Below are 57,149 nucleotides of genomic sequence, written 5' to 3' on the forward strand. Positions count from 1 at the left end.
AGAGAAGCGTGACAATGTCGGCACAAGTGTATACCCTCTTGTCTGCCGTGCCATTTCCGCAGTCCTCCTTGGATGCGGCGATAGCGAGGGGCATTTTTCCAGGGTTTGCTGGCGACCTGACCGCCCCCGCAACCTTGGAAGATGCTGGATGCCTCGTGGACCTGACTGCGAGCGCAGTGACGTCGGTATCGTTGAAGCCGCCGCTCCTTGCTGCTTGCCTGGAGAACTGGGATTCACTCTCGAACTGCAAGTCACGAGGACGTGGGTGATATGGTGCGGGTCGGTATCGGTGGGATTTTCCATGAAACAAATACATTCGCCGCGCCGACCAGCCTCGGCGATTTTCAAGTTCTGCGTGGCACCGAAATTTCGGCGTTCAGCCGATCGACGCGAACCTATCTTGGGGGCCTGATCGACGAAGCGACAGCGCTTGGCTTCGATGCCCTTCCGCTTCTTTACGCGGAGGCAACCCCGTCAGGCACGATCCGGCGCCAGGACTACCTGTCACTACGCGCGGAATTGGTCGAGCAGGCGGCCCGCTCTGATCTCGATGGGCTCCTTTTGTCGCTTCACGGCGCGGGCGTCGTGGAAGGGATAGATAGCCTGGAGGAGGACTTGTGCGAGGCGTTGCGGGAGCGCCTGGGTGACAAGGTGCCGATTGTAGCGACCCTGGACCTTCATGGGAACATTCGGCAGCGCCTTGGCGATCTTTGCTCGGCGCTATTTCCGGTGCGCTTCAACCCGCATGTCGACCAGCACGAGCGGGGCGTCGAGGCTGCACGTTGTCTTTCCGAAATCGTGCTGGCGCATGCCTGCTATGACACTGTAGTCGAGCAGGTGCCAATGCTGTTCCCCCCTGTTCCGACCAGCTTGCTGCCCCTTCTCGAACTCGACAGGCTTTGTACGGAAATCGAAGCGGAGGGTGGCGTCGCTTGCGCACGCATCATGCACGGCTTCCCCTACGTCGATGCGCCTCATATCGGCGCCTCGATTGTCGTTGTGGCCCGCCGGGACCAGGACCAAACCCCACGACAGTTAGCGCAACGGATCGCAAAGGCCCTTTGGGAGCGGCGGGAGCGCATTAAGGTAGAATGCCTGCCGGCTGAAGGTGCGGTCCAGGAGGCAATACGCGAGGCGCGCCCGGTCGTCGTCAACGAGTTCTCCGACAATACAGGGGCTGGTAGCCCAGGTGATGGCACTCACCTCTTGTCCGCCCTTCTGGCGGCTGACGTGCGATCCTGTTTCTCGCATGTCTTTGACCCTGGCACGGCGGCGCAAGCGGCTGCAGCAGGCGTAGGGTCGTCAATCCAGGTGGAACTCGGCGGACATAGCCACGCGCTGCTGGGCCAGCCCGTTAAGGCCCAGGCGGAAGTTCTCGGGCTGAACAGGGGGCTTTTCCATGTCAAAAGCCCAATGGGGACTGGTGAAACGATCGACCTTGGGCTGCTCGCGACGCTGCGGATCGGAAATGTCGACATAATCGTCTCGAGTGGGAGGCGGCAGACACTGGACGATGGACCGTTCATCAAGGCCGGCATCGACATATCGCAATTCCAAATTATCGCGCTCAAGTCGAGCCAACACTTCAAGGCTTGGTTTGAGCCGTGCGGCGCGCGGATCATCACGGCCGACCCGCCGGGTCTCTCCCCTGTCGACGTGAGCAGACCTCATCGTAACCGTTTGAAACGACCTACATGGCCGATCGACGCGGCCGTGGAATATCGACCGGATGCCGAGGTCAAGGGAAACCCCGCATGAACAAGCTGGCGGCCGATGTGACCTATTCGCCCCATGGATCTTTGGATTTTGAGAAGGCCGAATATCAAGCCCGAATCCGCGCAATCCAGCTTGAGATGGAAAAGCGCGGTGCAGAGATCCTCCTGGTGGATCAGATCGATCATCTTGCATATCTCTTCGGCTACCTTGCCACGGCAGCTCGTTATCAGGCGGCTTTGATCCCATCGGCGGGGGAGCCTTGGTTGATCGTGCGGGAACTGGATCTTGGCACCTTCCTCGACCAGTCCTGGTCAAGGTCTTTCGAAACCTTCGCCGACGACGAGGATTCGCAGGACAGGGTGACAAGAGCCATCGCGCGGCTGGGGCCGAAAAGGCTGGCTGTCGAAAAAGACAGCAACATCCTGACGATAGCGCGGCTGAATCAGATCCGGGCCGGGAATCCAGGCATGGAGATCGTGGATTTCTCGGGCGTGATCTGGGAACACCGGCTGACCAAGTCCGAGGCTGAGCTGGCCTATATTCGGCATGCCGCCGCGATCGGCGACGCTATCGTGTCGGCCGGAGCTCACTCCATCAAGGTGGGGATCGACGATCGTGACAGTCTAGCTGCCATGTACGAGGCCGCCATCTTACATGGGGCCGACAACACTCGCGCGGCTATCGTTGGGAGAATGACGGGAGCGGATGCCTTGATTGGCGGCGTGAAGGGCGCACCCTGGGCGCATGGCGAGCGGGTGTTCCTCGAGGCGACACCACAGTATCGCGGCTATTGCGCACGTCTTGTCCGGCCTGCCATGGCGGGCAAGGTCGGCGACGCCGACAGGGAGATCGCCAGACAGCTGGTTTCGATACAGGATCGCCAGATCGCGGCGATGGTCCCTGGCGCAAGCGGCGGGGAAGTCGACGCAATCTGCCGCGACGAGGTCCTGCGCAGCGGGGTCAAGGCAGTCTTCACTCAAATCACGGCTTACACGCTTGGCTACCAGGCCGTGCCTCGAGTCAGCGATCATACGCGGATCATGGCCCCTGGCCAAACCTGGACCTTCAAGCCAAACATGGTCTTCCATGTGGTGCTCCACACGCCCGAACTGGCGTTCAGTGAGACTGTCGTGGTTACCCAAAACGGCCCCGAGCGGCTGTCGATGCTGCCGCGACATATCCTGTCGGAGTAGCCGTAGATGCGTGCCTATGAAGTCACCAAGAACGGCTTGAGATTATCCGGGCGGGATCGCCCTTCACCCGGCCCGGGCGAAGTTGCGATCCAGGTCGAGGCGATCGCCCTCAATCGCGGCGAATGCCGAAGCGCGGTTCAGGGAGAGTTTCCCGAAGGCATTGTGCCGGGATGGGATACGGCCGGCATAATCAGCAACATTGGAACCGGTGCCGAGGCCCCGCCCGTAGGTACACGAGTCGTCGCCCGTGGCCTGAGCGGAGGATGGGCCGAGTGCCGAATCGTACACGCCGGCGATATTGCCATAGTGCCGGACGAGGTCGATCTCGGCGACGCCGCTGCGCTTGCGACCGCCGCCACGAGCGCTCTCGCGGTCCTGACACGGAGCGGACCTATTTTGGGACGTTCGGTGCTGATCACCGGCGCATCGGGCAGTGTCGGACGATTCGCCGTTCAACTGGCCCGCATGGGCGGCGCCAAGGTAATCGCAGTGACGCGTCGAGAAGCTGATGTCGACGCCTTGGTCGAGCTCGGCGCGCATGAGGTTTTGACCGACCTCGACAGTGCCTCGGGCGCCGATCTCATCATTGAGACCTTAGGGGGAGCGCCGTTGGTTCAGGCCGTCGGTCTGCTCAACCCCGGCGGGATACTGCAATCCGTTGGTTGGAGTTCCGGCCAGAACGCGACTTTCACCGATTTCGCTCACTTGAGGAAAAACGGCGGTGCGATTCAAGGCTTTGCCATTGGCGAATATCGCGTCGGCGCACTGCTGACGCAGTTGATCCGGCTTGTTCAATCCGGCGCATTGAAGACCTCGATACAAATGCGCCAGCCGTGGGAAGAGTTGCCTGCTGCCGTTGCGGCAGTTTTACGACCCGGCTTCCACGGCAAAGCCGTTCTCAACTTGAAAGATTCGGCCAAAAACCAAGCGTGAATACAGAATTATTTTTTCACACCTGCAAGAAAGAGGGAACACCGTGACACCAAATAATCTCAAAGCAGCACTGGGGTCCGGGCTGCTGTCCTTTCCAGTCACCCATTTCAATGCGGAAGGTCGCTTTTCTCCCGAAAGCTACAAAGCGCACGTGGCATGGCTTTCGAGCTTCCAGGCGCCAGTACTGTTCGCTGCCGGCGGCACCGGAGAATTTTTCTCGCTCACCCCTGACGAGATCCCTCAAGTGGTGAAATCGGCCAAGGAGGCCGCAGGTGATACGGCTATCGTTTCGGGATGCGGCTACGGAACAGAGATCGCCGTTGGCATCGCCCAGGCTGCACAAACGGCAGGCGCCGACGGGATTCTGCTCTTGCCGCACTATCTCATCGATGCGCCCCAGCAGGGGCTCTACGAGCATGTGCACAAGGTATGCCAATCGGTCGATATCGGGGTCATGGTCTACAATCGCGACAACTCCATCATCCAGGCCGATACGCTAGCCAGGCTTTGCGACGCTTGTCCCAATCTCATCGGCTTCAAGGACGGCACGGGCGATATCGGGGCCATACGACAGATCACAGCCAAGCTGGGAAACAGGCTTACCTATCTCGGCGGAATGCCTACGGCCGAGCTTTTCGCCGAAGCCTATCTTGGCGCCGGCTTCACGACATATTCCTCGGCCGTGTTCAATTTCGTCCCCGCCCTTGCACTCGAGTTTTATCGCGCGCTTCGCGCCGGCGAGCGGGCGCGATGCGAAACCTTGCTCAACGAGTTCTTCTATCCGTTCATGGCCATCCGCAATCGTGCCAAGGGCTACGCTGTCGCGGCGATCAAGGCTGGTGTCCGGCTGAAGGGCTTCGACGCCGGAAAGGTCCGAGCGCCGCTTGTCGATCTATCCAGCGAAGAGGAAGACTTGCTCGCTGGTCTGATCGCTCGCCAAGCTTTGCAGTAAGGAGCGTCGAAAAAGTCAATCGTCACCACAATACAGAACGATTGCAATATCGACGTTTTGACCTTGGAGCGAATAGAGGCGCCTGACCACTTGTCCTCGCCCTGCCCCACGGAACTAACGCCACACATCGTCTGATCGTCGCGCTGACAGACCATGGCGCAAAATCAAGGATAACCTGATGTCCTCGCTTACACTCGACAGGGTCAATAAGCACTACGGCAACCAGCTGCATGTGCTGAAGGACATCAATATCGAGGTCGCCTCGGGTGAATTTCTGGTTCTGCTTGGGCCGTCGGGCTGCGGCAAGTCAACCTTGCTGCACGCGATCGCCGGCTTGCACAGGATCAACTCTGGCGAAATCAGGCTTGGACCTCGTGTTCTCAACGACGTGCCATGTCAGAGCCGTGACATTGCGATGGTGTTTCAGTCTTATGCCCTCTACCCATCCATGACTGTACGCCAGAATATCTCGTTTCCGCTCGAAATGCGGAAGCTCTCCCGGCAAGAGCGCGACGAGGCGGTGGAACGCGTCGCAGGGCTTCTGCAGATTGGGCACCTTCTCGATCGCAAGCCGGGTCAATTGTCGGGTGGCCAGCGACAGCGCGTCGCCATCGGCAGAGCTCTTGTGCGCGAACCAGCCCTTTTCCTTTTCGACGAACCTTTATCCAACCTCGATGCGCTCTTGCGAGTGGAGATGCGGACGGAATTGAAAAAGCTGCATGAGCGCATGGGTCGCACCACGGTCTACGTCACACACGATCAGATAGAAGCGATGACCCTGGCGACACGTATCGCCATTCTGGACAAGGGAACGGTGCAGCAGCTTGGCACCCCCAGCGAGGTTTACAACAAACCGGCGAACCTCTTTGTCGCGACATTCATAGGCAGTCCGAAAATCAACCTGATGCCCGCGGTCACAAATGGCGGACGCCTGACCCTTGAAGGCACCGGCGCGCACCTTCCGATCCCCGATGAATTCCGCGCGGCCGCCAAGGTCGAAGGCTGCAAGGTCACGGTTGGGATCCGACCGGAACACATTGCTGTTGGGGGAGGCAAGGCCGTTGGCGCATCAGAGGTGGAACTGGACGTCGACGTGACCCTGATCGAACCCACCGGTGCGCATGATGTCGTCATCTTCCAGCACGGCGGCGTCGAGCAGTCGGCGCTGCTTAGCGCTGGCGCGATCTCTCGAACGGGCTCGACACGCCTTCGGATCGATGCCTCGCGCCTGAATCTTTTCGACGCCAGCACCGGCGTCCGACTGACTTGATCCGAAGTACTTCCGGCTAGCCAACATTCTCGATCAATCTAATCATCACGGGTACCTCACCTATGTCGCATGTCTCACGAGCCAATCTGGAAGGCGCGCTAGCGCTTTTGCCGCGCGCTCGCCTCGCGCATCTGCCAACGCCGCTTGATTTCTGCCCAAGGTTGACCGAGGCGCTTGGCGGACCCAGAATCTGGTTCAAGCGCGACGATTGCACGGGCTTGGCATTTGGTGGGAACAAGGTTCGTCAGCACGAATACATCCTGGGTGACGCTCTTAGCCGAGGAGTGGACGTCGTCGTCCAAGGAGCGGCTTCACAGTCGAACCAGTCCCGGCAGTTAGCGGCTGCAGCCGCTCGCCTTGGCCTGGACTGCATCCTGATGCCACGGAAAGATGCTCATTTCGAGCATGTGCAGGGCAATCAGTTGATCGTACGCAGGTTCGGAGCCACAGTGATCCCTATCGACGCCAACACCTCGGCGAAACAAGCCAAGCAGGACATGGCCGCTCGGCTTGAGGCAGAGGGCCGCAGACCAATGATTCTGGGCATGGGGGCGGAACGCGCTCTGACGCTCGCCTCGGTCGCCTATGTCGGCGCTTATTTGGAGTTGTGGGCGCAACTTGAGGCCCTCGACGAACCGATGCCAACGCACCTCTATGTCACGTCGCAAGTCAGCACTCAGGCCGGGCTACAGGCGGCGGCCGAATTGCTGGGCCACAACGTGAAGATCTGCGGGATCAATCCGATGGACGCTCGCAACGAAGCGTACGAAAGCCCGGACGAGATCGCTGCCCGGTGTCGCGCGGCAGCGGATTTGCTGGGCTTCCGGCTGGCAATCGACGCCGAGCGCATCAACAATTCCACTGATTTCGTCGGAGACGACTATGGCAAGCCCTCGGCCGCCGCCCAGGAAGCAGCGGAGCTGTTGGCGCGCACCGAGGGCATTCTTGTGGACCCGGTCTATTCGGGAAAAGGTCTTTCGGGGCTGGTGAGCGATATCAAGGCAGGATCGTTGAGAAAGTCGGACCGCGTGGTGTTCCTGCATACCGGCGGCTTGCCGGCGATATTCTCGTATTCGTCCCAATACCCCTTGTAGCAGACACGCGGTGGTGGCCCCGGCATTTGGCGATGGGCTCAGAGCGACCAATTCTTCAGAAGCCACCGCACGAACTGATCGTGTTGATTATTCAGCGCAGCCACAAGCCTGGCAGAGTCACGAGACCGCAAGGCTTCAAGCTGATCCTTCAACATCCAGTATTCGATCTTCAGCCATTCCCCGTCGTTGGTTGCATGAACGGCATTGCGGATACGTGTCAGATGGTCATGCAGCTTACCCTGCATGCTTCGTAGCAAATCGTTGTCGCAATATTGTCTCAGTATCTCCTGCAGGAGGAAGAAGGCATCCCTGATGAGCGACGGATCGTCCGCCTCCATAGATTGGTGAGCCTTATCGAGAAACGCGCCCAATTCATCGATCCGAGCGGCCGGGATGTTGCCAATAGCCTGTAAAGCGCATTGCGAATCGAGCGCCTTCCGAACCTGATAGGCATTGCTGATATATTTCGCATCCAGCGGGGCTACATACGGCACCTTCCACGCTTCGCCAACCACCAGCCCGTCCTCCTGCAGACGTGTGAGAGCCGCCTTCACGGGCGAGCGGCTGACACCCAGCTGCTTTGCCAAGACGCTTTCCGGGACCGCCTGGTTTGGCGGCAGCGCGCCGTCCGTTATCATCTTCTTGATAATTTCGTAGACGCGCTCGCCCAGAGGAATATTTCGCTCAACCTCCTGCATGACTTTCCTTTTTCGGCCGAAGTCTCGAATCGTTCGCGCATAATGAAGGGTCGACGATACAGTGGCAAGACCTAGAGTGGATGCACTTGGTTGCTCCTTGATAAAGCTTGCCCTTCGACAGCGACCGACGTGAACACCCGACCGCCCGGAATTTCCTGGTCATGCAATTGGCGCCCGAGAAACGCCGGTGCACATGCTCCAGACCATAAAGAACGCGCTCGACACCACTTTTCTGGCGACTGGTAGCCCGTTCCAAAGCCGTTCAATAGCCTAGATTCTGAAGAGCCGAGGCTCACCAACAACATTGGAGATCGTGCCTTCCACCCAGTTCTACCAACCGCCAGACTGTATTCAGGCGACAGAAATGGTGCCCTCGAGGCAAAAACACCAGGATGGCTCAACGCCCATGTCGAATGCAGTCCACCACTGACTTAGGGGGCTTCGTTCCGTGGATAGGCGCCGATCGCTAAAACCGGTAACGCAATTGCATTCTGCGTACAGTATGCTACGGAGACTCTCGCCTTCGACATGTGACGCTGGTGAGAGCTGCCTGGTCCAACCATGCCGCCTGGCATCACTTGGCGAGGCTGTCACGACACGCAACCAAGATCTCCCGCTGCTCAGGCGCTGAAGGAAAGATGAAATGACCGGAGCGTTCTCCTACAGGGGACATGAACTGCCCGCCTATCAAGAGCCGGCATATTGCTACACATCGGTTATGGTGCATGACGGTCAGGCCTGGGTGAGTGGCAGCGTGCCGAAGACCGGCGATAGCGACCTCCATCCCGGCAAGGTCGGCGCCGACGTGACAATCGAACAGGCGAAGCAGGCAGCTGAACTCGCTGTCCGCAATGCGCTGTCGTCCTTAGCGCACGCGATCGGCGACCTCGACAACGTCGAGCAGTTGCTCAAAATCACGGTATTTGTTGCGTCAGCCCAGAGTTTCAACCAGCAGCCGCGCGTCGCGGACGCCGCGTCTATACTGCTTCGCGAAATCCTCGGGGATCGAGGCAATCATGCCCGATCGGCCGTCGGCGTCGCCGAACTACCACGCAATTCCTGTGTAGAGATCGAACTGGTCGCCGCCGTCCGGGCGAGTTGAACCTCGGCCCGGCCAAGGGCCGGGCGCAGCAGTTTCTTTGGGTAGCTAATGAGAAGGTAAAGCAGTGAGCGATTACATCATGTCGGACGCCACGCACGCCAAGCTGAAGAAAGTTTCGACAGCTTCGATCGCGACCGCGCTCTATAAGCGCGGTCTGAGGAACCAGTTCATTCAGGGAGTGTTCCCTGTCCGTCCCAAGCAAGAGAATATGGTCGGGCCAGCCTTTACCTTGCGCTACATTCCAGCGCGCGAGGACCGCAATCCGATCACGGTCTTTCGCAACGCCGACCATCCGCAGCGTGTGGCAATAGAGACTTGTCCGGTGGGCCATGTGCTAGTGATGGATGCGCGAAAAGATGCCCGGGCAGCAACAGCCGGCTCGATCCTGATTACTCGCCTGGCGCTCCGCGGCGCTGCAGGCGTCGTGACCGATGGCGGTCTTCGCGACGCGGAAGGAATCGCAGCGCTGGACATGCCGGCGTATTTTGCCAGGCCGTCTGCACCAACAAACCTTACGCTGCATGAGGCGCTTGACATTAATGTTCCCATATCGTGCGGTGATGCACCAGTGTTTCCGGGGGACATTCTGGTCGGCGACAATGATGGGGTGATGGTCATCCCTGCTCATCTTGCGGATGAGATCGCAGAGGAATGCGTCGGAATGGAAAGCTTCGAGGACTTTGTGCTTGGAGAGGTCCGCAACGGAGCAGCCATCATCGGTCTTTATCCGTGCACGAAAGAAGACCATCAACAGAGATATGAAGCCTGGCGCAAGAAGAACGGGCGATGAGCCCGTATCAGCCCTGCCCTTCCCGATCTGACCAAGGCTGAGCCATTTTTCCTTGGCCCCTCAGGCCGATGAGGCTACGCGGGGCGGGTCGAAAGGCGTGGCCCGGCCGGTTGTCATAACTCAGCGACGACTACGCATTCCGCGCTACCCGACACTTGAACAAAGTTATTTTGCCCGCCCGCCGGGGGCCGCTACATTCCTACGCGCTGATCAGCTCGCTCATCTGCCTGTGCACCTCTCGCGCGACCTCGTACGCATCTTCCTGATGCCATTTTCGATAGAACGACTCGCAGCCCCACCAGTCGTCATATCCGGTCGCCTTTACTGCGTCGGTCCATAATTTGAGATCAATCGCACCCGACCCCAGTCGGACGTCGCGCAGATCGCTTTCAAGCGGGATGCCCCCAGAAAATGACCGTGAGTCGCCGATGTGCACTCCATACAGGAGATCCTTGTTCAATCCTGCCACCACGTCAGGAGTATCTCCTGCCGTGAAGCAATGCCAATAATCGATGATCAATCGAATATTGTCCCGACCGGCGCGGTCGATGATCTCCACATTATCGGCAATCCTGTTCAGAGGGGTCCACGACATTGGCTCCAGATAGAGAAGAAGATTGAACTGGGCAGCCATATCCGCGATCCGGCACAGGTTCCTTACTGTCACCGCGACCTGATCTTCGCGCGAGAATCCCAGCATACCGGTGTAAAGATCTGTAGGTACGCCTTTCGAATGGGCAATCACGGCCCGTACGTCCACGGGCCCTGTCATAACCTGTATGCCCCTAGCCCCAACGATTTGAGCCAATTTGAAGGTAGCCTCGGCTTCGGTCATCAAGTCGATCTCGGAAGCGCCTTGCCGTTCAATATCAAAGACGGCTCCGAATCCCGGAATGTCGATGCCGTCGAGCCTGGCGACCAGGTCCTGCTCGGTAAAACCCGCATTGAGGAAATCGCGCAGTTTCCTGGTGGAGGGGTCGATCCCGTCAAATCCGACCCGTCGTGCGACGTCGACGTCCATTGTCACCGGTACGTTCCACGCCACTGAGGAGTGCAGGATCAGCCTATTCTTCTTCTCGGACATTCAGACCTCAGGACCAAACCGTTGGTGAGCAGCTGCTCCCACCGGGGCAACCCGGCCAGAAGTCGCTTATAGTATGCAGAATGCAATCCCAAAGGCAAACTGTCAACGCTATCTGCCAAAGAAGCGTATGCCCGTTATCATATTGAAACATATTACATCTACGATGAGGGTTTATGCTCCTCTCAAACCTTGACAGATATAGGCTTTGATTGAATACTGCGTTCAATGTGCCATTTTTTGGCAGTCGCGTTCACGCAAATTTTACGCGCTCCAACTGCAGACTGACAGGGTAACAATGACCAACAGAGATACGTTCGGCCGCAGGCTGCGGCTTGGCATGGTGGGCGGAGGAGGTAGGAGCTCAATAGGCCCGAGCCATGTTTCGGCGGCGCGCCTGGATGGTCGCTGGGATCTGGTCGCCGGCGTTTTTTCGCGCACTCCGGAGAGAACCCAACAGGTCGCGCGAAAACTCTTTGTCGATGTCGATAGAGCCTATGCGGACTACCGCGAGATGGCAGCGCGGGAGGCTGAGAGGCCAGACGGCATCGATGCCGTCACGATCTGCACATTCAACGAAACCCACTATGAAATCGCCGATGCATTTCTTTCCAAAGGCATTCACGTAATCTGCGACAAACCTTTGGTCGTCACCCGCGAGCACGCTCGGGCTCTCAGTGCGAAAGTAGCTGAGACGGGCTTGGTGCTAGCGGTAACCTACACCTATTCGGGCTATCCCATGGTCCGTATGGCACGGGATATGATCGCCGAGGGCAAACTTGGGGACATTTTGTCTATCCAAGTGGAATACGCCAGCCATTATCAGACCCAAGCGTTCAGCAAGAAGGACTGGCAGCATGATCAGGCAAAGACGGGCGTGTTGGGTGTCGTGGCGTCGCTTGGCACGCATGCGTTCCAACTGGCAGAATATGCGAGCGGACAGCGCGTGGAAGCACTCGCCGCAGATCTTGCAGGTTTGCGTAACCCGTTGGACGACCACGCCAACATGTTGCTGCGCTTTCATGGCGGCGCACGCGGCGCTCTTTGGACCACTTCCGTAGCTCACGGTTGCCCGAACGGTCTGACGCTTCGCATCTATGGCACTGACGCTGCGCTCACCTGGCATCAGGAGCACCCAGAACAGCTGACTTTCTCGGCTTCGGGACAGCAGCCTGTTCTGCTTGCCCGCGGCGGCGCGGGGGTCAGTGCCGGCGCGAGAGTCGCCTCCAGAACCCCTGCCGGCCATCCAGAAGGCTACCTTGAGGCATTCGCCAACATCTATTCGGCAGTAGCGCGCGCTATTGCAGAAGGCCGAAACACTCCGGCCAACGAGGATTTTCCGACAGTCAACGAAGGCGCGCGGGGAGTGGGGTTTATGTTCACTGCGCTAAAATCAGCTCAGCTCGGAAGCATTTTTGTCCCTTACGAGCTGTAAGCGCCAAGTGTGCGCGCATCCATGACAACTGACCATGTGCGTCCACTGCTGGGCGAGCGAAGCAGAATACCATTGGGCACTCTACAGGCCGCTGGCGCATACGAGGTTGAAGAGCATTGCCGCGTCGGGAACGGCCTGCAAAAGGCCAGCGACGGGCCGGATTCTGCCAAGCGGCTACTATCCGGCAGATGCTCCGCCCTGCGGTGCTTTAGAGTCTTGGGTCGTATAGGAAGAAGCCCAACTCTGAAGAATCCAGCGCCGGAACATATCCATGTGAGCGGAAAGCGTCGTCGCGAGCCTGCTGGCGTCGCGAGCCCTCAGTGCATCAAGTTCGTCCTTCATTACCCAGTATTCGATGTGCAGCCATTCCCGATCGTCCATGGTGCGACTAGCAAATCTGACGCGAGCAAGGTGATCCTGTAGACGAGCCAGAACCGAGCATATGAGATCGTTCTCGCAGTACTTAATAAACATGCGCTGAAGATGCTCGTAGGCATCACGAACCGGATAGGGCTTGCCCGCTTCAACGTCGCCTCGGATGCCCTCCAAAGCCGCCGAAAACTCCTCGATCGCGGCGGTTGGTATGTGGTCGATTGCCTGGACAGCGGTTTGAACCTCCAAGGCTTTGCACACCTGGTAGACGTCATCGATATATTTTCTGTCGAGGGCAGCGACCCGACGCGAATTGCCAGCGCCTTGGCAGACTAGACCGTCTGCAACAAGGCGCGTCACCGCTGCTTCAAGGAGTGGTGAGTCGACATCGATGTACGCGGCAAGATCGTCCTCTTGAGCAGACTGGCCTGGCCGCAACCTGCCTTCGATGATCATCTTTTTCAGCGTCACATAAGCCCGTTCGCCAGGCGCTGCATTCTCTTCAAGTTCGGACACGGTCAATTCAACTGCTCCTTTATCTTCCGCGCCCGCGGAGGCCGCTCTTAGAGTGGCTGGCGATGGCAACTCCAACCCACGAGTGCCAAGCAGGTCTAACCACGGACGCAATCGGGCCCGATGGCAATTTCAATTATCCTTTGCCGAAGGCACGTTCACCTTCCGGGCACTGCCCGGATGGGCAGAAAGCAAAGCATAGTTGCGCGCATGGTACACCAAGGGAGACGCGTCGGCCGCAGCGCCAAACACCAGGCGTCCGACCACGATTGTGTGGTCCCCGGATTCAATCAGCGAATCCACCCGACACTCGGCATACGCTCGCACGTCCTTGATCACCGGGGCGCCGGTCGCCTTTCCAACGATCCAATCCACCCCGCTGAATTTGTCCCCCTGCCCGAATGCGAACTGGTCCGAAATCCATGATTGATCGCTAGCCAGGAAGTTCACTGCAAATCTCTGCTGTGCCCTAATGACCTGCAGGGTATATTTCGAAGACTGCAAGCAGATAACCAGCTGTGGCGGATTCAGGGACAACGACATCACAGCGCTGACTGTGAGGCCAACGGGTGCCCCATCGGCATCGGTGGCTGAAACGATCGTCACTCCACTCGGGAAGCCGCCGAAAATGCCGCGAAAAGTTTCAGGATCGACCTCCGCCTTGTCGTCAACGTCGGAATCCTTCGGTGCCGCAACGATTGAGTCAGGTCCAACTCTCATCTGTGAGCCTCGATAGCATACTGCATTCTGCATGCAATACCTCTCCTTGCTCCGATTTGCAATCCTATTCCTGACGAAAGGGATTTTGGCGCGCCATAAACGGGCCAGCAAAATTCACGTTGGACAGGATTTCCGCGCTAAAGGGGTGAGATGGCGCGAAAAATTCTCATTGTCGCGTCACCAATCTTCCGACTGCGAATTGCAGGGCCATAGTTCAGCATCTTACTGATGCATGTACAACAGGAACCGCAGGCAGATTTGGCATCAGGCCCTCTGGCCAGACGAATGCCGCAACTAGTGCCGCAACGACTGGAGCGTCGACGGTATCGCACCTGTCAGTGGATCCGGTCTCGACGCCACTGCGTTGGAGAGACCAAGGTGGTTTGGCATCCAAAATGGCCCAGCCACACCGAACCAGGCACGCCGCATTCAGCCTTTCTTGTGCCATTCCGCGAATAGCGTCAGCCGACCGCTTCGTACCGTCAAGGCTTCGACACTACATCTGGATCATGTCGGAGCCATCCCCGAGGTACTGCAGCACCTCCCTGGGAATGCTCGGATCACCCCTATCGATCACTGTAAGCTCCTTGAGGTGACGGCGCTGGAGCAGGCCGGGTCCCTTGTAGTGCAAAGCAACCTTCGTCGAGTAGGGTTGACGAAAGGCATTGGCCGCGATGCCGCTGGCAATGCCGAACATGAACCGCTTGGCGTTTCGCTTGACCTGGGCATAGACGCCGAAGGTGAGTTCGTTGCTCTGAATGCCTTCGAAATCGGCTGTGAACAGCCTGTCCGCCACCGGGAAACTAAAACCGTAGTACTTAAAAACATACTCCGTCTTCCCGGGCTTGTCGAAGCTTGGGAAGCGCTCAATATAGTAATGCTGCAGGAATTTGTCCGATCTATACAAGCAGAACGCCGATTTCAGGATAAAGCCTTTGTAGATCGAGGAAAACTGGTACCGATCATAAACGCCCAGGATCTCGGAATCCTGCACGGTGCTGTCAAAAACAATGTTGGAAAGGAAATTCACAAACTCAGGCAGATGCCGGGCAGTGGACATCGCATGAAAAAAATTACCGTCGATCAGCGTTCGAAATTCCTCCGGGTTGGAGAAAAGGATCGGAACGCTCAGCCCGAAGAAGTTCGCGATCGTGCGCAGGTTGGCGCTCGACGGCACATGGGCGCCGGACAAATATTTGTTAAATTGTTGCCGGTTGACGTTTAATTTGCGACAAACGGCTGCCACAGACCCGTGACGGTCGCAAAGGGTTCTCAAATTCGCCGCAAGCGCGGCATTATCCCCTGCGAGGTGGTTCAATCTGGCGGCCTTCCCCGGTGACGCGAATAGACGCTCTGTCTACGCCACTTTAATGCATAACTCAATCACATGCGAAGTTGGCTCCGCGATGCGAATTCGCCCATACTTGGACCGAATAAGGAGCGCCCGGCATGGCAACTCACGGCAAGACGGGGTGGTCGGTTATGGGTACCGGCACCATCGCCACGGAGCAGATGGTCGCCGGGATCAGGGCGCAAGGGCATACTCCCTTGTGGGTGGTCAGTCGGCGCAAACTGGATGCCGCGCATTTCGCCCAGGACCTGGATATCCCACAATGGACAACCAACTTGTCGAATGCGCTAGGCGACCCTAACGTCGAGTTCACCTATGTCAGCGCGCGCATAGGGCGCCGAGGACACTATATCACGGCCGCGGCGCAGGCCGGGAAAAACGTACTTTGCGACGGTCCGATCTCCGAAAGCAGCAAAACCGCGGCCGCTTTGGTGCAGATATGCGATACGGCCGGGATCGTGCTTGCCGTACATCATCCGTTCCGAGCTTCGGCCATCCACCAGACCATGCGCAGACTGATCGTCGACGGCGAAATCGGCAAGGTTCAATCGACCCTTATCACGCGCGAAGGACCATACAAGCCGTCAGCCAAGCGCAGGAAAGACGATCTCGAAGGCGACAGCGACATCTATCTCGATATGTCCGTCGACGACATCGATCTGACCAGATTCCTTACCGGCGCGGAGCCTCTGGAAGTTTCAGCCCTTGGCGCGAATGAAGGCGGCGCGCCCAACCAGATTTCCTATGCATTCAAACTCGACGATGGCAGCATATTTCAATCGTTCGAGAGTTTCGCGATCATGGACATGGAAAGCATGGTCGTGGTCGCCGGCGATCGCGGCACGCTGATCGCCCATGGCACTTTGAACGGGAAGGCTTCGGGCACGCTCATGCGACGCCATGGAGCCAAGAACGAGCTTGTTCCGGTTCGTGATGGCGACTCTCACATCGCGACTGTCGAGGATTTCGTTAGCGCCGGGGAGCGACAAATGTCCTGGCTGGCGCGAGGATCGGATAACGTCGCCGCCCTACGGGCTGCGGAGGCGGTAGCTGCGGCAGCTACAAAGCGCCGAACAATCGCAATAAGGCCGTAGCGCGCCGCGCTCGGCTGTCGAAGTGACCGGCAACGGCTGTGACGCCGTCGATCACTTGCTCTCGATGCTCAGCCGGGAATCTTTCCTTCATATCCCATGGCGTGCGATATCTGATCGGCGATCTCGGCAACGCGCTTGCCAGTCGAGGGGAGATCCTCGTCGGTGACGCGCGCGATCGGCCCGCTGATGCTGATCGCGCCGAGCGGGCGTCCGGCTTCATCGTAAACAGGCGCCCCGATACAGCGACCACCTATCGCAGACTCTTCGTTGTCAACCGCATAGCCGCGCTCCCTAATGAGCGGAAATTCGCCACGCAACTGGTCCAGGGTGACAAGGGTATTTTGAGTGTAGCGGGGCAACCCCGATGCCTTGATGAGCCTGTTGACTTCTTGCGCATCCAGCCACGCGAGGATGGACTTACCCAGCGAGCTGGCGTGCCATGGATTCGTCACGCCTACGGATGCACCCTGACGCAACGTTTGCATAGCCTCGATACAGTCCACGACAATGAGCTCATCGCGCAGCCAGAGAGCGAAGCTGACCGTCTCATTAAACTGCTCGTGCAAGGTCTCGAGATAGGGACGGGCTACCGTTCGTACATCTCTTCGATGGAGGGATTTCTGCCCCAGAATGTAGAGCCCGATGCCCAGAATATAGCGGTTGCCGTTTACCTTGGCGATAAGGCCATGACCGACAAGACTAGAGACATAACGCGACGTGGTTGGCTGGCCTAGCCCGACCTCGCGGGCAATCATGGACAGCGACATCGGCTGGTCCGCCCGTTCGAGAACCCGCAGAACGGCAACCGCCCGATCGACGGCGTCGAAACGGGCACTCTTCGGGTCATCGGTGGCAAGGTCGTTTGGCAAGATCGCTCCGGCGAATCTCCATGACAATCGCCCTCTTGGTGCTCCAAGAAGAGGTTGCCGTCAATTAAGGCGCGGCGCGGCGTCCAGCAACATCTTCGTGTAACGATCCTGTGGCGAATGGAGGACTTCGTTCGTTCGCCCGGCCTCAACGATGTTCCCGTCCTTCATGATGATGATGGACTGTGCAATTTCCGAGACCAGTGGCAGGTTGTGCGTTATGAACAACATCGCAAGGCCATCCTTCTTCAGATCGAGCAGAAGCTCGACGACCGCTGCCTGCACAGACACGTCGAGAGCCGACGTAATCTCATCACAGACCAGAAGCTTCGGTTTCAACGCCAGCGCCCGGGCCACCGCGACGCGCTGGCGCTCGCCTCCAGACAGATCCGAGGGATACAGGTTGACTACTCTTTGCGGCAGTCGAACGCGGTCGAGCAGCGACCGGACCTCCGCGCCGACCCTCGCCTTGTCTGTCATCCCGGTCAGGCGAACGGCGCGTGCGATGCTTTGAGCGATCGATTCCTTGGGGTTGAGCGAGCGGTCAGGGTTCTGGAACACGATCTGCATGGCACTCAGATCAGCCTTGGAACGGCTCGACACGGCGAAGGGCATCGCATGGCCTTCAAACAACAAGGTGCCGGTGGCATTGCCGTGCAAACCCGTCACGCACCGGCCTGTCGTGGTCTTGCCGCTGCCGCTGCCGCCGACCAGCCCCACGCATTCGCCTTTGCCGACGGAGAATGAGATGCCGTGCACGACCTCGACGTGGCCATGAGAGGCGCGCAGGTTCTTCACCTCGAGGACGTTCTGGAATTCAAGAGCGCTGTCGCTCCTGGCATCAGCCGCAGGACCTGGACCATCAGTCACCAGTCGGGGTATGGCGTCGAGGAGCATGCGCGTATAATCGTCGCGCGGCTGCGAAAACACCTGCTCGCGGCCGCCTTGCTCGACAATCCTCCCAGACAGCATGACCGCCACCCGGTCGGCCACGACGTTCACAACCGCAAGGTCGTGGGTTACGTAGACCACGCTGGCATTGCTGGACTTGACCAGCCTGGCGATCAGCTCAAGGATCGTCTGCTGGGTCGAGACATCAAGGCCCGTCGTTGGCTCGTCCATCACGATCACCTGCGGAGACGTCATGAAGGCCATCGCAATGGCGATGCGCTGAAGCTGTCCGCCGCTCAGCTCGAAGGGATAGCGTTTCAAAAACCGTTCATCATCGGGGAGGTCGACGTTGCTCAGGGCCTCGGCCAGCAACGGCTTGAGGCTGGGTCCCGCGTGACCATGCGCGGTAAGAAGTTCAGCCATCTGCTTGCCAATGGACATTCGTGGACTGAAGCTGGTGGTCGGATTTTGCGGTACCAGCGAGACCTTGCCGCCCTGAAAGGCACGCCTCTCGCGCCCCGAAAGCGAGAGGATGTCGGTACCGCCAATCATGATCTTGCCCGACGAAATGCGCATTCCCGGTCGCGCAAAGCCAAGCAAGCTCAGCGCGACAGAGGTCTTGCCCGATCCCGACTCGCCGATGATGGCCAGGACTTCGCCGCGTTTGACGGCTATGGATACGTCGCTGACGATTTCGCGGCCATTGAGATCGTGCATGAAAAGCGATTGCACGACGAGCGGAACTGCTTCGGGCATTTCAAATCTCTTTCGAGCGACCAACCGAGCGCGCAAAGCTGTCGGTCAGCACATTGACGGCAACGGAGAAGACGGCAATCGCTAGCGCCGGCGCGATGGCAATCCATGGCGAGATGGTGATGCCAATTCGGTTTTCGCTGATCATCAGGCCCCAGTCGGCCGCCGGCGGCGGCAGACCCAGGCCTAGATAGCTAAGCGAGGCGTACAGAATGATCGATCCGCAAAGCCGCACACCGAAGTCGGCGAGAACCGGCGTCAGTACGTTGGGAAGGATGTCGAGGAAACAGATCGCCGTCCAGCTTTCGCCGCGGGCAAGGGCCGCCTCCACATACTCGTTCTTGGAGATATCCATCGTAATCAAACGCACGATGCGGAAGATGCGGGGAGAGTGCAGGATAACGATGCCGACTATGACGGTTGGCAGGCTGGGCCCGGTCGAGGCGAGAAGCACCAGGAGGAAGATGGCCGGCGGCAAGGCATAGATGACATCGGAGACTGCGATCAGCAGGACATCGAGAGGCCCTCGCCGCAGCCCGGAATAGATGCCGAGCGGCACGGCCACGATATAGGCCGCGATGGTCGCGCACAGTGCGACCACGAGCACCGTCCTGCCGCCGTAAAGGAAACGGCTGAAAGTGTCGCGGCCGAGGAAATCGGTTCCGAGCCAATGCTCGTGCGTTATGGGCGCGAACGGAGCGCCGACGATTTCATCAAAGGCGTAGGGGCTGAAATAGGGTCCAAGCGTTGCAAGAGCGACGATGGCCACGACCAGGATCAGGGCGATGCGCGCTGCGGGCTTGGCCAGCATAAGGCGCAGGACAGAAGTGGACATGGACCAATCTCCCCGGCTCAGTTCTTCCCGCGCGCGACGCGCAGTCTTGGGTTCAGGAGAAGGATCAGCGCTTCCGACACCAGGTTGATGAGCACGTAGGTGGCGGTGATGATCAGCGTGATGGCGAGCACTGTCGGCATGTCACGGTTGATCACCGCATCTGAAAGCGCGCTGCCGATTCCGGGCAGTTGGAAGACGGATTCCGTGACCACGACCCCACCCGCCAGCCAGGCGGCATTCAAGGCGATCGTCTGAATGGTCGGGGTGATGGTGTTGGGCAGAACGTGCCACATCAAAACCCGCGCGGGACTAATCCCGCGTAGCCGCACCATGTAGATGTACTCGGCGCTCAGCACTTCGAGGGCCACTGCCCGAACCATGCGCACGACCTGTGCGAGTGTCGTGCCGAGCAGCGTCAGCACCGGCAAGATGAAGAGCCTGGATTGGGATGAAAGAGGCAGGCTGTCATTGATCAGCGAAACCGGCGGCAGCCAGCGCAGATAGACCGCGAAAAGCACGATCAGCACGGTGCCAATGACGAACTCGGGCAAGGCAACCGTGACGATGGTCGGGACAGATATCAGGTGATCCGCCAACCTGTCCTTGTAGATCGCCGCGACAATGCCAAGGACGAATGAGAGCGGTATCAGCAGCAGCAGCGAGGTGACCGTCAGCACCATCGTGTTGACGGCCCTTGGCCCGATCGCTTCCCATACCGGCCGGCCAGAGGGAATCGATCGTCCAAAATCCCCAGTGAGGGCGCCTTCGATCCAGCTGAAATACTGCACGACCGCAGGCCGATCCATGCCGAATTCGCGCCTGAGCGCCTCGACCGCCGAGGGGTCGGCCTTCGCTCCGAGTGCAGCACGGGCCGGATCTCCCGGCAGATATTGGGTCGCGGTGAAGACAACGACGGAAACGGCAAACAGCGTGACGAAAGCCAGGACTATTCTCGTCAGCAGAAGCTGCAGCAATGGCTTGTTCAAGGGCTATCACTCTTCAAATGAGAGGAAGCCGCCGTGGCCCTATTGGCGCCACGGCGGCCTTGCTGTTTACGCGAGATAGACACTTTCGAATTGATAGTAGCCGAGGTTTCTCTGGGTGGAGGGAACGATGTTCTTGACCTTGGCGCTGGCCGCGTCGAGGAGATCGCGGAAGCCCCAGATAATATAGGCTCCCTCGTTCCAGAGCACCTTCTGCGCCTCCACGTAATATTCGCGGCGTTTGGGGGCGTCGAATGTGGTTCTCGCCTTGCTGACCCATTTGTCGAACGCGTCGCTGGTCCAATCCGGTTCGTTCCAGTAGGCGCCGCGTGCATAGCCCTGGCCGAATTGGGATTCGAGGGTGTGCTGCCCCCAGTCCGAACTTCCCATCTGGGTCTTCTTGAAGTTCGGGCCGGAATAGTAGCTGTCAGGCGGGACGACCATGAGCTCGATGTTCACGCCGATTTTCTTCGCCTGATTGGCGATGAGGGTGGCCGACGCCTGCATGCCTGGAGCGGCGTCGGACGTGTAGAGCGTGATTGACTGGCTGTTGTCGTAGCCCGCCTGCTTGAGCAGCGATTTGGCCTGATCCGGATCGTACGTTCGTTGCGGGAGTTCGGATGCATAGTCCGGATCGGTGATGCAATGCAGATCGTTGCCGATCCTGCCATAGCCGGATAGCGCATTGTCGAGCAGTTGCTGGCGATCGACCATGAGCCTGAACGCCTGCCGCACCTTCACGTCGGTAAATGGCTTCAGGTTTGTCATCATGAATTGATCGGTCGTGGCGCCGCTTTTGGAGCGTAGGAGCACAAGCGCGGGATTCGCTTCAATGAGCCGCGCCAAGCTTCCATCGAGCTGGGCTACAGCGTCGACCTGGCCGGCCACAAGCGCATTCATGCGGGCGGTGGGGTCGTTTATCGCGATGAACTCGACCCCATCCAGATAGGGCTGACCTGCCGTGCGATAATTGTCGCTGCGTGCCAGTGTCACCCGCTGGCCGCGCGACCACGACACGAACTTGAAGGGTCCGGTGCCGATCGGCCTTTCGAAGTCGGTCGTGCCGTCCTTGATGAGGAACATCACCTTGCTGCCCAGCACCTGCGGCAGGAGGGCATAAGGCTGCTTCAGCTCGATTTCGACGGTGCTGGCGTCCAATGCGCGCACGCCCTTCGGTTCCAGAAGCGGAGCCAGGTTGGGGTATGCATCGGCTTTGTTGTCGGGATTGAGGATGTACTGGATGGTGTAGGCTACATCCTTGGCGGTGAAGGGGGCGCCGTCGTGCCACACCACACCTTTCTTGAGCTTGATCTTCCAGATGTTGCCTTCAGTGTTGTGGGTGAAGTCATCGGCCAGCTTGTTGTACAGATTGCCGTCCTTATCGAAGTCCGTGAGCCGATCGAAGATCGACTGGGCGACAGCGAAATCCATATCGCCGGTCGAGATGAAAGGGTTGAGCGACGACTTCGCGCCGGCCGCTCCAAGGCCGACCCGGAGGGTCCCTCCCCGTTTCGGTTCGTCGGCAAGGGCCGGGCGAAGCCCGACCCCCGCAAGCACCATGCCCGTGCCCATCAACAATCCCGTTTTCAATAGATCGCGGCGGCCGATAAGCGTCGGATCAGCGTAAGGGCGATTGATGTCCTTGCTCATTTCAACATTCCCTCTGTTTTGATTGTTTTATTTGCCTGTTTTAGTCGACGAACGGACGGGCAGTTGCAGCCGATCCCGGCTCAGGTAAGCAGCCCGGCATGCTTGAGAGCCTTGAGGATGTTGTCCTGATCCTCCTTCGCCAGGTTGCCATTCGGCAGGCGCGGTTCACCCACTTTGCGGCCCTGGGCATTGATCGCGAACTTGATGCGGGCGGGAAAATTGACCCCCTTGGTCATTTCGCGGGCGAGCGGTGCGATCTTGTCCGTAAGCCGGCGGCCGAGCGCGTAGTCGCCCGCCGCATGCGCGGCATGAATCTCGACATATTGCTTCGGGATGACGCTGTTGATGCCCGAAATCGAGGCCTTTGCCCCGAACAGGAAGCTCGCAATGTTCACGCTGTCGGCACCCGCGGCGATGACAACCCGGTCTCCAACGGTCTGGACCAGCTCGGTCACGGGCTCCAGCGCCACTTCCTTCAGGCAGATGACCTCGGGCAGCGTGGCAATGCGCTGCATGACGGCCGGCGGGTTGAAGAAATGATTGTAGTAGATGATGGGAAGCGAGGTCGCCACCCCGACATCCTGGATGAACTTGTCCAGCCCATCTCCCGACGGAGTATTGTAGATCGGCGGTCCAAGCATGAGGGCGCAGGCGCCGTTCTGCTTGGCGATTTGACCACGCTTTATCGCGTCGCGGGTAGTCGTCGTGATTATCCCGGCGATGACGCGCAGCTTGCTGCTGGTTGTTGCCACGCCCACCAGGATCCCGAGTTCTTCGGCGGAAAGTTCATCGCCTGAACCGGTGCTACCGCCGACCACGGCGAGGTTGATGCCCGCGCTCTCCATGAACTTCAGTTCGTCCTTGAACAGCTCAAGGTCCAGATCACCATCGGGTTTGAAGGTCGAAACGAGCGGCGGGATGATCCCCTTGATCTCGTCTTTTTGAAGCACAGTCGTCATCGCCATTCCTTATTTCACTCAGTGAAAGTAACTATTACTGAATGAACATCTCGTGAAGCGCTTCGCTTGTCAAGAGCGTTTTGCACAACGGGCTAGAACGACGTTTCCCCGGTCGGCGGAAAGAGGCCTGGGATTCCGTCCATCGACGCGGATCGCGGGTACTTTGTTCCATGGAAGGAGCTGGAGCTTGCTCAACGACGATACGCGCAGTCGATTGACTTCGTTGCCTCAGCGCGCGCCAAGGGCAGACTTGAAAGCTCGCCGATCATTGTGCAATTCGAATTAGGGGCCGGCGAGTCTTGCACCCGTGCTGCCGAGGATAGAGGGCGAGTCCTTACCGCCTTGGATGTCCCAACCTTCGGAGATTGGCGCATCCTGTGCGCCATTTCGCTTCGATTGTTTGTCGGTTGCGATATGGCAGCCACAAACGAGGATAGATAATTATACAAAATCTATAGACAAACAGGCATCCTCAATATGGTAGTCGATACGCCGGAGCCAAGGATAGCAGCCAGCACCTCCTGGCCCGTCGGCCTCATAGCCGCGGCTATAATCACGATCATAGGGCTTCAGGCCATGTTGACCGTGATGACCAGTCCACAAATGCAGTGGCCGGTCATCGCACAATACGTCTTTGCACCCATAATCGTCATTGGGGTTGCGACCACGATAGTGATCACATTTGGGGCATGGCTAATTGGCCTTTGCGGCGGCCTTCTGATCGTTTTCCTGCGATCCTCCCGCATTCGCCTCTTACGCATAATTTCAGTATCTTATGTCTCAATATTGAGATCTATCCCACCTTTGGTGCAGATACTATTTTGGTATAATCTTGCTACATTTATTCCGACGATCAGCCTTGGAATGCCAAGGTGGAATCTCGGCTTTTCGATCCCCACAAATACACTTCTTCCTCCTCTTGCCGCCTGCCTGATCGCACTGGGGCTTAATCAGGCAGCCTACATGAGCGAAATCATCCGAAGTGGGCTGCTTGGCGTTCAGGCCGGTCAAAAGGAAGCAGCAAGGGCCCTGGGCATGACGAATGCCAAGTCCTTCAGACGTGTCGTGGCGCCTCAAGCCATTCGAATTGTACTGCCCTCGATTGGCAACGATGCCGTCAGTTTGATGAAAGCTACCTCGTTGGTCTCGGTCGTCGGCGTGGGCGATTTGATGACACGCGCACAGAGCATCTACTCGGTTAACTACCAGGTCATTCCGCTGCTGATGGTCGCCAGCCTTTGGTACTTGGCGCTTACGACCATCATGGTCGGCTTGCAATTCTGGTTGGAAACCAAACTCTCCAGAGGCTTCAGGCCCGTAGACGAGAAGCGCAGCCTGCCCAGGTCCCAATAGCTGTGGCACCTAACCGCCTTGCACACGCTCTCGAACTCTTTTCGAGGATTTCATGACCAAGACCGACTCGCATCGAGACCGCCCACAGGCGGGCGCCAGTGCTCTTGTCAGATTGCACAATGTCTCCAAGAGCTACGGTGGCCGAAAGATTCTGGATGGGATCACGCTGAATGTGCGGGAAGGAGAGACACGCTGCATTATCGGCCCTTCTGGATCGGGCAAAAGCACACTCCTTCGCTGCATCAATGCCCTGACAGACTTCGATGAGGGATCAATTTTCGTAGCTGAGCGCAGAGTCGGATATAGCCAGGCGCGGCTCAAAAACACACTTCGCCCTTGGAGCGAAGCCGAGGCTTCCGCATTTCGCAGCGGAATCGGTTTTGTCTCTCAAAGCATCAATTTGTTCCAGCACCGGACAATCCTCGACAATGTCGCGGAGGGACCGATTCACGTTCTTTCAATCCCCCGCGCCGAGGCTCGCAGCCGAGCTGAAGCCTTGCTCGCATCGGTCGGTCTCTCCGACAAGATCAATGACTATCCAGTGCAGCTCTCGGGGGGAGAGCAGCAGCGCGCCGCGATCGCCAGGGCCTTGGCGATGAAGCCACGCATAATGCTCTTCGACGAGCCAACAAGCGCCCTCGATCCCGAACTCGTCGACGAAGTCCTCGCCGTGATGAGGGCCCTTTCGCAATCGGGCATGACGATGCTCGTGGTTACCCACGAAATGCAGTTTGCCGAGCAGGCCGGTGACACGGTGACCGTGATGGATGCCGGAAAGATAGCCGAGGAAGGACCCGTTCAAGAGGTCTTTTCGCGACCTCAAAGCCTCAGGGCGATCTCGCTCCTGAAGAGAAAATCACTGCAAGCGTCATTCATATCAACTTGAAAGGAAAGCAGCATGACTTCTAGGAAAATCTCGTCCGCTATCATGACATCGATGATCGGAGTGCTGGCCTGGGGAAGCTTCAGTGCGACTGCGATGGCCGATGACGCGGAGCGGCAAGCGGCCCAGAAGCTGCTGCCGGCGCAATACCGCGACGCCGGCGTTTTGAAAGTTGCCGCTTCAGTCGTCTACCCACCGCATTCGTATCTCAAGGAAGGCACAACCGAATGGACCGGATATGAAATCGATCTGTTCAACGCCATCGCGGCTGTCCTCGATGTCAAGGTTGAATACGTCCAGGCGCCTTTTCAGCAGTTGGTAGCGGGCGTCGCGTCTGGCCGATCCGACGTCGCCCTCGGAGATCTTGGTGATAACGACCTGCGCCAGGAAAAGGTCGACTTCATCGACCATAGCCAGATCACTTTCCAGCTTTCGGTTCCAGCGGGCAATCCCGAGCACATCAAGACCGTTTTCGATCTTTGCGGCCGGGAGCTGGGCACCGTGCAGGGAACGACTGACGTTGTAAAAAAGGCCCTTGAAAAATGCGAGTCCAAGGGCTTTCCAGCACCTAAATTCATAGCCTTTCCGGACGAAACGTCCCGATATCAGGCCCAGCAGTCGGGTCGTATCCCGCAGACAAGTGACCAGCAGACCGATACCGCGCGTTACTTCAAGAAGAACGGCATCTTCAAGGAACTTGACTACGTCGCGGCTCCGGAGTTCGGCAATCTATACATCGGCTACATCGTCAATAAGGGAAATGCCGGACTGTCGAATGCTCTTCTCGCTGGTCTCGAAGTGCTCATCCGCGACGGGACTTATGCAAAGATCCTCGCCAAGTGGGATGCGAGCGATAACGCGCTCAAAAATGCCGGGATCAACATAGGGAGTGAGGCCACGAACTGGAAGCAGCCTCGCGTTTAGGAGGAAGCGCATCCACCCGCGCGACCGCTTGTCAAAGATATCCATCCGTGAGCAAGGAGACTGCCTGTGATCAAACTTGGCGTCATCGTCGATTCAGGATCACATGTCGCCGCATGGCGTCATCCTGATGTGCCAGCAGACGCGGCCTGGAGCTTTGATCACGTGCTCAACGTGACGCGGACTGCAGAGGCCGGACTATTCGATATGGTGTTCTTCGCCGACGCGCTTGCTGCCGAGCATGTCGGCGACGACCGCACTGCCGGGTTCTCGGAGCCTGCCAAGCACCTCGAACCCCTGCTTTTGCTGGCAGCTTTGGCCGTGAGCACGAGAAAGATCGGCCTCGTGTCAACGGCAACAACTACTTACTATCAGCCCTTTCATCTCGCCCGCTACTTCGCAACGCTGGATCATATAAGTGGCGGACGAGCAGGATGGAATCTCGTCACGTCCCTAAATCTTGGAGAAGCCGTAAACTTTGGTCTCCATGAGCACCCTAGCCGGGAGGAGCGTTATCTACGTGCCCGAGAATTTTTCGGCGTCGTCCGGGACCTGTGGGGCAGTTGGGATGCGGATGCATTTGTCTACGACAAACAGAGCGGATCGTTTTACGACAAACAGAAGTTCCGGCGCATTGACCACCAAGGGGCATTCTTCAATGTGGCCGGTCCGTTGAACGTTCCTCGTTCGCCCCAAGGCAGACCCGTCGTCACCCAGGCAGGCTCGTCCGCGGCAGGCATGAGCCTCGGCGCCGAAACAGCCGATGTCATCTTCACCGCGCAGGTCGAGCTAGGAGCCGCTGTTGAATTCGCCACGGACATCAGGAAGATGGCGGCGGGTTTCGGCCGAGACCCCGCTTCGGTTAAGATCATGCCCGGTATTGTCCCGTTCGTCGCCGCCAGCAAGGAAGAAGCTCGACGCAAGCTCGACCGTCTGGACGACCTGGTGGACCCCTCTTTTGGGACGGCAATTCTATCGGAACTACTCGGCGGGACAGACCTGTCGGGCCACGATGTCGACGGCCCCTTGCCGCCTCTGCCCGCCAGCAACGCCAGCGTGGGCCGTCAATCGCTTTTTGTAAGGCAGGCGCAAGAACAGGCGCTGACGATACGGGATCTCTACAAAAAAGCATGCGTCGCCAATGGCCATCGCCTGCTGTTCGGCACCGCATCGGAAATCGCAGATGAACTGATCTGCTGGCATCGCGCAGGTGCCGCGGACGGCTTCGTGCTGATCCCTGCCTGGCTGCCAGGCGGCCTTCAGGACTTTGTTGCGGAAGTGGTCCCGATACTGCAGGAGCGCGGCTATTTCCGCCTCGCTTATGAGGGAAACACTTTGCGGGCAAACCTCGGGCTCGAGGTTCCCAACTGATATCTAAGGAATACCGCCGGGCCGTCGCAAAAATGAACGGCCCGGCTTTCGCCAATCAGTGCAGGCTTAGCTATTGTCCGTTGCGCAGATCACCGATCTTGCCGACTGAAAGTTTGATGTCCGAGAAAACAGCGGTCGTCCCCTCGCCCGTGGGTGATTGAACCCCCATGCCGATACGGATGGGTCGCCTCGCAATGCCAGGCAGCGTGAACCAGCGCAGGAAGTTCCAATATTTGCCGTCCGCTGAAAAATGGAGGGCGATTGCTTCTCCGTCGCTATAGGCGCGCAACCAGACATGGTCGCCGGGAAAGGCCGGGCCGTCAGAATCGTCTGATGTGGTGCGCGTGACCACGCTGACGATGGTCGGCTTGCGCGCGGCTGAGAACTCGAAGGCGATCTTCGCCCAGTTGTCGCCATCGCATTCGATGAAGAGAGCGCCACCGTCATAAGGCGACGCGAATTCGACAGAGACCTTTGCAGAAAGTGCGAAATGCTGGTCTTCGATCTCACGCACCAGTCGCGTGACATTTGCCATACGGCTGTTGCCGCTTGGGGCGAAGAACCAATCGGTCTTTCCATTGACACGAAGCCGCACCACGCCGTCCTGGATGGTCGCCGTGCCATTGTCGGTGCCCTCAACGAGCAAGCTGTCGAGTTTCATCAGTACTTCCTTTCACGTTACAAGATTGCGTGCCGTTTGGTCATGCCCGGTTCTCAAAGGCCGAGCGCCAGCGACCGGCGCCGGGCGCAATCCCAAGCCCTTCGATCCGCTCTGAAGCAGGATTGTAAGCCTTTGGATAACCGATGGAGATATGGCTGACTGTGGTCGCAACGGCGTTTTGCAAGAAAGGCTCGCGGGGCCATGGCCGTGACAGCTGTTATGGATGGAGTTCGATCGCCAGCCAGACCGAGTCGGTATCCGCGTAGTAGCGATGCCAAGGGTAGGTCCACTGGTTCTTGCCGGTAACCCGACAAAACGGATCATGCGAGTAACCGACAGGCATGACCACGTCTTCGTAAATCGTGGCTTCGTCGCGCAGTCGAAACTTTTGCATGCGGCCACTGCCATGGATCTGGGTATGCGTTTCCAGGAACGGGTGCTCGTTGTGGATGAAGCAGTCCGTGTCTCCCGGTGACCACCACAGGTTCAGCTTGAGCGTGAACGTCTGCGGCGATCCTGGGGCGGCACGCTCATTGGTGAAGACCAGCGGGTCGGTCGACACCGTGCCGATCTCGTCCTGCGACGAAATGAACAGCGGCGTATCGCGCGGGAAGCTTTTGATGCGATTGCCCAGCCAATCCCAACCGCGAAACATGCAGCCGCCAAGATTGGTGGCTTTTCGCACCTTCAGGATAGCCGCGCGCTCCGCGGACTTGATTTGCCCGCCCTTCAGCCATGTCGATTTCCAGGCAGGCACGATTGCCGGATGCTCGTCCCCGGTGATCATGGCGCTGGGGCTGATGTTCACAACGACGGCGTCTTCGACGGCATAGTCGCGGACATCTTCCACGAGTTTGGCCAAGATGAAGTCGTCGGCAAACGAAAGGTCTCTCGTTTGGTTGGGCACGGGTTTGTCGTCCATCCTGAGGGTGACTTTCGCCATACCAGACCATAACGCGGCAGCTGAAAGAAGTGCGCGTCATGACGATTCTTGTCGTGACCTGATGCCCTTCATGCGTCGATTCGCGAAGGGCTTTACCCTTCGAGAATGGCTCTGGCGCCATCCGCTTTCCAACTATCGCCCCGGGGCGGTCAAACCTGCCGGGCGTCCTATGCCTGAGCCAAGGCGCGACGCCTCTCTCGGCGCGTCATGTTGCGTCTAAGTTCGCCATCCTGCGAACTTGTCAGTGATGCCCGATGTTTGCCTACTAGCCGCCGACGCCTCGGTATGTCGAGGTTCGCCGGGGTCGATCAAACGTTGAGCGCCGCGCCCTGGCCCTGAAACCGGGGCCGCTGTTTTAGGATCTTGACCCATGACATCGCATGGCTCGGCCCTCTGGGGTATACGTCCGCAGGAAGAAGTGATGCAAACCAATTGCGACTACATCGTCATTGGCGGCGGCTCGACCGGCTGCGTGATTGCCTCGCGGCTTTCTGAAAATCCCGATGCCTCGGTCTTCCTGTTGGAAGAAGGGCCGCGCGACTTCAATCCTTACATCCATATTCCGGGCGCCTACTACAAGACTGCTCAAGGTTCACTCCTGAAACGAATTGCCTGGGAACCGACCTCAAGCCAATCGCGAACCGAGCAGCCGACCATGGTCCAGGCCAGGGTGCTGGGCGGCGGTAGTTCAGTCAACGCAATGATCTATATCCGCGGCGCTCCGTCCGACTATGCGCGGTGGGAGGCGCTCGGCGCAGATGGCTGGAACTACGCTGAGGTACTGCCCTTCTTTCTGCGTTCCGAAGACAACAACCGGTTCTGCAATCAGGCTCACGCCGTGGGCGGACCGCTAGGCGTTTCCGATATCGACCACATCCATCCCCTCACCCGCGCCTGGCTGCAGGCCTGTCAGCAGGCTGGACTGCCCTATAATCCGGATTTCAATTCGGGCGACCAAGCGGGCTGCGGTCTTTACCAGATCACCGCCAAAAACAAGCGACGCAGCAGTGCTGCAACAGCCTTCATCAAACCCGCCCGCCGCAGACCCAACCTCCAGATTCGAACCGGTTCCACGGTCACCCGCATAATCGTCGAGAAGGGGCGTGCCGTTGGTGTGGAGTACGTCGCAAAAGGCCGCAAATGGGTGCTTATGGCCAATCGCGAAGTCATCCTGTCGGCCGGTGCGATTGCCTCGCCGAAATTGCTGATGTTGTCCGGAATCGGCCCCGCCGGGGCCTTACACGAACATGGCATTCCTGTTGTTGCCGACTTGCCGGGCGTCGGGCAGAACCTCCAGGACCATATCGAGATATCTCTCGTCTACCAGTTGAACGGCCCCCACAGCTACGACAAATACAAGAAGCCGCACTGGAAGGCCGCTGCCGGTCTCAACTACCTCCTGTTCCGCGATGGGCCCGCTTCGTCGAACCTTATCGAAGGCGGTGCGTTTTGGTGGGGCAATACAAGCGAGGACATCCCGGACGTGCAATACTTCATGGTCGTGGGCGCCGGCATCGAGGAAGGCGTAGACGCCGTCCCGGGCGGGAATGGTTGCACCATCAATCTTGGGCAGATCAGGCCGCGATCTCGAGGGGAAGTGACGCTGAGAAGTGCCGACCCCTACGAAAATCCACGCGTTGCGCCGCGATATTTTTCCGACACGTACGATCTCGATGCGGTGGTTGAAGGAACGATGGGGGCGTTCGATATCATGGAGCAGCCGGCCATCCGTCGCTACATCGCGTCAAGGCAGGTCCCGTCCGCCGGCACAGCGACGCCGCTGCAGGTGAGAAAGTTCTGCCAAGAGGTCGCGCACCCGGCGCTGCATCCCGCCGGCACCTGCCGAATGGGCAAGGACGGCATGGCAGTCGTCGATCCCGAGCTTCGCGTCCACGGTGTAGAAGGTCTTCGCGTGGCCGACGCATCGGTGATGCCAACCCTTATATCCGGCAACCCCAACGCTGTGTGCATCATGATCGGCGAGAGGACCGCCGACTTTATCCAGCACGGCAAATAGGAACGCTCCTCAGCCTTGAGTATCAACCTCACGCGCTCGCCAGCCTGCAAGCCGGATGATGATGAAAAGCAGACCGGAGTCCTACGACAGTGAACGATGTCTCGACGATATCCCAGGGCATCCGACGCAGCCGCTTCTTTTGCAGCCTTTTCTTCCTCGGCGGCGGCCTCGGGATCGGGGCCTGGGCTTCGTCCCTTCCAGTCCTCAGCATTCAAATGAACCTGGATAAAGGGCAACTCGGGCTGGTCCTGATCTGCTTTGCTCTCGGCGCCATCTCGATGATGACCAATATAGGCCGCTTGGCAGCGATTGTTCCAAGCAGTGTCCTGAGCTTACTGGGATCCATCACCTTTGGCGCCACCCTGATAGCCCTCCCATATGTCGGTGGCGTCTGGCCGCTGGCGGCGATCGTGTTCCTTGCGGGAGCCGGATTTGGTACGCTCGACGTTTCGATGAATATCGATGCCTCGGCACTGGAGCGCCGCATGCGGCGGCAGGTGATGTCGTCGTTCCATGCCGTATTCAGTTTTGGGAGCTTGGCCGGCGCGTTCGCGGTCGGTCAAATACTGTCCCATGGTGGCGCTTTGAGCGTATGCCTTGGCGTCACGGGGGCTGGTGTGGCGGCCATCGCGCTTGTCGCTTGGGCGGGGTGGAACAATGCAGCCCGGTTGGACGGTTCTGCTGACGCGATAGAGGCGACGGACGGCAAGTTCGATAGCGCATTGACGAACCATCTCTACCTGCTGGGAGGCCTCGCATTTCTGGGGATGCTCGCCGAGGGCGGGATGATGGATTGGAGCGCTATTTACATCGTGACGCAATCCGGCGGAGCAGAAAGCACAGGCGCCTATGGCTTCGCGGCATTTGCGACCATGATGGCAACCGGCCGTCTGTTCGGTGACGTCATCGCCAACAGGATCGGGCAGATGGCAATGTTGAGCTACTGCGCAATGATTTGCGCCGGTTCAGTGCTTGTACTTATCTTGATGGGCGGCAATCTTCCCGTTGTCCTGGTTGCGCTCACGGTCTGCGGTCTCGGCCTTGCCAACGTCGTGCCGACCCTTTTTGCGGCAGCGGGCCGAGCGGGAGGCGCATCGGCCGCTCGCGCAATGTCTATCGTGACAACGATGGGGTACGCTGGATTGCTCCTTGGGCCTGGTTTGCTCGGCCTGATCGCTCATGTCTCGTCGCTGGCCGTCAGTTTCTGCGTCATCCTGCTGGCGTTCATCGCCATCTCGGTTTCAGCACGCTCGGTGCGGCGCGCGAAGGCTTGATCGACGCGAAACGCGGCGAGTCCGTCAGACAGCGGATTTTCATTACAACCAGGCGCGCACACGCCGCGCGATCTCGGCCGTTGATATCCCATATCGATCGTGGAGTGTCGGCAGTGCGCCCGCGTCGAGGAACTCGTCCGGCAAGCCTACCTGCCGGAAGACCGGGTACACGCCTTCGCGCATGAGAAGTGCGGCAACGCCTTCGCCGAGCCCACCGATGATGGTGTGGTTTTCAGCAACGACCACCAGCCTCCCGGGCTTGCGCGCGGCTGACAGTATTGCTTCCGTATCGAGCGGCTTGATCGTCGGAACGTGCAGGACCGCACAGCCGATCCGGTCTGCCTCCATCGCCTTTGCCGCCTCCAGGGCACGCATGGTCATCAGACCGCTGGAAATGAACAGCACGTCCTCACCTTCGCGCAGCAGCCGCGCCTTTCCGATCTCGAACCTGTAGTCGTATTCGTCGAGCACGACCGGAACCTTGCCGCGCAGCAACCGCATGTAGACGGGTCCCTTATGGTCCGCGATAGCTTCGGTGGCCTGCTCGATGTCAAGTGCGTCGCAAGGATCTATGATGGTCAGGTTCGGCAAGCCGCGAAAGATGGCGATGTCCTCCGTGGCCTGATGGCTGGGACCATATCCCGTGGTCAACCCCGGCAGCGCGCACACAATCTTCACATCGAGATTCTCCTCGGCGATCGCCATGCAGATGAAATCATAGGCGCGGCGCGAGGCGAAGACGGCATAGGTTGTAGCGAAGGGCTTGAAGCCTTCTCGCGCCAGGCCGGCGGCCGCACTCATCAGCACCTGCTCCGCCATGCCCATCTGATAGAAGCGGTCCGGATGCTGCTGCGCGAAGACATGGAGATCGGTGTATTTACCGAGGTCGGCCGTCAGCCCGACAATCTCCGATCTGAGATGCGCCAGGCGAGCCAATGTATGACCGAACGGAGCATTGCGCGTAGGGATGCCATCCGGCGCGATCGAGGCGATCATCGCGGATGTTGTCTTGCGCGCCTCTTCGTCGACGGCGACGCGCGGCTCGAATTTTGACAACCTCACAGCGGATGCCCCTTTTCCAGAGCCTCGAGCGCCAGTGCCCATTCGTGGGGCTCGACACGAATGAAATGCGTTACCTCGCGGGATTCCAGGAACGGCACGCCCTTCGCCATACGTGTGTCGCAGACGATGATACGCGGACGCGGCCCTTTAAGTGAGCGCGCGCGGTCGAACGCTACGCGCACCGCATCGATATCGTTGCCGTCTACGCGCTGTGCATGCCAACCGAACGCCTCGAATTTGTCGGTCACCGGCTCGGAGGACAGCATGGCCGTCGACGGACCGTCGGCCTGCTGATTGTTGAAATCGACGATGGCGATGAGATTGTCGAGGCTGTGGTGGGCTGCCGACATTGCCGCCTCCCAGGTCGAACCCTCTCCAAGTTCACCGTCGGACAAGAGATTGTAGACCAAGCTGTCGCTCCGCTTGCGTTTCAGCCCCAGGCACATGCCTACGGCAATGCCGAGGCCGTGGCCGAGTGATCCGCCGGTGATTTCCATACCGGGCGTGTATGCCGCCATGCCCGACATCGGCATGCGGCTGTCATCGGTGCCATATGTTTCGAGCTCTTCTTCAGGCAGCACGCCCGCTTCAATCAATGCGGCGTAGAGCGCTATCGCATAATGGCCGATGGACAGCAGGAAGCGGTCGCGTTTCTCCCACAGAGTGTCCTCCGGTCGGTAGCGCAAGGCATGGAAGTAGGCGACGGCAAGCACGTCGGCCACTCCCAGCGCCTGCCCGACATAGCCCTGGCCCTGGACTTGCCCCATGCGCACGGCATGCCTGCGGATGCGATAGGCGCGTTCAGCAAGGCCTACATTGCTGCCGGCTCGAGGCATCTCGGTTTCAGATGCCGCATCAACCATGGATCAGCATCCCGCCATTCACATCGATCACCGCGCCGGTGATATAGCTGGCCAGGTCCGATGCCAGGAACAGATAGGCTCCGGCGACGTCGCGCGCGACGCCAAGCCGGCTCAGCGGGATTCCCTTGATGATGTCGGCGCGCATGGCCTCGGTCAGCTTATCGCCGGTGATGTCGGTCTGGATCAGGCCGGGTGTCACGCAGTTGATGCGGATGCCGTCAGGTCCGAATTCGCGTGCCATGGCCTTGGCGAGCCCGAGCACACCCGCCTTGGCGGCTGAATAATGCGGGCCGCCGAAGATGCCGCCGCCGCGTTGCGCGGAAACCGACGACATGCAGATGATCGAGCCGCCGCCATTTTCACGCATATGCGGGATGAAGGCCTGGCTGAGATAGAGCACGCCGCGCAGATTGACATCGAGGATGCGGTCCCAGTCGACCGGGCCGATTTCCAGTGTCTTTACGGGCTGCGTGATCCCGGCAATGTTGCACAACACCTCGACCCTTCCGAACGCTTCGGTCACTTCTGCCGCAGCCCTCTTGCAGGCATCGAGGTCGACGACATTGCAGGCGAGGCCGATGTGCTTGGGTCCAAGCGACGCCGCGGCGTCACGGGCCTGTTCCTCATCAAGGTCAAGAATTGCAATGCGCGCGCCTTGCTCCGCCATCAGCGTTGCCGTGGAGAGGCCAATTCCCCGGGGGCTCGCGGCACCCGAAATCACCACGGCCTTGCCCTTCAGCAACATTTCAAAGTCTCCTGCTGTTTCCAATTGTTTCGGCGGATGATCTAGAGCCGGTAGTAGCGAGCGGCGTTGTCATGGAACAACGCAAGCCGCTCCTCGTGCGGGTAGTTTCTTGTGATCTCCTTGAAGGTGTTCACGACCGCGTCGAAGCTCGAGAAGAGCTTGTCTACCGGAAAGTTCGTCGCGAACATGCTGCGGTTGACCCCGAAGGCCGCGATCGCTTCCTCGACATAGGGACGGATCGAGGCCGTGGTCCAGGACCAGTCGCCCATACCCAGACCTGAGATCTTGCAGGCGACGTTCGGCGCTTGCGCCAATCGGTGCATGCCCTTTTTCCAAGCATTGAAATGCTTAGGCCCGTCGACCTGCATGCCGGTGTGATTGAGAACGATCTGGACGTCAGGAAAGTCGTGCGCGAGCTGGAGAAACTCTTCCATCTGCCAATAATAGAGCTGCAAGTCGAAGCTTAGCCGGCGCTTCGCCAGTTCCTTGAAGCCACGCCGCCATTCTGGCGTCCGGCTGACCTCGGGCCGCGCCTGATAGGTCTTGGCGGGGTCTGCATGATAGTTCATCGACTGCCGGATACCCCGAAAGTTCGGATACTCCATGTGCCGGTCGAGGAGGTCGCCGACATCGGGTTTGGACAGGTCGGCGTAGCCGACAATGCCATGCGGAAAGCCCCGCTTGTCGGCGATCTCCTGCAGCCAGCGGGTCTCACCGACCGGATCGCTAGGATCGAACCCAACGTCGAGGTGCACGGATTTCACCAGGTTCTGATTTCTGGCATCGTCCAGATAGTCGTCGAGGAGATAGCTCTTGCGGATTGCCTCGTAGTTACCGAAGGCCGCCGGCTTCACCCCGTCGGTCAGCCATGGATAGTAGTGGGTCTCCAGGTCCCAAAGGTGATGGTGCGGATCGATGAACGGCAGCTCGGCCACGGATCGGGTTCCTTGCTCGGGTGGTGGACCCGCCTGCCTGTGCCGGCGGGTCCGTTCGGTGACGGTCAGTTGCTTGGCGGGAAGACGCGGGCGATGACCTTCTTGGCCTCGGCGCTGTCGACCTTGTCGGCGGTGACGAGCGGCATGACCAGCGCCAGGTCCTGGGTCACCTTCGCGCCCGTCAGCGCATTGTAGACCTGCTGGGTGCCATCGATGCCCTGGCCCACCGCCTCCTGGAAGAAGATGCCCTGGATCGCGCCCTTCTTGAGCAGTGCGATCGTGGTCGGCGAGCCGTCGGCGACGGTGATGCCGATCTTGCCGGTCAGGCCGCGGGTTTCGACCACCTTGGCGGCGCCGGTGCCGGCTTCATCATACATGCCGTAGATGGCCTTGACGTCGGGATTGGCGGTCAAAAGGTCGTTTGCCTGGGTGACGGCCTCGTTGATCGTCAGGCCGCGCGTCTCCAGCATCTGGACGAGGTCACATCCGTCGGCGGCAAAAGCCTCCTTGGCGCCCTTGAGATATTTTTGCGCATTCTCGCGATCTTGCGGCAGCGACAGCATTCCCACCTTGTTGCCGCCGCGCTCCTTGGCGAGCTCGCAGGTGAATCTGCCTTGCGCCTTGCCGGTCTCGTAATTGTTCGCGGTGACCGCGGATGTGTAGTTGGTCAGGCCCGGCTGCGGCCCGATGCCGGCGAAGGCGATCGGCACCTTCTGCTTTTCCAGATAGTCGAGCAGCGGCGGTGTCGACGTCGAGCTGACCGGGCCGATCACGATGGCCGCGACGCCCTTGGTCACCGCGGTCCGTGCATTGTCCATCTGCTTGGCCGGCGAGTTCTCCGACGTGTACTCGACATAGTCCATGCCGAGCTCCTTGGCCTTCTGCTTCACGCCGAAGCCGACCCATTGCCAGTAGGAGATGTCCAGCGACGGGGCGATGTAGGCGACGGTCTTCCTGTCCTCGGCGTGAGACGTGCTGGCCAAGGCGGTCGCCGCCAGTGCTGCAAGTAGTATGGTCTTCAACTTCATCTTGGTTCCTCCCTTTGATGATCTAGAGTCTGCTCTTGTTGCTGAAGCGGTCGATCAGCACCGCAAGCAGGATTGCGGCGCCGGTGACGGAGCCTTGCCAGAAGCTGTTCACCCCGACGAGGTTCACGCCGTTCTGGATGCAGGTGATCATCAGTGCGCCGAGCACCGCACCGATCGCGCTGCCCGTTCCGCCAAAGAGGCTGGCCCCACCGATGACGACGGCGGCGATCGCCTGCAGCATCAGGCTGGCGCCTGCCGTGGCCTCGGCGTTGAGGATGTAGCTGACGGTCAATAGCCCGGCGAAAGAGGCAAGCAGGCTCGAAGCGACATAGGCCGCGAACTTGATGCGAAGCACCGGGATGCCGAGCAGCCGGGCGGCGATCGCCGACGAGCCGACGGCGTAGAACCAGCGCCCGAGCACGACCTTGCGCAGCACATATTCCAGCACGACCATCAGGATGACGCAGAACAGCAGATGGTTCGGGATGCCGGGAACCATCTCGCCGGAATTCAGCAGCCAGAAATCCGGTGCGCCGATCGGCATCGAGCGACCGTTGGTAACGATGAAGGCCAGGCTGCCCGCCACCGCGTAGGTGATGAGCGTGACGACGAAAGGGGCGAGCCTGACGACTGTGACGAGAAATCCGTTGATCGCTCCGAAAACCAGCCCGACGGCGAGGCCGGCAAGGCTGGCGGTAAGACCGTCCGCGCCATTGGCCATTGCCAGCGCCGTCACCATTCCGGTCAGCGAGAACACCGAGCCGACCGAAAGATCGATGCCGCCGGTGACCACGACCAGGAAGACGCCGAGCGACATGATGATGAGCGGCGCCGCTGCCTGGATGATGTTCTGGACGTTGCCCATGCTGAGTGCCGCGGGCACGAACATGCCGACGGCCAGCAGCAGCACGACGATCGCTCCGGCGATCGCGGCCTCCGTGCGGTAGACCAGGAGAATTCCCGGAGCGCGCGTCTTGGTGCTGCGGACCTTGCCGGTCGTTGCGGCGCCGTTGGTTGCGTCGGTCATGCTGCCATCCCCGTCAGTTCGGCGAGCCCGTCTTCGGTGTAGTGGTCTTCCGGCAGGAATCCCTTTGGCCGCCCATCGGTGTCGAAGGCAAAGATGGCATCGCACAGTTCGAGCAGTTCGACGTTCTCGGTCGACCACCAGACGATGATCGCGCCGGCGTCCGCCATCTCGCGGATCAGTGCGTAGATGTCGTGCTTGGTACCGATGTCGACGCCACGCGTCGGCTCTTCCAGCACCACCATACGCAGCGGCAGCCCGAGCCAGCGCGCCACGATGAGCTTCTGCTGGTTGCCGCCCGACAGCGAGGCAGGCAGGTCCCAGATCGAGCCGGCCTTCAATTTCAGCGCCGAAACGAGATCGCTGCATTCCTGTCTTTCGGCGCCGCTGACGATCCGTCGCCTGTCGCGGACCCTACGCGCGGCAAGCACGTTGTCGACGATCGGAAGCTGCGAGAGGATGCCTTTCGTTGCACGGTCACCCGAGACGAAGCCGATGCCGGCGCGCGCCGCCGCCGCCGGGGATGGGAAGCTTTCGCCAAACCCGTCGCCGGCGAGGCGCCAGCCGGCGCCCCTGCCGGCACCGACAAGGGGAGCGATCAGGCCCGTCGGACCCGCCGGTGCACCAGCCAGGCCAAGGATAGTCCCCGGCCAAACTTCCATCCTGGCATCGTCCGGCCCGAGGAATTCAATCGGGGTGCCGTGGGGGACCTGCCCCTGCAATCTGTGCCGGGATCCCGAACGTTGCGCTGGCTGTCCCATCTGCTGAACGATCTGGGCGTCGCTCAGCAAGGCAATCGAGGTCGCATTCGCAACCGTGACGCCATCGCGCAGAATGGTGCAGACATCGCAGAGTTCGCGGATTTCCCGCATCCGGTGCGAAACAAAGACGATGCCGATGCCCTCCTCATGCGCCAGCCGCCTGAGCACCGAGAAAAGCTTGGCCGTCTCGCCGGCGGTCAGATTGGCGGTGGGCTCGTCGAGAAGCAGCACCTCGGCGCCTGTCGAAAGCGCGCGGGCGATCTCGACGATCTGCCCTTCATGCAGGGACAATTTGCGCGCCGGCAGATCGACGATCTCTTCGCCGATCTCCGGATCGATCAGGCGCAGCGCATGGATGGCAATCTCGCGCATGTGGCGCTGGCTGCTGCGCGAGAAACCGGACCTTGCATGCACGATCCCGATGTTCTCGGCGACCGACAGTTCGGACAGCAGCGCCAATTCCTGATGCACCACCGCGATGATCGGGCCGGCATTGCCGGCCTTGGTGGAAGCCAAACGGATGTCGCCGCCATCGCGGGACGTGAGACCGGTGATGATGCGGATAAGGGTGCTTTTGCCGGCGCCGTTGCCGCCCAGGAGCGCGTGGATTTCACCAGCCCGGACCTGAAAGCTCACGCCCCGCAGGACATGGGTTGCACCATAGCTCTTCTCGACATTGGAAGCCTCGATCAGAAGCTTGTCGGTGAATACCTGTCCGGCCGCCGGCACAGTGCCGCCGCCGCCCAGGTTCTGGGCCGGTTCCATCCTGCATCTCCTCCCGAGATCGCAGGAATGATGCGGCCGATTGACATTCGGCTCAATTCTCGATTCTTAACATTTTGTGTAGCTGAGCTTAACTGACGAAGACGATGTCCGACATCAAATTCAATTCGATGACGCATTTCGAGGCGGTCGCACGGCTCGGCGGCGTCGCCAAGGCGGCGCAGGAATTGCAGGTGACGCCTTCGGCCGTCAGCCAGCAGTTGCGCTTGCTCGAGCAGCAGCTCGGCGTGCGCCTCTTCCAGCGCGAAAAACGCCATCTCTCGCTGACGATCGACGGCGAACGGCTTTTTCAAACCACCACACAGGCTTTCGAGTCTATACGCGAGGTGCGAAACGCCATCGTGCGGCAGCGCGAGAGCTTTCAGCTCAGCATCCGTGTCAGTCCGTCTTTCGGCGAGAAATGGCTGGCACCTCGATTGGCCGAATTCAGCAGGGACTATCCCAGCTGGAATTTGCGAGTCGATGCGACACCCAATTTCTCCGACTTCGAAACGGAGGTCATCGATCTCGACCTTCGTTACGGTGACGGCGGTTGGGCCGGCCTTTATTCGGATTGCGTCGTCAACGACCTGATCCTGCCCATGTGCTCGCCGTCCTATCTTGCCGAACTCCGCGCGCTCTCCTCCGATCCCCGCGAGCAGCTTCGCCAAGCGAGACTGATCGACAGCGTGAAATCTTATTTCCGTTGGGACTACTGGCTGCCGCGCAACGGTATCCAGGGCGCCCGTATGACCTACCCCTATCGTTTCGACCGCTCGTCGATGTCGGTTCAGTTGGCTAAGGATGGGGCGGGAGTGGTCCTGGAAAGCACATCCATCGCATTCGAGGATCTGTTGTCAGGTGTTCTGGTGCCGGTCTCGACCGAGTTCGACGTCATAGAGTTTCCGGGCTATTGGCTGGTCTGTCCTTCGCGGCATATGAACCGGCGCGCGGTTCGCCTGTATTCGGAATGGGTGTCACGAGTCGGCAAGCGCGATACCGACCTGGCACGCCAGTTTCTGGCGGAGAAGCAACTGCGAATTTCGTTCGAACGACGCCCGCATTTCGGCACATCCGCCTAATACGACCAGAGACGGCGAGAGCACAAAGCTGTCTGGCCTCATTCTGTGACACAAACCCACTAGTCTAGCGCCTTGTCTCGCGTCAATGTGCGGTGACTTAGGCATCCAATGGTTCAGGTATTCGCAAGTCTGGGCGACAACACAAGGACGGCCTAACAATTCTCACGAGTCATATTAGCCCATGAGGATCTGAATCCGCGGCTATTTCTGGCGACCGGAGAACGTCAGGTCGATTGTGTGGTCGTGCGACTTGACGAGCTTCCTTGAGCTCTCTGCTTTCGGCACTGTCATGCTTCGACATCTCCTGCTTGCCTATCGCCCCGAACAAGTCGTCGGTGTGCCTCGCCATATTCCCGGCCCAGTCGTTTGACGACATCGGCAGCAGGCTCGAAGCTAGTTGCGGCGCCGATGCCCTGACCCGCACCCCAGATGTCTCTCCACACCTTTCTCGCAGTGCCCCCCTCGCAGCTGACCTACGGAATCGTCTGCAGGAGATTTTCCGGATCGAGGCCTGCGTTCCAGATCGACGACTTGAGGTAGTTAGCGCTTATCCCGGAGACGAGAGGCGCATAGACGATGTCGTCGGCGGTTCCGTTGACGACCATCTACTTGTGTCCGAGGGTCGCGTTGGCTTCCTGTGTCGCGATGAACGCCGAGCCGACATACGTAAGGTCGGCGCCTAGCGCTTTGGCTGCAATTATCGCCCGTCCCGTCGCAATCGTGCCCGACAGCGCCAGCGGGCCTGCGAACCATGACCGTGGCTCCTGCACCAGCGCAAAGGCGCGATGGTGCCCGCATGCCGCCTGTGCCTGCAGCGACCGGACCGACAGCGCCTTGCGAAGGGGCGTTGTATAGATTTCGCAACTCATGCCCCAAGGGCGGCAAATTCCTCATCATCGGCGGCCTGATACCCCGCGCAACGGATCCGGGGAGGTTGTTCGCATTGGCATTTTCGGTATCGACAACCGTAGTGCTTTTCTTGCAAGCGATGCGTAATTGCTCGTGCGACGGTGTTGCAGGGACGAGCAGTCGCGCACCGAGGTCGGCGATACCTCGGGCGGTGACATACTGCTCAAGGTAGATGGGCATCAGCAGCATCGGCAACCAGAGTGTGAGGCATCTGCCGGCAATGCTGTTGCTGTCGTTGGAGATGCATATGCTTGCTGACGCCAAAATGCTGTCGATGTCGGCCGCCGCCCATATCGCCATCTTGATGCGCCTGCCCCGGGACCGGCTCCTAAGTCAGCCCCTGTCGTCGAATCGGCCGCCGGGTTCGAAAGGGTCCGCTCGGCCAGCTTGGCGTGCAGTTGCCGCCAGCATGAAAAAACTCAAATCTAAGCCTCTTCCTTCTTTGCTTTGGCAAAGCCGCGATCGGCTGCGATAAACCGCTCAAGCATCGGCACGATCAGGCGCGTTGGATTGGCAGATGACTGCCCGGTCTCGCGCCCAAGGATTTCTGCGTATTTCACCAAATCGCGATGCAGAGGCGCTGGCAGCTCGACCGTGATCTTGACAGGCTTGTCGTCGGCGATCGTTGCGAGTTTCAATTTGGCCATGTCAACTTCCGTATGGTTCGAGCGCAAGATCGCGGGTAACGAGGACACGCAGGGGAAACCCAGGTCGGATCGTAATCGTTGGCGCGATGGCGAGTTGCTGCTGAACCACCTGTTGGCCTACCAGGTTAAGGCTGTTGGAAGCGCCGTCGCGAAGAGCCCGCACGATATCGCCTTCCTGGTCGGACGAACCCGCCTGCGCGCCGACGCTCAGAACGGTCGACAAAGCCGCGGCCTTGAACAACTCAGCCCAGTGATAGTCGACTTCGTCCGCCAGGCCGGCATAGCCCTGAGGATCCGTGCCAGGTTGACGCTCCAGAACTATGGAACGTCCGTCGGGAAAGATCAGCCTGTTCCAGACCAGCAGCACGCGACTCTGACCCGAACCAATTCCGTTATCGTACTGCCCGACAATACGAGTGCCTTGTGGGATGAGCAGAAAGCGGCCGGTGGGACTATCATAGACATTTTCGGTTACCTGAGCGCTGATCTGGCCGGGCAGATCCGACCGGATACCCGTAATGAGCGCGGCCGGGATCACGGCGCCGGCCTGGAGCATATAGGGGGACGCCGGAGGCGTGACGTGATCCGGGGCCACGGTCCGCCGATCAGCGGCGGCGGACAGGAAGGAGAGCTGGCGATCCTGCGCAGTTGGCTGACCGACCTGACTGACAAGGTCGTTGGCGGCAGGGGCGGACGCTTCAGCGGTCCTGGTGTCGCCTTGCCCTGTCTGGAAGAAGACGCGCGAGGTTCTTGCGGCCTCCTCCTCAGCCCGCCGGCGCTGCTCGGCTTCGTCAATCACGGGGCTTGCGATCGACGGCGGGACGGCCGCCTGTCCCTGGTTCTGGGCATCGAGGATCGGTCTGGCGAGATCGCCAGGCAGCGGCGGCCCAAGGACCGGGCTGGTATAGTCGCGCGGCAGGCTTGCCAGCCCGTCAGCGGGCGGCCGGTTGGATGTAGGGTAGAGCTCTTCACCCTGCTTGATCGTACTCGCGTCCCGCAGAGCGTAAATCAGCGCGCCCCCGATACCAAGCGAGGCCACGAAGCCGATGCCTGCGAGCATCTTGCGCGACAGACGCGTCACGCGCGGCGGGTCGGCACGAAGGCGCATGGGTTCCACGGGCGTGTCCTTCTCGTTCATGGCTGCGTCGCTCCGCTGTGCGTTGAGTTCGGCACCTTGGACGCGACGCTGTCACCAAGCCTCCGCCAGAATCCATCGGTTCTTCGTCCGTCGGTGCGGACGATCCTTACCGTCTGCTGCCGCTTGCCGGCGCCAAGACGCAGTTCTGCCGCACCAAAAAGGCGGTCGACAATCAGGACGTTTTGATAGACGCGGCTGTTGGCGATTTCAGCCTCGCCGTCCGGGCCGATGACGAAAATCGGCGGCAGCTCGCCTTGCACGATGCCACGCGGAAACTCGACATAAACCTTGCGGCCGTCGTCAAAGGCGCTCACTGGCTTCCAGGGCGGGCTGTCGCCGGTGAGGCCGTAGCGATAGTTGCGCATAGCAACGTCTGGTATGACCGGTGTTGGCGCGGCGGCCTGAAGGGTTGCCGCTTTCTGAGCCGGATAGGACCACGCAACAGCGGGCATGTACGGCTTCGCGCCTGCGCGCAGCTCAAGCATATAGCTGCGCCGATCCGTGGCGATGATGAGGTTCGTTGTGATGTCCGCCCGCGAGGGTTTCACCAGGACGTGGACGCGCCGGGCAATGCCGGACCCGCTTTCGGTATCGCCGATGATCCAGCGCGCGGTATCGCCCGCCGCGATCGGACCGTCTCCTGTCAGGCTCTCGCCCGGCTCAAGCGCGATGTCCGTTATCTGGCCGGGCGCGGCGTAGACCTGGTAGAGCGCTCCTTCGCTCCACGGATAGATTTGAATGGCGTTGTAGTAGCCTTCCCGGCGCGGTTCCACGCGCGCTGCAGCGTTTGCGTTCTCGACACGGGCGGCCGGCGTTTCGCCAATGGCGCCGCCTTGCGCGGGCGCCCAGCCCGGTGGCAGGCGAAGGGGTTTCGGCCCTTGGTCGGTCGCGGCGACCGGTGCCGGCGGCAAAGGCGGAACATAGGTATCGTAGCTGATCTTCGGCGGCTTCTTCGGCTGAGTGGCGCAACCGGCAAGCAGCGTCGTCCCCGAGACCAGCATGGCCGACAGCAGGCATCCTGAGAAAATCGTCTCGGCAGCAAGGCGCGATTTCGGGCTCATTGGCTCATCTCCCGCGACCAGTTGATGGCGTTGACGTAAATTCCGAGCGGATTGGCCCGCAGCCGTTCGGCGTCGCTCGGCATCTGCGTCACGATAGTCAGGATCGCGGTCCAGCGCTCGGTGCCGGAAAGCTTGCCGTTTTCGTAGCGACGCTCGATCCAGGCGACACGAAAGGAGCCCGGCGAAGCCCGGATGACCGAAGAAATCTCGATGGCGACCTGCTGCTTGCCGATCCTGGAGAATGGATCGTTGGCGCGAGCATAGTCGTTGAGCGCCGCAGCGCCCTGGTCGGTCGTCCAATCATAGGCGCGCATCCAATCCTGGCGCAGGATTATCGGGTCATCGGGAATAGACCGCACCTGCTCGATAAAGCGGGCGAGATGCCACGCAATCTGCGGATCAGTTGGCTTGTAGTCGGCGATCGCCGGCGCTACGGCCTCGGCTTCGCCCAAACGATCGACTTGAACCACCCAGGGCACGACTGTGCCACTGCCCAACTGCCAGACAAGGGAGGTGGCAAGGCCTGCCGACAGGACCAGCGACCCGAACGCCATGACGCGCCAGTTCCGCGCCTGCAGGCGGGCGGAGCCGATGCGTTCATCCCAGATCTGCTCCGCCTTTTGATACGGTGTTTCCGGTCGAGGGGTCTTGCCGTAGTGAACGGCGGGGCGCCTGAAGATATTCATTTTGGTCGTTCGCCTTCAGAAAGAGAAATCGAAGCGCCGCCACCATGGCTGTCGCCGGCGCCCACCGCGTGGGCGGCGGTCTGGGCGCCGTTAGCGAGGCGCTGAGAGCGTTGCAGGCGTCTGGCCCATTCGGGCTGTGCCTGAGTGCTAGAGGGCTTGCCCACGCCGGACGCAGGAGCCACGGCTGACGACGCGGCGCCTCCGGTCGTTCCCATGGTCGACGAATCGCCGGTGATTTCGGTGGTCGAACCGGCGCCTGCTGCGAAGCTTGACTTAAGCGATTGACCAGTGTTTGCGGCGGCCCGCTTGAGAGGGGAGACTGCCGCCGAAGCGCCAGCGCGCGCAATGCCGCCCAGGCCGGAGGCGATGCCTGCCGCGCCAGCCTGGCCGGCAGCGCCACGCCCATAGGCAGCCGACGCGCCGCCAGCGAGCGACGTGGCGCCACGCGCGGCCGACAGCGTGCCCGAGAATGCGGCTGTCCCACCGCGCGCCGCCAGGCCGGCTGCGCCATAGCCCGCAACCGCCATGCCGCCCGCGGCAAGGCCAGTGCCGACGGCCGCGCCGGCGCCAAGCTGCGGTCCACCCGCGACGAGGCCGTTGGCGATGCCGGGACCGAAGATGCCGAGGCCAAGCAGGGACAGCGCCGCCAGCACGATCGCCATGGCCTGGTCGATGGTGGGGTTCTCGCCGCCGAAGCCTTGTGTGAATTGGCCGAAGAGCGTCGATCCAATGCCGATGACGACGGCAAGCACCAGAACCTTGATGCCGGACGAGATGACGTTGCCGAGCACGCGTTCGGCCATGAAAGCAGTCTTGCCGAAGAGACCGAAGGGGATCAGCACGAAGCCGGCCAGCGTCGGTGCGTGTTCGACGTTTTCGGCAAGCGAGATCTCTTCGGCGAGGATTGGCCCGGACGGATCGCCCACGACACAGGGAACAGATGCGGTCTTGGCAAACCGCTTCTGTTTCACAAGCATCTCGAGCGCGCGGTAGCGGCGCCCTCCGGCGGGGATCTCGAACATTCCGGTCTCCTCGCCGCCGGCATCGAGCACGGGACGAACATGAATGCTCTGGATGAGACCGCGGCGGGCGATCGAGGCCGCGAGTTCCTCTATCGAGACGCCGGCCTTGATACGTCTGACATTGGTCTGGGCAAGCACCAGCTTGTTGAATGGAATGTCGCGCGAAGGCGACAGGGTGATCTTCTGAACGGCGTTGGCCATCGAGGTTTCTCCGCGACGGGCGTCGAGAGCCTCTCTCTCGGTCCTGAACCCGTCACAAAGCCCCTCCAACCCTCTCCCTCTCCTGCCACCACGATCTAGCACGCCGTTGGTCGACAGCCGAGCCGGCAGGGCGCGCACGCTTGGAAAGGCTTGTGGCCGTGAACGCGGTTTCCCCATGAACCGATAATGAGAGGCGATGGATGAAACGCGGCTAGCGCTTGATCCCTATGCCGAACGGCAGAGCCGCCGGGTGCAATTCCGATTCGGAACCCTGCGAGTTCAAGACCTTCCGGCCGGTGGTCGACGGGACCGCGCTTGCACTGTTCCGGTTAACGAAGGTTATGCTGCCCTTCTATCATTGCCTTCGCCCGCCTCGATGGACGTTTCGACCTCTTCCGGCAGGTGGCCAAGAAGCCACTCCGCCGCCTTGCTGGCCTGGCTGGCGGCACGAACGATGGCACGATTGTCCTCGCGCAGAACCTCTAGCCATGAGCCGATATAGTCCGCATGCCGAACAGTGGGCACGATGCCCATGGCCGCGCAGCAGAAGGCCGCGTTGATCTCTGCCACGAGTTCCTCGAACGCATATTTTCTGGAGGCGGTAGAGCCGGAGAATTTGCGATCCAGTCGTGAACTGTGACCAGTGGCATGTCCGAGTTCATGCAAAGCTGTCCGATGCCAATTGATCGGCTCGAAGTAAGCTTGGGGCGGAGGCACCTGGATGTAATCGTGGGCAGGCACATAGAACGCTCTGTCGCCGCCAATACGGAAGTCGATACCGGTGGCCTTGATCAGCGCCTCGACCCGCGGTTCGATCGGGCTTGCCGCCGACAGCGGGGCCGAAGCTGCGACTTCGTCAGGTAGCCCTTCACATTGCTCGATGTTGAAAACGGTGAAGCGCTTGAGGAACGGTATGGCTTGAGCATCCTCGCCCGTCTCGCGAGCGCGCTTCTTCTCGTGATCCGGGACAAAACGATCGGCATAGACGACATTTGTCCCGTGCTCTCCTCTGCGGACGTTCCCGCCGAGCGCGAACGCCTGTCGATAGGTTATCCAATTCTGCGTTGGGAACCCGTGTTCGACGACAGCACCCCATAGGATAAGCACGTTGATCCCGCTGTACGCGCGATGCGTGCTGGCATTCTGCGGCAGGGAGAGCGACGCTTTTGTCGCGGACGTCCCCCATGGCTGAACCCAAGGAAAACGACCCGCTTCCAGCTCGGCAATTATCTTGCAGGTAATCTCGTCGTAGAGGTTCGACCGGTCGGCGACAGGATGAGTTCGATTGGTCCGGACAGACATTGCGGTTCTCCGCGACGGGCGCCGAAGGCCTCTCCTTCCGCTTTCAACCCGTCGCGAAAAACCCGCCCTTCCTCTGACTCTCCGTCGGGAGAGCCCCTGCTCTCCCGACCAATGTGAAAAAGGGCGTACAAGGCGGAAGCACCGAAATGTCCGTCAGCGGGAATAAGTCAGTTCGGTGCTGGAGCAGGTTCGTGGCCCTGAGACCGGTTCAAACAGGGCGGCCGAAGGAGCATCAGCATAGCGCCGCCGTGAGGCGGGATGCGGGACCGACCGCCCCCGGCGAAGGGCGCCATATGAAACTTTGCTCGCTAATGTAACCGCAGAGCAGGAAGCGATCCGCCGCGCATGACGCCTGTGGTCGATCCGGGCCACAGCTAATCCTCACCTGCCGATATTTACGAAATGACCGCCCTGCATACGCTTGCCGGCTTTCGCCATTTCCTTCCCTGAAGACCATCAGCTTCAATCGTCTGCTTAGCGATGGAGGAATGGCGCCATGACTGGTCCCGGGAAAAGTGCAACAAAGCGGACGATCCGCCGCAAGGAGCTGCGCGAAATCGTACCTCTGGCCGACAGCACAATCTATGAAATGGAACAACGCGGGCAATTTCCTCGACGCTTCGCTCTCACCCCTCGGTGCGTGGTATGGGATCTGGCCGAAGTAGAAGCCTGGCTGCAAGCTCGCAGGGCAGTTCCGATCCCCCGAGCGAGTCCTCCTGATGTGCGTCTACGGAAAACCTCTCCTGTCAGAGCGTGAGATCGGGCACAAATACCGTAAACTTAGGGGACGATCGCGACGGCGCGGTGTCGATGATCAATCCGTTCCGGCATATCTGCCGCTGCGGCGGACGCATGGAGCCGCAAAGTCCACTGGCAAATCCAACGCCCTAGTGAAGGGGCTTCAGGTAGGCGTCCATGACACCAGATTGAGCGGTCGCGAACGTCGAAGCTGCTAACCCGAGAATCGGGACATCTGTGATAACCATCCACCCCGCCGAAGATCACTGATGGTCACGTCGGCACAATCACGCCGGCGGCATGATGGCGATGATGATCAGGAGCAAAGAGCTTGCTGCTCGGCATGATGCCGTCTGATGTCACGGTCATCAGACCCTCGAAAACAGCCATTATATAAGCTATTTTCCTCACAAAAGCTCGAAACAGCTAATTTGTGAGGCGAAAATGATCGACCTGAACGATCTTGGCAATGAGATTAAGAATGCCAGAAAGCAGCGCAAGCTGACACGGGAAAAGCTCGCCGAACTTTCCGGGCTCAGCCGGGCGAGGATCGAGGCGCTCGAGAATGGCAGGCTATCCGACATGGGTTTCAAACGCGTTCTTACGCTCATGAACATTGTAGGGCTCGATTTCCGGCTGACGACCTTCAACAACAATCGCCCGACACTCGAAGACATCATGGAGGAAGATGATGCTGCGCGTTTGGGTAGGTAGCAGAAGCCAGTCGGCGGCCTGGACGATGGTCCGTCGGCCCAAATCCCGAACTGATATCGGCGGATGCCGCCTAAACGTGCTGTCTCTTAGGTGTCCTCCAGCGCGCCTAACCCTATTGTCGTCCAGCAATAATACCGGCTCCACAAAGTTTCATATTAATGCGTAGCAGGAACAACGAACTCGGCGAACCTCGGGCCAGAACATGCGTGATGCGCCATACAACCCTTATATGGAATCAAAGGGCCGGATCAGGCTCCAAGATCGGCATCGATGGCGGGATCAGCGTCGGCACATGTTTCTTGCCACCGACCCAGGCATCGACGATATCCGACCATTCCTGCATCATGTGGCGGCGTTGCACCTCATATTCGGCCTTGTTGTAGACACCTCGCGATGAGCGCCCGTCCTCATGGGCCAAGCATTTCTCGATCCAATCGCTGTTGAAGCCAAGCTCATTCAACAGGGTCGAGCCCGTTCGCCGCAGGTCATGAACTGTAAACGGCTCGAGAGGCAGTCCGTTCGCCTTCGCCCGTTCAACGACTGCGTAGGTGATCCGATTAAACGTGGCGCGCGACATCGGGGCGTCCGCATCGTACCGCGATGGAAGAAGGTATCTGGAATTTCCCGCACAGGTCTTCAGGGCAATCATGATGTCGAGCGCTTGGCGTGACAGGTAGACGTTGTGCGCCTTTGATCGCTTCATGCGCTCCTTCGGGATCGTCCAGACAGCATTCTCGAAATCGACCTCGTCCCACACCGCGTCCTGCAACTCGCTCTTGCGCACCATGGTGAGCAGATAAAGCCGCATTCCCAAACGGATCGTGGGAATTGTGGCAACGTGCTCCAGTTGCTTCAGCATCACGCGAATTTCTGAGGGCGAAAGCGAGCGGTCCTTCGGCACGAAAGTAGCAATTGACGCGGGCCCAACCTCATCAGCCGGATTGGCCACCTTCTCCCCGTGCAAAATCGCGAAGCCGTAGATTTGCTTCAGGATGTCTCGAACGTGGATGGCGGTCGCCGGAGCGCCACGCTCAACGATAGCGCCGCAATGGGCTCGCAGGTCATCCGGCGTAATCTCCGTCAGCAAGCGATTGCGCCAGGATGGAAGAAGCTCCCGTTCGAAGATGGCGCGCCGCATGGCGCGCGTGCTGTCTGCCATCGGCGCAGCAGTGAGCCATTTCTCGCCGAATTCGCCAAAGCTCTTCGCCTCTTTCAGGCGACGCTTGTTGCGCTGCTTCTCGATCGCCGGCGATCGGCCATCGCCAATAGCGCGCTTTGCGTCAAGGCACTTTTCTCGCGCCAACGCGAGCGAGATTCCATCTCTCCCATATCTGCCTAGATAGACCGTCTCGCGGCGTCCATTCAGCCTGTAATCCAGCCGAAACGAGATCGCGCCACTGGGCATGACGCGGACGTACATGCCGTCACGGTCAGCAACCTTGTAGATTTTATCTTTTGGTTTCAGCGCTTTAAGAGCGATGTCCGTCAACATTCCCATTGCCTCCCGAAAAGTACCGTCAGGACAATTTAGAGGCTTCGTGACAGGAAATTCCCTTTATGTTCAATGCCTTAAGGCACAAAAAAGTACCGTCACGAGCCTCATTGACTGTGACGGTACTCAGAAAAAATCGGGTGGGCAATATGCGGAAGGTCCGTCAGGCGGTCCGTCAAAGGCAATCGCTGCGTGCCGATTGACGCTGATAGTTACTGAAAGGATTTGTTTTTGTTTTCAGTACTTTACGTCGCAGATTGGCGCATTTTCGGCGGCGTTTGAGTGGGCCTGAATCATTCCCACTCGATCGTACCAGGCGGCTTCGACGTTACGTCGTAGACGACGCGGTTGATGCCGCGGACCTCGTTGATGATGCGGGTAGCGGCGGCGCCCAGGAAGGCCATGTCGTAGTGGTAGAAATCCGCCGTCATGCCGTCGACCGAAGTGACGGCGCGCAGCGCGCAGACGAATTCGTAAGTGCGGCCGTCGCCCATCACGCCGACTGTCTGTACAGGCAAGAGCACGGCGAAGGCCTGCCAGATGGCGTCATAGAGGCCGGCCTTGCGGATCTCGTCGAGATAGATGGCGTCGGCCTCGCGCAGGATCTCGAGCTTCTCGCGGGTGATGCCGCCCGGGCAGCGTATGGCGAGACCCGGACCCGGGAACGGATGGCGGCCGATAAAGCTTTCAGGCAGGCCGAGCTCCTTGCCGAGCGCCCGCACCTCGTCCTTGAACAGTTCGCGCAGCGGTTCGACCAACTGCATGTTCATGCGCTCGGGCAGGCCGCCGACATTGTGGTGCGACTTGATGGTTACCGACGGACCGCCGGTGAAGGAGACGCTTTCGATCACGTCGGGATAGAGCGTGCCCTGTGCCAGGAAGTCGGCGCCACCGAGTTTCTTGGCCTCTTCCTCGAACACTTCGATGAACAGACGGCCGATGGTCTTGCGCTTCTTCTCCGGGTCAACCTCGCCTTCCAACGCCGAGATGAATTTTTCCGAGGCATCGACCAGGATCAGCGGCAGATTGTAGTGCTGGCGGAACATTGCCACGACGCCGGCCGCCTCATCCTTGCGCATCAGGCCATGGTCGACGAGGATGCAGGTGAGTTGGTCGCCGACCGCCTCATGGATCAAAAGTGCCGCGACCGAGGAATCCACGCCCCCCGACAGCGCGCAGATGACCTTGCCCTTGCCGACCTGCTTGCGGATCGCCTCGACCGCGTGCTCGCGGTAGGCGCGCATCGTCCAGTCGCCCTCGATGCCGGCGATGTTGTGGACGAAATTCCTGAGCAGCCTGGCGCCGTCGGGCGTGTGCACCACCTCGGGGTGGAACATGATGCCGTACATCTTGCGCTCGACATTGCCGAAAATGGCGAAGGGCGAGCTTTCCGACTTGCCGAAAACCTGAAAACCCGGCGGCAGGGCGATGACGCGGTCGCCATGGCTCATCCAGACCTGATGGCGCTGGCCGGTGGCCCACAGGCCGTCGAACAGCGGACTGTCCTTCTCGATCTCGACGAAAGCGCGGCCGAACTCGCGGTGGTTGGAGCTTTCGGCGACACCACCCATCTGCACGCACATGGCCATCTGGCCGTAGCAGATGCCGAGCACCGGCACGCCGGCATCGAAGACGATCTGCGGCGCGCGCGGGCTGCCGATATCCGATGTCGAGGCCGGACCACCCGACAGGATGACGGCTTTGGGATTGATGCGCTTGAAGGCGGCTTCGGCCGATTGGAACGGCACGATCTCGGAAAACACGCCGGCCTCACGGATGCGGCGGGCGATGAGCTGCGTAAACTGGCTGCCGAAATCGACAATCAGGACGGTGTCGGGATGATTGGCTGTTTTCATGGCGAGCGTTTAGAGAAAGAAATGAGTCGACGCAATGGGTTGAGTAGCCTGACTTTCAGACTGGCCTGGGTTGGTCATTGGACGGAGCGGTCCGCAGCAGGCCCGAGCCGATCGCCTGTTCGAGGCGCATGACGGCGCCGGCCAGCCTTTCATCGATGACATGGAGATATTCGGTCCAGTCGCCGACATGCCTGAGATCGGCGGCGCCGTCGGAAATGCCGCGCAGCCCGATCAGGGGCACATCGAACAGCTGGCAGGCGCGCAGGCAGGCAAAGGTTTCCATGTCGACCATGTCGGCCGCAATCGCATCATAGGCCGCGCCGGTGATGACGGCGCCGCCGGTCGACAGCGTGGCCTGCTTGATTTCGGGGATGCGAAATGGCAGCGGCACGGTGACCGGCAGGTCGAGAAACGGCGTCGCGCCTTTCTCGAAACCCAGGGGCGAAGCATCGATGTCGCGATAGCTGACAGCGACGGCTTGATAGATTTCCGTCTGTTCCAGGGTCCGGCTGCCGGCTGAGCCGATCGAGACGATGAGGTCCGGCAGCGCCTTTTCCGACTTCAGCCAGGAGAGTTCGGCGCCGAGCCGGACACCGGCTTCGACCGGTCCGACACCCGTCATCAGCGGCGTGAACAGTTTTTGCAGATGCGGGCCATATTCGGCGTGCGCCGCCATGACGAAGAGGACATCCTTGCCGCCAATTCGAGTCGTGTTTGCCATCAGCCAGCAATCCCATCCCGGCCAACAACCGTCATCATCGTGCCCGTCATGGTGGCGATGAGCTTGGCCTCGCCATCGGCGGCGAAGGCATAGGCTTGGCCGTCGGCGACGATGATGGTGCGGCCGGGCTTGGTCACCGAGCCCCGGAACAGGAACCGCTCGCCCCTGCCCGGCGCCAGGAGGTTCACCTTGAATTCGATGGTCAGCACGCCGGAATTCTCCGGCATCAGCGAGAAGGCCGCGTAGCCGCAGGCCGAGTCCAGCGCCGTCGAGATAACGCCGGCGTGCAGGAAACCGTGCTGCTGGGTCAGCGCCGCCGAATAGGGCATCTCGATCTCGATGATGCCGGGCGTCACCAGCGTCAGTTCGGCGCCGATGGTCGCCATCGCCTGCTGGCGCGCGAAGGACGCCCTGACGCGATCCTCATAGTCCGGAGCCGGTACGATCTTTGCTGCCATCGCAATTGCCTTCAGTTTTGCCGGGAAAGCTTATCGCAGAGGCACGGGCGGCAGGCAAATGCTTTTGCTGCACTGCAACAAAACGACATTGGGGTCCTAGTTCAGCAGGAGAAGCGAAGCGTTGAGCACGGTGGCGAAGGCTACCCATGCCGCGTAAGGCACGAACAGCCAGCCGGAAAGCCTGTCACGGTTCCAGACGCTGGCGATGAACGCTACGATGCTGGCAAGAAGAAGCATGATGACGACCAAGGCGGATCCCATCATCTTCGCGCCGAAGAAGGTTGGCGACCACACGAAATTCAGCACGAGCTGCACGCCCCAGATCTGCATCGCCTTACCCGTCGGCTCGCGCACCCAAGTCCGCCAGCCGGCCACCGCGATCAGCACATAGAGCAGTGTCCATGCAGGCGCGAAGACCCAGTTGGGCGGATTGAAGGGCGGCTTGACCAGCGATGCATACCAGGCGCCCGGCAACGTTGCGTAGCCGATCAGCAGGCCTCCACCGAGCACCAGGACAAGGAAAAGCAACAGCGACAGCGACAGCGACAGCGACAGATATTTCTTCAAGAATCCCACCCCATAGCGGCACGGCGCCGCGCAACTGCAACTGGGGCACGATCGCTGCCTGTCAACGGCAGCGGTCAACGCGCCTTGCGCATGGCGCAGAAATAGAACCCGTCCGTGCCGCTCAGTGCCGGGGACAGCGATATATCTCCGCCAGCGCCGATCCGCACGGCCGCCTCATGACCCGGAAAATGGCGATCCCACAACGCGCGGTGTTCGACCGGAGCAAAGCCGCTGCTGCGCTTGCGGAACGCCGCGATCTGCTCGCCATTCTCCTCGTCGAAAACCGAACAGGTGATGTAGACCAGCAGGCCGCCGGGTTTGACATAGGCTTGTGCCGCATCGAGGATCGCCGACTGCTCACCCTTGCGGGCGTCGAGCTGCCTTTGCGTCAGTCGCCATTTGGCATCGGGACGGCGGCGCCAGGTGCCGCTGCCGGTGCAGGGCGCGTCGACCAGCACGATGTCCATGTGATTGGCCAGCGGAGCGAGTTCGGCCGGCTTGGTGACGACCTGCACATTGCGGTTTTCGGAGCGGCGGATGCGGTCGAAGATCGGCGCGAGGCGGGCCTTTTCGGCATCATGGGCGAAGATCTGGCCGCGATTGTCCATCGCGGCCGACAGCGCCAGCGTCTTGCCACCGGCGCCGGCGCAGAAGTCGAGCACCTGCATGCCGGCCTCGGCGCCGGCAAGTGTCGCCGCTATTTGCGAGCCCTCGTCCTGGACTTCGAACCAGCCTTTCTGGAAGGCCGGCTCGGCCTGCACGTTCGGATGCCTGCCGTCGCCGTCGATGGGCGGAATGCGAATGCCGAGCGGCGCGATCCGCGCGGGCTGCGCGCCCGTATCGGCCAGTTCCTTGAGCACCTTGGCACGATCGGCCTGCAGCGTGTTGACCCTGATGTCGAGCGGCGGGCGGGTCGCAAGTGCCGCCCCCTCGCCGACCCATGCCTCGCCAAAAGCCCGTTCGAAAAGCGGTTCGCACCAGTCGGGGATGTCGGCGCGCACCGCGGGCGGCGCGTCGGCAAGACGGCGACCGGCGACCGTTTGCAGTTCGGTGGCGCTGAGCAGCGGCGGCGCGAACTTGTCGCCGTCGAGCGTGTCGTTGAGCGACTGCGCCGTCTGGCCCCATTCGAGCAGCAATGCACCGAAGCCGATAGCGCGTGGCGTGTCCTCGCCGAGCAGCCAGCCGGCCGAGCGCTTGTGGCGCAGCGCGTCATAGACGATGTTGCCGATGGCCGCGCGATCGCCGCCGCCGGCGAAGCGATGCGACAGGCCCCAATCCTTCAGCGCATCGGCCACCGGCCGGTGACGCCGGCCAATGTCCTCCAGCACTTCGATGGCCGCAGCCAGCCGTCCGCCCAGTCGCATCGGTCATTCCATCAAATCGAGATCTATCGCCTGCTCTTAGAGCCTTTCGCTTCCGGATTGAACCCCGCTCCATCCAGCGACGAAGAGGCAGCCTGAAATCTGTCCGATCCATAAATATCGCGGGCTGGCGACAGCACATCGATCAATAGATGCAAGGTCTCTAATGTTCGTAACTGGCGAACGCAAGCACGGCCTGTGGCGCAACCGCTCTGCTTTCCAAGTTTTTCCGTTGGGAATACTCTTCACACCATGATTCGCGGCGTGGAAAACGCGGACCGGCGGATCGCTACGAGGAGAGGGCAATGAAAACTTATCTGGCGGAAGTTCTAGGCACATTTCTGTTGGTGTTCATCGGCACGGCGTCGGTGGTGACGGGCGGCTTCGGCGGCGCGCTGCCGCTCGGCCAGGAAGGTATTGGTCTGGCATTCGGCATCGGCCTCATCGCAGCAGCCTATGCGATCGGCCCGATTTCGGGCGCGCATCTCAATCCGGCGGTGACGCTCGGCGTCTTCCTTGCCGGACGGCTGCCGGCCAAGGACGTCATCCCCTATTGGATCGCCCAGATCATCGGCGCCATCCTGGCTTCGCTGGCGCTGTGGGTCATCGTTTCCGGCCAGGCCGGCGGTCACACCACCGGCTTCGGCGCCAATGGCTGGGACGAAACGAAATGGGGCATGAGTTCGGCCTTCCTGTGGGAGCTGATCGGCACCTTCACCTTCGTCACGGTGATCCTGGGCGTGACCGCTGAAAAGCACTCGACGGCGTTTGCCGGCCTGGTCATCGGCCTGACACTGGCGGGCATTCACTTCGCCATGATCCCGGTCACCGGCACCTCGGTCAATCCGGCCCGCTCCATCGGCCCGGCGCTGTTCACCGGCGGTGCAGCACTCAGCCAGCTCTGGCTGTTCATCGTCGCCCCGCTGATCGGCGGCGCCATCGCCGGCGTCGTCGCCAAGGCACGCATCTTCGAGAAGGACTGACCTCGAAAGCCTGAACGAAAAAGGCGCGGGCCACGGTCCGCGCCTTTTTTATTGGATAGAGCTTTGTCTGGATCAGCCGGCGATGTCGAAACGGTCGGCGTTCATCACCTTGGTCCAGGCCACGACGAAGTCTTTCGCGAACTTCGCCTTGGCGTCCGCCGTCGCATAGACTTCGGCCAGCGCGCGCAGCTGCGAGTGCGAGCCGAAGATCAGGTCGGCACGGGTGCCGGTCCATTTGACTTCGCCGGTCTTGCGGTCGCGGCCTTCGAACACGTCCTTGGCATCCGACGTCGCCTTCCACTCCGTGCCCATGTCGAGCAGGTTGACGAAGAAGTCGTTGCTCAGCGTTTCCGGCTG

General features: G+C 60.1%; 54 protein-coding genes (1 of these 54 running past the window's edge). 20 read left to right on the forward strand and 34 right to left on the reverse strand.

Annotated features, from left to right (window positions below; genetic code table 11):
• Positions 1-270: 270 nt before the first annotated feature.
• From JG746_RS28785 to JG746_RS28810, 6 genes are all read left to right on the forward strand, one after another.
• On the forward strand, positions 271-1,758 hold the full coding sequence (locus tag JG746_RS28785; protein ID WP_202355807.1) for a M81 family metallopeptidase: 1,488 nt from the start codon (positions 271-273) through the stop codon (positions 1,756-1,758).
• Positions 1,755-2,909, forward strand: coding sequence for a M24 family metallopeptidase (locus tag JG746_RS28790; RefSeq protein ID WP_202355808.1), 1,155 nt, complete (start codon positions 1,755-1,757; stop codon positions 2,907-2,909). The genes JG746_RS28785 and JG746_RS28790 overlap by 4 nt, the downstream gene beginning before the upstream one ends.
• Before the next feature lie 6 nt (positions 2,910-2,915).
• Positions 2,916-3,842, forward strand: coding sequence for a zinc-binding dehydrogenase (locus JG746_RS28795; RefSeq protein WP_202355809.1), 927 nt, complete (start codon positions 2,916-2,918; stop codon positions 3,840-3,842).
• Between the two features lie 43 nt (positions 3,843-3,885).
• Entirely contained in the window at positions 3,886-4,794 is a 909-nt protein-coding gene (gene kdgD, locus JG746_RS28800) for a 5-dehydro-4-deoxyglucarate dehydratase (protein WP_202355810.1), read from the forward strand.
• A gap of 178 nt (positions 4,795-4,972) precedes the next feature.
• Entirely contained in the window at positions 4,973-6,064 is a 1,092-nt protein-coding gene (locus tag JG746_RS28805; protein ID WP_202355811.1) for an ABC transporter ATP-binding protein, read from the forward strand.
• A 62-nt stretch (positions 6,065-6,126) separates the two neighbouring features.
• On the forward strand, positions 6,127-7,158 hold the full coding sequence (locus JG746_RS28810; protein ID WP_202355812.1) for a pyridoxal-phosphate dependent enzyme: 1,032 nt from the start codon (positions 6,127-6,129) through the stop codon (positions 7,156-7,158).
• Positions 7,159-7,196: 38 nt separating this feature from the next.
• Here JG746_RS28810 and JG746_RS28815 read toward each other — a convergent pair whose 3' ends face one another.
• The gene (locus JG746_RS28815) at positions 7,197-7,856 is read right to left on the reverse strand and encodes a GntR family transcriptional regulator (RefSeq protein ID WP_202355813.1); all 660 of its coding nucleotides are present in this window, start codon (positions 7,854-7,856) and stop codon (positions 7,197-7,199) included.
• A gap of 643 nt (positions 7,857-8,499) precedes the next feature.
• Between JG746_RS28815 and JG746_RS28820 the strand changes: the two genes are divergently transcribed.
• Together JG746_RS28820 and JG746_RS28825 are read left to right on the forward strand one after the other, a co-directional pair.
• On the forward strand, positions 8,500-8,958 hold the full coding sequence (locus JG746_RS28820) for a RidA family protein (protein WP_202355814.1): 459 nt from the start codon (positions 8,500-8,502) through the stop codon (positions 8,956-8,958).
• Between the two features lie 64 nt (positions 8,959-9,022).
• Entirely contained in the window at positions 9,023-9,748 is a 726-nt protein-coding gene (locus JG746_RS28825) for a ribonuclease activity regulator RraA (RefSeq protein WP_202355815.1), read from the forward strand.
• A 199-nt stretch (positions 9,749-9,947) separates the two neighbouring features.
• Here the strand turns inward: JG746_RS28825 and JG746_RS28830 are convergent, their stop codons facing one another.
• On the reverse strand, positions 9,948-10,832 hold the full coding sequence (locus JG746_RS28830) for a sugar phosphate isomerase/epimerase family protein (RefSeq protein WP_202355816.1): 885 nt from the start codon (positions 10,830-10,832) through the stop codon (positions 9,948-9,950).
• A 295-nt stretch (positions 10,833-11,127) separates the two neighbouring features.
• On the opposite strand from JG746_RS28830, the gene JG746_RS28835 reads away from it, so the two are divergent.
• On the forward strand, positions 11,128-12,264 hold the full coding sequence (locus tag JG746_RS28835) for a Gfo/Idh/MocA family protein (RefSeq protein ID WP_202355817.1): 1,137 nt from the start codon (positions 11,128-11,130) through the stop codon (positions 12,262-12,264).
• A 177-nt stretch (positions 12,265-12,441) separates the two neighbouring features.
• Here the strand turns inward: JG746_RS28835 and JG746_RS28840 are convergent, their stop codons facing one another.
• The 3 genes from JG746_RS28840 to JG746_RS28850 all read right to left on the reverse strand — a co-directional run bounded on the left by JG746_RS28840 (position 12,442) and on the right by JG746_RS28850 (position 15,187).
• A complete protein-coding gene (locus JG746_RS28840; RefSeq protein ID WP_244730920.1) occupies positions 12,442-13,152 on the reverse strand; it encodes a GntR family transcriptional regulator in 711 nt (236 codons plus the stop codon).
• Positions 13,153-13,281: 129 nt separating this feature from the next.
• Positions 13,282-13,902, reverse strand: coding sequence for a flavin reductase family protein (locus JG746_RS28845; RefSeq protein WP_202355819.1), 621 nt, complete (start codon positions 13,900-13,902; stop codon positions 13,282-13,284).
• 463 nt (positions 13,903-14,365) lie between these two features.
• On the reverse strand, positions 14,366-15,187 hold the full coding sequence (locus JG746_RS28850) for a helix-turn-helix domain-containing protein (RefSeq protein WP_127870954.1): 822 nt from the start codon (positions 15,185-15,187) through the stop codon (positions 14,366-14,368).
• A gap of 131 nt (positions 15,188-15,318) precedes the next feature.
• Between JG746_RS28850 and JG746_RS28855 the strand changes: the two genes are divergently transcribed.
• Positions 15,319-16,314 carry a Gfo/Idh/MocA family protein gene (locus JG746_RS28855; protein WP_244730517.1) on the forward strand — a complete coding sequence of 332 codons (996 nt, stop codon included), beginning with the start codon at positions 15,319-15,321 and terminating at the stop codon, positions 16,312-16,314.
• Between the two features lie 68 nt (positions 16,315-16,382).
• Here the strand turns inward: JG746_RS28855 and JG746_RS28860 are convergent, their stop codons facing one another.
• From JG746_RS28860 to JG746_RS28885, 6 genes are all read right to left on the reverse strand, one after another.
• A complete protein-coding gene (locus tag JG746_RS28860) occupies positions 16,383-17,183 on the reverse strand; it encodes an IclR family transcriptional regulator (protein WP_244730518.1) in 801 nt (266 codons plus the stop codon).
• Positions 17,184-17,243: 60 nt separating this feature from the next.
• Positions 17,244-18,827 (reverse strand): ATP-binding cassette domain-containing protein, encoded by a 1,584-nt coding sequence (locus tag JG746_RS28865; protein WP_244730519.1) that lies wholly within the window; start codon positions 18,825-18,827, stop codon positions 17,244-17,246.
• A gap of 1 nt (position 18,828) precedes the next feature.
• Entirely contained in the window at positions 18,829-19,659 is an 831-nt protein-coding gene (locus tag JG746_RS28870) for an ABC transporter permease (protein WP_202355820.1), read from the reverse strand.
• Between the two features lie 17 nt (positions 19,660-19,676).
• Entirely contained in the window at positions 19,677-20,645 is a 969-nt protein-coding gene (locus JG746_RS28875) for an ABC transporter permease (RefSeq protein ID WP_202355821.1), read from the reverse strand.
• A gap of 66 nt (positions 20,646-20,711) precedes the next feature.
• On the reverse strand, positions 20,712-22,292 hold the full coding sequence (locus JG746_RS28880; protein ID WP_202355822.1) for an ABC transporter substrate-binding protein: 1,581 nt from the start codon (positions 22,290-22,292) through the stop codon (positions 20,712-20,714).
• An 80-nt stretch (positions 22,293-22,372) separates the two neighbouring features.
• Positions 22,373-23,251: a dihydrodipicolinate synthase family protein gene (locus JG746_RS28885; RefSeq protein ID WP_202355823.1), complete on the reverse strand. Its 879-nt coding sequence runs from the start codon at positions 23,249-23,251 to the stop codon at positions 22,373-22,375.
• Between the two features lie 576 nt (positions 23,252-23,827).
• Here JG746_RS28885 and JG746_RS28890 point away from each other — a divergent pair.
• The 4 genes from JG746_RS28890 to JG746_RS28905 all read left to right on the forward strand — a co-directional run bounded on the left by JG746_RS28890 (position 23,828) and on the right by JG746_RS28905 (position 27,779).
• Entirely contained in the window at positions 23,828-24,604 is a 777-nt protein-coding gene (locus JG746_RS28890) for an amino acid ABC transporter permease (protein WP_202355824.1), read from the forward strand.
• Between the two features lie 52 nt (positions 24,605-24,656).
• Positions 24,657-25,490 carry an amino acid ABC transporter ATP-binding protein gene (locus JG746_RS28895; protein ID WP_202355825.1) on the forward strand — a complete coding sequence of 278 codons (834 nt, stop codon included), beginning with the start codon at positions 24,657-24,659 and terminating at the stop codon, positions 25,488-25,490.
• A 12-nt stretch (positions 25,491-25,502) separates the two neighbouring features.
• Positions 25,503-26,411 carry a transporter substrate-binding domain-containing protein gene (locus tag JG746_RS28900; protein ID WP_202355826.1) on the forward strand — a complete coding sequence of 303 codons (909 nt, stop codon included), beginning with the start codon at positions 25,503-25,505 and terminating at the stop codon, positions 26,409-26,411.
• Positions 26,412-26,477: 66 nt separating this feature from the next.
• The gene (locus JG746_RS28905; protein ID WP_202355827.1) at positions 26,478-27,779 is read left to right on the forward strand and encodes an LLM class flavin-dependent oxidoreductase; all 1,302 of its coding nucleotides are present in this window, start codon (positions 26,478-26,480) and stop codon (positions 27,777-27,779) included.
• A gap of 70 nt (positions 27,780-27,849) precedes the next feature.
• On the opposite strand, the gene JG746_RS28910 is transcribed toward JG746_RS28905, so the two are convergent.
• Entirely contained in the window at positions 27,850-28,440 is a 591-nt protein-coding gene (locus JG746_RS28910; RefSeq protein WP_202355828.1) for a DUF1349 domain-containing protein, read from the reverse strand.
• Between the two features lie 217 nt (positions 28,441-28,657).
• A complete protein-coding gene (locus tag JG746_RS28915) occupies positions 28,658-29,383 on the reverse strand; it encodes a hypothetical protein (RefSeq protein ID WP_244730520.1) in 726 nt (241 codons plus the stop codon).
• A 370-nt stretch (positions 29,384-29,753) separates the two neighbouring features.
• On the opposite strand from JG746_RS28915, the gene JG746_RS28920 reads away from it, so the two are divergent.
• Both JG746_RS28920 and JG746_RS28925 read left to right on the forward strand, forming a co-directional pair.
• Positions 29,754-31,400 carry a GMC family oxidoreductase gene (locus JG746_RS28920; RefSeq protein ID WP_202355829.1) on the forward strand — a complete coding sequence of 549 codons (1,647 nt, stop codon included), beginning with the start codon at positions 29,754-29,756 and terminating at the stop codon, positions 31,398-31,400.
• An 89-nt stretch (positions 31,401-31,489) separates the two neighbouring features.
• Positions 31,490-32,674 (forward strand): MFS transporter, encoded by a 1,185-nt coding sequence (locus JG746_RS28925; RefSeq protein ID WP_202355830.1) that lies wholly within the window; start codon positions 31,490-31,492, stop codon positions 32,672-32,674.
• A gap of 42 nt (positions 32,675-32,716) precedes the next feature.
• Here JG746_RS28925 and JG746_RS28930 read toward each other — a convergent pair whose 3' ends face one another.
• The 7 genes from JG746_RS28930 to JG746_RS28960 form a co-directional block, all read right to left on the reverse strand.
• Positions 32,717-33,736: a transketolase family protein gene (locus tag JG746_RS28930; protein ID WP_446721112.1), complete on the reverse strand. Its 1,020-nt coding sequence runs from the start codon at positions 33,734-33,736 to the stop codon at positions 32,717-32,719.
• On the reverse strand, positions 33,733-34,572 hold the full coding sequence (locus JG746_RS28935) for a transketolase (protein WP_202359517.1): 840 nt from the start codon (positions 34,570-34,572) through the stop codon (positions 33,733-33,735). Before JG746_RS28935 ends, JG746_RS28930 begins: the two co-directional genes overlap by 4 nt.
• A 19-nt stretch (positions 34,573-34,591) precedes the next feature.
• Positions 34,592-35,344 (reverse strand): SDR family NAD(P)-dependent oxidoreductase, encoded by a 753-nt coding sequence (locus JG746_RS28940; RefSeq protein ID WP_202355832.1) that lies wholly within the window; start codon positions 35,342-35,344, stop codon positions 34,592-34,594.
• Between the two features lie 41 nt (positions 35,345-35,385).
• Complete coding sequence (locus tag JG746_RS28945; RefSeq protein ID WP_202355833.1) at positions 35,386-36,279, reverse strand: amidohydrolase family protein; 894 nt, start codon at positions 36,277-36,279, stop codon at positions 35,386-35,388.
• Between the two features lie 65 nt (positions 36,280-36,344).
• Positions 36,345-37,307: a substrate-binding domain-containing protein gene (locus tag JG746_RS28950; RefSeq protein ID WP_202355834.1), complete on the reverse strand. Its 963-nt coding sequence runs from the start codon at positions 37,305-37,307 to the stop codon at positions 36,345-36,347.
• 22 nt (positions 37,308-37,329) lie between these two features.
• On the reverse strand, positions 37,330-38,334 hold the full coding sequence (locus tag JG746_RS28955) for an ABC transporter permease (protein ID WP_202355835.1): 1,005 nt from the start codon (positions 38,332-38,334) through the stop codon (positions 37,330-37,332).
• On the reverse strand, positions 38,331-39,857 hold the full coding sequence (locus JG746_RS28960; RefSeq protein ID WP_202355836.1) for an ATP-binding cassette domain-containing protein: 1,527 nt from the start codon (positions 39,855-39,857) through the stop codon (positions 38,331-38,333). The genes JG746_RS28955 and JG746_RS28960 overlap by 4 nt, the downstream gene beginning before the upstream one ends.
• Before the next feature lie 104 nt (positions 39,858-39,961).
• Here JG746_RS28960 and JG746_RS28965 point away from each other — a divergent pair, with 104 nt between their 5' ends.
• Positions 39,962-40,936: a LysR substrate-binding domain-containing protein gene (locus JG746_RS28965; protein WP_202355837.1), complete on the forward strand. Its 975-nt coding sequence runs from the start codon at positions 39,962-39,964 to the stop codon at positions 40,934-40,936.
• A gap of 473 nt (positions 40,937-41,409) precedes the next feature.
• On the opposite strand, the gene JG746_RS37700 is transcribed toward JG746_RS28965, so the two are convergent.
• The 7 genes from JG746_RS37700 to JG746_RS28995 all read right to left on the reverse strand — a co-directional run bounded on the left by JG746_RS37700 (position 41,410) and on the right by JG746_RS28995 (position 47,902).
• Positions 41,410-41,541, reverse strand: coding sequence for a hypothetical protein (locus JG746_RS37700; protein ID WP_274609312.1), 132 nt, complete (start codon positions 41,539-41,541; stop codon positions 41,410-41,412).
• Positions 41,542-42,270: 729 nt separating this feature from the next.
• Entirely contained in the window at positions 42,271-42,492 is a 222-nt protein-coding gene (locus tag JG746_RS28970) for a DUF2274 domain-containing protein (protein ID WP_202355838.1), read from the reverse strand.
• Between the two features lies 1 nt (position 42,493).
• Positions 42,494-43,630 carry a TrbI/VirB10 family protein gene (locus tag JG746_RS28975; protein ID WP_202355839.1) on the reverse strand — a complete coding sequence of 379 codons (1,137 nt, stop codon included), beginning with the start codon at positions 43,628-43,630 and terminating at the stop codon, positions 42,494-42,496.
• Positions 43,627-44,691, reverse strand: a complete 1,065-nt coding sequence (gene trbG, locus JG746_RS28980) for a P-type conjugative transfer protein TrbG (protein WP_244730521.1) — start codon at positions 44,689-44,691, stop codon at positions 43,627-43,629. Before trbG ends, JG746_RS28975 begins: the two co-directional genes overlap by 4 nt.
• Entirely contained in the window at positions 44,688-45,377 is a 690-nt protein-coding gene (gene trbF, locus JG746_RS28985; RefSeq protein ID WP_202355840.1) for a conjugal transfer protein TrbF, read from the reverse strand. Before trbF ends, trbG begins: the two co-directional genes overlap by 4 nt.
• On the reverse strand, positions 45,374-46,600 hold the full coding sequence (locus JG746_RS28990; RefSeq protein ID WP_202355841.1) for a type IV secretion system protein: 1,227 nt from the start codon (positions 46,598-46,600) through the stop codon (positions 45,374-45,376). Before JG746_RS28990 ends, trbF begins: the two co-directional genes overlap by 4 nt.
• A 339-nt stretch (positions 46,601-46,939) precedes the next feature.
• On the reverse strand, positions 46,940-47,902 hold the full coding sequence (locus JG746_RS28995; RefSeq protein WP_202355842.1) for an ArdC family protein: 963 nt from the start codon (positions 47,900-47,902) through the stop codon (positions 46,940-46,942).
• A 496-nt stretch (positions 47,903-48,398) separates the two neighbouring features.
• Between JG746_RS28995 and JG746_RS29000 the strand changes: the two genes are divergently transcribed.
• Both JG746_RS29000 and JG746_RS29005 read left to right on the forward strand, forming a co-directional pair.
• A complete protein-coding gene (locus JG746_RS29000; RefSeq protein WP_027042622.1) occupies positions 48,399-48,659 on the forward strand; it encodes a helix-turn-helix transcriptional regulator in 261 nt (86 codons plus the stop codon).
• 425 nt (positions 48,660-49,084) lie between these two features.
• The gene (locus JG746_RS29005; RefSeq protein WP_202355843.1) at positions 49,085-49,354 is read left to right on the forward strand and encodes a helix-turn-helix domain-containing protein; all 270 of its coding nucleotides are present in this window, start codon (positions 49,085-49,087) and stop codon (positions 49,352-49,354) included.
• A 235-nt stretch (positions 49,355-49,589) separates the two neighbouring features.
• On the opposite strand, the gene JG746_RS29010 is transcribed toward JG746_RS29005, so the two are convergent.
• From JG746_RS29010 to JG746_RS29035, 6 genes are all read right to left on the reverse strand, one after another.
• Positions 49,590-50,846, reverse strand: a complete 1,257-nt coding sequence (locus JG746_RS29010) for a tyrosine-type recombinase/integrase (protein ID WP_202355844.1) — start codon at positions 50,844-50,846, stop codon at positions 49,590-49,592.
• 293 nt (positions 50,847-51,139) lie between these two features.
• Positions 51,140-52,702, reverse strand: coding sequence for a glutamine-hydrolyzing GMP synthase (gene guaA / locus JG746_RS29015; protein ID WP_202355845.1), 1,563 nt, complete (start codon positions 52,700-52,702; stop codon positions 51,140-51,142).
• Positions 52,703-52,757: 55 nt separating this feature from the next.
• Positions 52,758-53,423 carry a 5'-methylthioadenosine/S-adenosylhomocysteine nucleosidase gene (locus tag JG746_RS29020; protein ID WP_202355846.1) on the reverse strand — a complete coding sequence of 222 codons (666 nt, stop codon included), beginning with the start codon at positions 53,421-53,423 and terminating at the stop codon, positions 52,758-52,760.
• The gene (locus JG746_RS29025) at positions 53,423-53,881 is read right to left on the reverse strand and encodes a PaaI family thioesterase (protein WP_023686843.1); all 459 of its coding nucleotides are present in this window, start codon (positions 53,879-53,881) and stop codon (positions 53,423-53,425) included. The genes JG746_RS29020 and JG746_RS29025 overlap by 1 nt, the downstream gene beginning before the upstream one ends.
• Before the next feature lie 96 nt (positions 53,882-53,977).
• The gene (locus JG746_RS29030; RefSeq protein ID WP_244730522.1) at positions 53,978-54,448 is read right to left on the reverse strand and encodes a TspO/MBR family protein; all 471 of its coding nucleotides are present in this window, start codon (positions 54,446-54,448) and stop codon (positions 53,978-53,980) included.
• A 74-nt stretch (positions 54,449-54,522) separates the two neighbouring features.
• On the reverse strand, positions 54,523-55,812 hold the full coding sequence (locus JG746_RS29035; protein WP_202355847.1) for an RsmB/NOP family class I SAM-dependent RNA methyltransferase: 1,290 nt from the start codon (positions 55,810-55,812) through the stop codon (positions 54,523-54,525).
• A gap of 302 nt (positions 55,813-56,114) precedes the next feature.
• On the opposite strand from JG746_RS29035, the gene JG746_RS29040 reads away from it, so the two are divergent.
• Positions 56,115-56,792 carry an MIP family channel protein gene (locus JG746_RS29040; protein ID WP_202355848.1) on the forward strand — a complete coding sequence of 226 codons (678 nt, stop codon included), beginning with the start codon at positions 56,115-56,117 and terminating at the stop codon, positions 56,790-56,792.
• 72 nt (positions 56,793-56,864) lie between these two features.
• Here the strand turns inward: JG746_RS29040 and katG are convergent, their stop codons facing one another.
• On the reverse strand, positions 56,865-57,149 hold the end of the coding sequence (katG, locus tag JG746_RS29045; RefSeq protein WP_202355849.1) for a catalase/peroxidase HPI. 1,914 nt of this gene lie beyond the right edge of the window; 285 of the gene's 2,199 nt are visible here — the last part of the coding sequence; the start codon falls outside the window, past its right edge; it ends in the stop codon at positions 56,865-56,867.

Source organism: Mesorhizobium sp. 113-3-3, from assembly GCF_016756495.1.
Taxonomy (GTDB): Bacteria; Pseudomonadota; Alphaproteobacteria; order Rhizobiales; family Rhizobiaceae; genus Mesorhizobium.

What these genes read in the sequence shown, in the direction of transcription:
- JG746_RS28785 (WP_202355807.1), top strand. Translation starts at nt 271, where the DNA reads ATGGTGCGGGTCGGTATCGGTGGGATTTTCCATGAAACAAATACATTC.
- JG746_RS28790 (WP_202355808.1), top strand. Translation starts at nt 1,755, where the DNA reads ATGAACAAGCTGGCGGCCGATGTGACCTATTCGCCCCATGGATCTTTG.
- JG746_RS28795 (WP_202355809.1), top strand. Translation starts at nt 2,916, where the DNA reads ATGCGTGCCTATGAAGTCACCAAGAACGGCTTGAGATTATCCGGGCGG.
- JG746_RS28805 (WP_202355811.1), top strand. Translation starts at nt 4,973, where the DNA reads ATGTCCTCGCTTACACTCGACAGGGTCAATAAGCACTACGGCAACCAG.
- JG746_RS28810 (WP_202355812.1), top strand. Translation starts at nt 6,127, where the DNA reads ATGTCGCATGTCTCACGAGCCAATCTGGAAGGCGCGCTAGCGCTTTTG.
- JG746_RS28815 (WP_202355813.1), bottom strand. Translation starts at nt 7,856, where the DNA reads ATGCAGGAGGTTGAGCGAAATATTCCTCTGGGCGAGCGCGTCTACGAA.
- JG746_RS28820 (WP_202355814.1), top strand. Translation starts at nt 8,500, where the DNA reads ATGACCGGAGCGTTCTCCTACAGGGGACATGAACTGCCCGCCTATCAA.
- JG746_RS28830 (WP_202355816.1), bottom strand. Translation starts at nt 10,832, where the DNA reads ATGTCCGAGAAGAAGAATAGGCTGATCCTGCACTCCTCAGTGGCGTGG.
- JG746_RS28835 (WP_202355817.1), top strand. Translation starts at nt 11,128, where the DNA reads ATGACCAACAGAGATACGTTCGGCCGCAGGCTGCGGCTTGGCATGGTG.
- JG746_RS28845 (WP_202355819.1), bottom strand. Translation starts at nt 13,902, where the DNA reads ATGCAGAATGCAGTATGCTATCGAGGCTCACAGATGAGAGTTGGACCT.
- JG746_RS28855 (WP_244730517.1), top strand. Translation starts at nt 15,319, where the DNA reads ATGGCAACTCACGGCAAGACGGGGTGGTCGGTTATGGGTACCGGCACC.
- JG746_RS28865 (WP_244730519.1), bottom strand. Translation starts at nt 18,827, where the DNA reads ATGCCCGAAGCAGTTCCGCTCGTCGTGCAATCGCTTTTCATGCACGAT.
- JG746_RS28870 (WP_202355820.1), bottom strand. Translation starts at nt 19,659, where the DNA reads ATGTCCACTTCTGTCCTGCGCCTTATGCTGGCCAAGCCCGCAGCGCGC.
- JG746_RS28880 (WP_202355822.1), bottom strand. Translation starts at nt 22,292, where the DNA reads ATGAGCAAGGACATCAATCGCCCTTACGCTGATCCGACGCTTATCGGC.
- JG746_RS28885 (WP_202355823.1), bottom strand. Translation starts at nt 23,251, where the DNA reads ATGACGACTGTGCTTCAAAAAGACGAGATCAAGGGGATCATCCCGCCG.
- JG746_RS28890 (WP_202355824.1), top strand. Translation starts at nt 23,828, where the DNA reads ATGTTGACCGTGATGACCAGTCCACAAATGCAGTGGCCGGTCATCGCA.
- JG746_RS28895 (WP_202355825.1), top strand. Translation starts at nt 24,657, where the DNA reads ATGACCAAGACCGACTCGCATCGAGACCGCCCACAGGCGGGCGCCAGT.
- JG746_RS28900 (WP_202355826.1), top strand. Translation starts at nt 25,503, where the DNA reads ATGACTTCTAGGAAAATCTCGTCCGCTATCATGACATCGATGATCGGA.
- JG746_RS28910 (WP_202355828.1), bottom strand. Translation starts at nt 28,440, where the DNA reads ATGAAACTCGACAGCTTGCTCGTTGAGGGCACCGACAATGGCACGGCG.
- JG746_RS28915 (WP_244730520.1), bottom strand. Translation starts at nt 29,383, where the DNA reads ATGGCGAAAGTCACCCTCAGGATGGACGACAAACCCGTGCCCAACCAA.
- JG746_RS28920 (WP_202355829.1), top strand. Translation starts at nt 29,754, where the DNA reads ATGACATCGCATGGCTCGGCCCTCTGGGGTATACGTCCGCAGGAAGAA.
- JG746_RS28935 (WP_202359517.1), bottom strand. Translation starts at nt 34,572, where the DNA reads ATGCCTCGAGCCGGCAGCAATGTAGGCCTTGCTGAACGCGCCTATCGC.
- JG746_RS28940 (WP_202355832.1), bottom strand. Translation starts at nt 35,344, where the DNA reads ATGTTGCTGAAGGGCAAGGCCGTGGTGATTTCGGGTGCCGCGAGCCCC.
- JG746_RS28950 (WP_202355834.1), bottom strand. Translation starts at nt 37,307, where the DNA reads ATGAAGTTGAAGACCATACTACTTGCAGCACTGGCGGCGACCGCCTTG.
- JG746_RS28955 (WP_202355835.1), bottom strand. Translation starts at nt 38,334, where the DNA reads ATGACCGACGCAACCAACGGCGCCGCAACGACCGGCAAGGTCCGCAGC.
- JG746_RS28960 (WP_202355836.1), bottom strand. Translation starts at nt 39,857, where the DNA reads ATGGAACCGGCCCAGAACCTGGGCGGCGGCGGCACTGTGCCGGCGGCC.
- JG746_RS28965 (WP_202355837.1), top strand. Translation starts at nt 39,962, where the DNA reads ATGTCCGACATCAAATTCAATTCGATGACGCATTTCGAGGCGGTCGCA.
- JG746_RS37700 (WP_274609312.1), bottom strand. Translation starts at nt 41,541, where the DNA reads ATGGTCGTCAACGGAACCGCCGACGACATCGTCTATGCGCCTCTCGTC.
- JG746_RS28970 (WP_202355838.1), bottom strand. Translation starts at nt 42,492, where the DNA reads ATGGCCAAATTGAAACTCGCAACGATCGCCGACGACAAGCCTGTCAAG.
- JG746_RS28975 (WP_202355839.1), bottom strand. Translation starts at nt 43,630, where the DNA reads ATGAACGAGAAGGACACGCCCGTGGAACCCATGCGCCTTCGTGCCGAC.
- trbG (WP_244730521.1), bottom strand. Translation starts at nt 44,691, where the DNA reads ATGAGCCCGAAATCGCGCCTTGCTGCCGAGACGATTTTCTCAGGATGC.
- trbF (WP_202355840.1), bottom strand. Translation starts at nt 45,377, where the DNA reads ATGAATATCTTCAGGCGCCCCGCCGTTCACTACGGCAAGACCCCTCGA.
- JG746_RS28990 (WP_202355841.1), bottom strand. Translation starts at nt 46,600, where the DNA reads ATGGCCAACGCCGTTCAGAAGATCACCCTGTCGCCTTCGCGCGACATT.
- JG746_RS28995 (WP_202355842.1), bottom strand. Translation starts at nt 47,902, where the DNA reads ATGTCTGTCCGGACCAATCGAACTCATCCTGTCGCCGACCGGTCGAAC.
- JG746_RS29000 (WP_027042622.1), top strand. Translation starts at nt 48,399, where the DNA reads ATGACTGGTCCCGGGAAAAGTGCAACAAAGCGGACGATCCGCCGCAAG.
- JG746_RS29005 (WP_202355843.1), top strand. Translation starts at nt 49,085, where the DNA reads ATGATCGACCTGAACGATCTTGGCAATGAGATTAAGAATGCCAGAAAG.
- JG746_RS29010 (WP_202355844.1), bottom strand. Translation starts at nt 50,846, where the DNA reads ATGTTGACGGACATCGCTCTTAAAGCGCTGAAACCAAAAGATAAAATC.
- guaA (WP_202355845.1), bottom strand. Translation starts at nt 52,702, where the DNA reads ATGAAAACAGCCAATCATCCCGACACCGTCCTGATTGTCGATTTCGGC.
- JG746_RS29020 (WP_202355846.1), bottom strand. Translation starts at nt 53,423, where the DNA reads ATGGCAAACACGACTCGAATTGGCGGCAAGGATGTCCTCTTCGTCATG.
- JG746_RS29025 (WP_023686843.1), bottom strand. Translation starts at nt 53,881, where the DNA reads ATGGCAGCAAAGATCGTACCGGCTCCGGACTATGAGGATCGCGTCAGG.
- JG746_RS29035 (WP_202355847.1), bottom strand. Translation starts at nt 55,812, where the DNA reads ATGCGACTGGGCGGACGGCTGGCTGCGGCCATCGAAGTGCTGGAGGAC.
- JG746_RS29040 (WP_202355848.1), top strand. Translation starts at nt 56,115, where the DNA reads ATGAAAACTTATCTGGCGGAAGTTCTAGGCACATTTCTGTTGGTGTTC.